The sequence below is a fragment of the Shewanella colwelliana ATCC 39565 genome (assembly GCF_000518705.1).
Lineage (GTDB): Bacteria > Pseudomonadota > Gammaproteobacteria > Enterobacterales > Shewanellaceae > Shewanella > Shewanella colwelliana.
Map to the genome: position 1 here is coordinate 1 of NZ_JAEC01000037.1, position 41,358 is coordinate 41,358.

Annotated in this window: 37 protein-coding genes and 1 pseudogene; 14 read left to right on the forward strand and 24 right to left on the reverse strand. The window is 45.7% G+C overall.

Going from position 1 to position 41,358, the window contains the following annotated elements; translation table 11 throughout:
• The 3 genes from L876_RS0114630 to rhlB all read right to left on the reverse strand — a co-directional run.
• Positions 1–269: IS3 family transposase (locus L876_RS0114630; protein WP_028764489.1), on the reverse strand; the 269-nt coding region annotated here is incomplete at its 3' end.
• Positions 270–523: 254 nt separating this feature from the next.
• Positions 524–1,471: a Ppx/GppA phosphatase family protein gene (locus L876_RS0114635; protein WP_028764490.1), complete on the reverse strand. Its 948-nt coding sequence runs from the start codon at positions 1,469–1,471 to the stop codon at positions 524–526.
• Positions 1,472–2,779, reverse strand: coding sequence for an ATP-dependent RNA helicase RhlB (gene rhlB / locus L876_RS0114640; RefSeq protein ID WP_028764491.1), 1,308 nt, complete (start codon positions 2,777–2,779; stop codon positions 1,472–1,474). It lies immediately after the preceding gene.
• 171 nt (positions 2,780–2,950) lie between these two features.
• Between rhlB and trxA the strand changes: the two genes are divergently transcribed.
• Both trxA and rho read left to right on the forward strand, forming a co-directional pair.
• Positions 2,951–3,277: a thioredoxin TrxA gene (gene trxA / locus L876_RS0114645; RefSeq protein ID WP_028764492.1), complete on the forward strand. Its 327-nt coding sequence runs from the start codon at positions 2,951–2,953 to the stop codon at positions 3,275–3,277.
• A gap of 232 nt (positions 3,278–3,509) precedes the next feature.
• Positions 3,510–4,775, forward strand: coding sequence for a transcription termination factor Rho (gene rho / locus L876_RS0114650; RefSeq protein WP_028764493.1), 1,266 nt, complete (start codon positions 3,510–3,512; stop codon positions 4,773–4,775).
• 67 nt (positions 4,776–4,842) lie between these two features.
• Here the strand turns inward: rho and L876_RS0114655 are convergent, their stop codons facing one another.
• The 5 genes from L876_RS0114655 to L876_RS0114675 all read right to left on the reverse strand — a co-directional run bounded on the left by L876_RS0114655 (position 4,843) and on the right by L876_RS0114675 (position 10,201).
• The gene (locus L876_RS0114655) at positions 4,843–5,754 is read right to left on the reverse strand and encodes a LysR family transcriptional regulator (RefSeq protein ID WP_028764494.1); all 912 of its coding nucleotides are present in this window, start codon (positions 5,752–5,754) and stop codon (positions 4,843–4,845) included.
• 104 nt (positions 5,755–5,858) lie between these two features.
• Positions 5,859–6,590 carry a fumarate reductase iron-sulfur subunit gene (locus L876_RS0114660; protein ID WP_028764495.1) on the reverse strand — a complete coding sequence of 244 codons (732 nt, stop codon included), beginning with the start codon at positions 6,588–6,590 and terminating at the stop codon, positions 5,859–5,861.
• On the reverse strand, positions 6,587–8,593 hold the full coding sequence (locus L876_RS0114665; protein ID WP_028764496.1) for a fumarate reductase flavoprotein subunit: 2,007 nt from the start codon (positions 8,591–8,593) through the stop codon (positions 6,587–6,589). Before L876_RS0114665 ends, L876_RS0114660 begins: the two co-directional genes overlap by 4 nt.
• Positions 8,594–8,655: 62 nt before the next feature.
• Positions 8,656–9,321: a fumarate reductase cytochrome b subunit gene (locus L876_RS0114670; RefSeq protein ID WP_069671565.1), complete on the reverse strand. Its 666-nt coding sequence runs from the start codon at positions 9,319–9,321 to the stop codon at positions 8,656–8,658.
• A gap of 157 nt (positions 9,322–9,478) precedes the next feature.
• Positions 9,479–10,201 (reverse strand): fumarate reductase cytochrome b subunit, encoded by a 723-nt coding sequence (locus L876_RS0114675; protein WP_037428872.1) that lies wholly within the window; start codon positions 10,199–10,201, stop codon positions 9,479–9,481.
• 345 nt (positions 10,202–10,546) lie between these two features.
• Here L876_RS0114675 and prmA point away from each other — a divergent pair, with 345 nt between their 5' ends.
• The 3 genes from prmA (at position 10,547) to fis (ending at position 12,871) form a co-directional block, all read left to right on the forward strand.
• Positions 10,547–11,428, forward strand: coding sequence for a 50S ribosomal protein L11 methyltransferase (gene prmA / locus L876_RS0114680; RefSeq protein WP_028764499.1), 882 nt, complete (start codon positions 10,547–10,549; stop codon positions 11,426–11,428).
• 151 nt (positions 11,429–11,579) lie between these two features.
• On the forward strand, positions 11,580–12,548 hold the full coding sequence (dusB, locus tag L876_RS0114685; protein WP_028764500.1) for a tRNA dihydrouridine synthase DusB: 969 nt from the start codon (positions 11,580–11,582) through the stop codon (positions 12,546–12,548).
• A gap of 17 nt (positions 12,549–12,565) precedes the next feature.
• Positions 12,566–12,871 carry a DNA-binding transcriptional regulator Fis gene (fis, locus tag L876_RS0114690; RefSeq protein WP_011864135.1) on the forward strand — a complete coding sequence of 102 codons (306 nt, stop codon included), beginning with the start codon at positions 12,566–12,568 and terminating at the stop codon, positions 12,869–12,871.
• A 198-nt stretch (positions 12,872–13,069) separates the two neighbouring features.
• Here fis and L876_RS0114695 read toward each other — a convergent pair whose 3' ends face one another.
• Positions 13,070–13,366 carry a tyrosine-type recombinase/integrase gene (locus tag L876_RS0114695; RefSeq protein ID WP_081730722.1) on the reverse strand — a complete coding sequence of 99 codons (297 nt, stop codon included), beginning with the start codon at positions 13,364–13,366 and terminating at the stop codon, positions 13,070–13,072.
• Positions 13,367–13,529: 163 nt separating this feature from the next.
• Here L876_RS0114695 and L876_RS0114700 point away from each other — a divergent pair, with 163 nt between their 5' ends.
• Complete coding sequence (locus tag L876_RS0114700; RefSeq protein ID WP_028764502.1) at positions 13,530–14,852, forward strand: ATP-binding protein; 1,323 nt, start codon at positions 13,530–13,532, stop codon at positions 14,850–14,852.
• An 18-nt stretch (positions 14,853–14,870) separates the two neighbouring features.
• On the opposite strand, the gene L876_RS0114705 is transcribed toward L876_RS0114700, so the two are convergent.
• Together L876_RS0114705 and L876_RS0114710 are read right to left on the reverse strand one after the other, a co-directional pair.
• Positions 14,871–16,187: a type II toxin-antitoxin system HipA family toxin gene (locus L876_RS0114705; protein ID WP_028764503.1), complete on the reverse strand. Its 1,317-nt coding sequence runs from the start codon at positions 16,185–16,187 to the stop codon at positions 14,871–14,873.
• On the reverse strand, positions 16,187–16,492 hold the full coding sequence (locus L876_RS0114710) for a helix-turn-helix domain-containing protein (protein ID WP_028764504.1): 306 nt from the start codon (positions 16,490–16,492) through the stop codon (positions 16,187–16,189). Before L876_RS0114710 ends, L876_RS0114705 begins: the two co-directional genes overlap by 1 nt.
• A gap of 662 nt (positions 16,493–17,154) precedes the next feature.
• Here L876_RS0114710 and L876_RS0114715 point away from each other — a divergent pair.
• Positions 17,155–18,687: a leucyl aminopeptidase gene (locus L876_RS0114715; protein ID WP_028764505.1), complete on the forward strand. Its 1,533-nt coding sequence runs from the start codon at positions 17,155–17,157 to the stop codon at positions 18,685–18,687.
• Positions 18,688–18,803: 116 nt separating this feature from the next.
• Here L876_RS0114715 and L876_RS0114720 read toward each other — a convergent pair whose 3' ends face one another.
• The 4 genes from L876_RS0114720 to L876_RS0114735 all read right to left on the reverse strand — a co-directional run bounded on the left by L876_RS0114720 (position 18,804) and on the right by L876_RS0114735 (position 24,931).
• Complete coding sequence (locus L876_RS0114720) at positions 18,804–21,935, reverse strand: efflux RND transporter permease subunit (RefSeq protein WP_028764506.1); 3,132 nt, start codon at positions 21,933–21,935, stop codon at positions 18,804–18,806.
• Positions 21,936–21,947: 12 nt separating this feature from the next.
• Positions 21,948–23,015, reverse strand: coding sequence for an efflux RND transporter periplasmic adaptor subunit (locus tag L876_RS0114725; protein WP_028764507.1), 1,068 nt, complete (start codon positions 23,013–23,015; stop codon positions 21,948–21,950).
• Positions 23,012–24,409: a TolC family protein gene (locus L876_RS0114730; RefSeq protein ID WP_028764508.1), complete on the reverse strand. Its 1,398-nt coding sequence runs from the start codon at positions 24,407–24,409 to the stop codon at positions 23,012–23,014. The genes L876_RS0114725 and L876_RS0114730 overlap by 4 nt, the downstream gene beginning before the upstream one ends.
• Before the next feature lie 114 nt (positions 24,410–24,523).
• Entirely contained in the window at positions 24,524–24,931 is a 408-nt protein-coding gene (locus tag L876_RS0114735; protein WP_028764509.1) for a hypothetical protein, read from the reverse strand.
• A gap of 321 nt (positions 24,932–25,252) precedes the next feature.
• On the opposite strand from L876_RS0114735, the gene ric reads away from it, so the two are divergent.
• Complete coding sequence (ric, locus tag L876_RS21840) at positions 25,253–25,990, forward strand: iron-sulfur cluster repair di-iron protein (protein ID WP_037428876.1); 738 nt, start codon at positions 25,253–25,255, stop codon at positions 25,988–25,990.
• Positions 25,991–26,017: 27 nt separating this feature from the next.
• On the opposite strand, the gene L876_RS0114745 is transcribed toward ric, so the two are convergent.
• The 8 genes and pseudogenes from L876_RS0114745 to lptM form a co-directional block, all read right to left on the reverse strand.
• The gene (locus tag L876_RS0114745; protein ID WP_028764510.1) at positions 26,018–26,593 is read right to left on the reverse strand and encodes a HupE/UreJ family protein; all 576 of its coding nucleotides are present in this window, start codon (positions 26,591–26,593) and stop codon (positions 26,018–26,020) included.
• Between the two features lie 134 nt (positions 26,594–26,727).
• On the reverse strand, positions 26,728–27,192 hold the full coding sequence (locus tag L876_RS0114750; protein ID WP_028764511.1) for an Sbal_3080 family lipoprotein: 465 nt from the start codon (positions 27,190–27,192) through the stop codon (positions 26,728–26,730).
• A gap of 124 nt (positions 27,193–27,316) precedes the next feature.
• Positions 27,317–28,033 (reverse strand): HAD-IA family hydrolase, encoded by a 717-nt coding sequence (locus L876_RS0114755; RefSeq protein WP_162149004.1) that lies wholly within the window; start codon positions 28,031–28,033, stop codon positions 27,317–27,319.
• Positions 28,029–28,922 (reverse strand): tyrosine recombinase XerC, encoded by an 894-nt coding sequence (xerC, locus tag L876_RS0114760; RefSeq protein WP_028764513.1) that lies wholly within the window; start codon positions 28,920–28,922, stop codon positions 28,029–28,031. Before xerC ends, L876_RS0114755 begins: the two co-directional genes overlap by 5 nt.
• A gap of 7 nt (positions 28,923–28,929) precedes the next feature.
• Entirely contained in the window at positions 28,930–29,568 is a 639-nt protein-coding gene (locus L876_RS0114765) for a DUF484 family protein (RefSeq protein WP_028764514.1), read from the reverse strand.
• Positions 29,568–30,404, reverse strand: coding sequence for a diaminopimelate epimerase (dapF, locus tag L876_RS0114770; protein ID WP_028764515.1), 837 nt, complete (start codon positions 30,402–30,404; stop codon positions 29,568–29,570). Before dapF ends, L876_RS0114765 begins: the two co-directional genes overlap by 1 nt.
• A gap of 49 nt (positions 30,405–30,453) precedes the next feature.
• A pseudogene (gene lysA, locus L876_RS21845) lies at positions 30,454–31,699 on the reverse strand (diaminopimelate decarboxylase).
• Positions 31,700–31,703: 4 nt separating this feature from the next.
• Entirely contained in the window at positions 31,704–31,883 is a 180-nt protein-coding gene (lptM, locus tag L876_RS0114780) for an LPS translocon maturation chaperone LptM (protein ID WP_028764516.1), read from the reverse strand.
• 484 nt (positions 31,884–32,367) lie between these two features.
• Here lptM and cyaY point away from each other — a divergent pair, with 484 nt between their 5' ends.
• Entirely contained in the window at positions 32,368–32,700 is a 333-nt protein-coding gene (cyaY, locus tag L876_RS0114785) for an iron donor protein CyaY (RefSeq protein ID WP_028764517.1), read from the forward strand.
• 34 nt (positions 32,701–32,734) lie between these two features.
• Here cyaY and L876_RS0114790 read toward each other — a convergent pair whose 3' ends face one another.
• A complete protein-coding gene (locus L876_RS0114790) occupies positions 32,735–35,155 on the reverse strand; it encodes a class I adenylate cyclase (RefSeq protein WP_028764518.1) in 2,421 nt (806 codons plus the stop codon).
• A gap of 197 nt (positions 35,156–35,352) precedes the next feature.
• Between L876_RS0114790 and hemC the strand changes: the two genes are divergently transcribed.
• The 5 genes from hemC to L876_RS0114820 all read left to right on the forward strand — a co-directional run.
• A complete protein-coding gene (gene hemC, locus L876_RS0114795; protein WP_028764519.1) occupies positions 35,353–36,282 on the forward strand; it encodes a hydroxymethylbilane synthase in 930 nt (309 codons plus the stop codon).
• Positions 36,283–36,286: 4 nt separating this feature from the next.
• The gene (locus tag L876_RS0114800) at positions 36,287–37,018 is read left to right on the forward strand and encodes a uroporphyrinogen-III synthase (protein ID WP_028764520.1); all 732 of its coding nucleotides are present in this window, start codon (positions 36,287–36,289) and stop codon (positions 37,016–37,018) included.
• A gap of 56 nt (positions 37,019–37,074) precedes the next feature.
• Positions 37,075–38,217: a uroporphyrinogen-III C-methyltransferase gene (locus tag L876_RS21850; protein WP_037428882.1), complete on the forward strand. Its 1,143-nt coding sequence runs from the start codon at positions 37,075–37,077 to the stop codon at positions 38,215–38,217.
• Complete coding sequence (locus L876_RS0114815) at positions 38,214–39,380, forward strand: heme biosynthesis HemY N-terminal domain-containing protein (RefSeq protein ID WP_028764522.1); 1,167 nt, start codon at positions 38,214–38,216, stop codon at positions 39,378–39,380. Before L876_RS21850 ends, L876_RS0114815 begins: the two co-directional genes overlap by 4 nt.
• A 245-nt stretch (positions 39,381–39,625) precedes the next feature.
• On the forward strand, positions 39,626–41,358 hold a 1,733-nt coding region (locus tag L876_RS0114820), incomplete at its 3' end, for a retention module-containing protein (RefSeq protein WP_028764523.1).

Below are 41,358 nucleotides of genomic sequence, written 5' to 3' on the forward strand. Positions count from 1 at the left end.
GCCTTTTTTAATATTTCATTATGCTCCTGGAGGCGAGCCAGTTGCTTTTTCAGCTCTCGTATTTCAATCTGTTCGGGCGTTATAGGCGATGCTTTCGGTTGCTTACCTTGTCGTTCTTCTCTTAACTGTCGAACCCATTTTTCCATGGTCGACTTGCCCACATTCATTGCTTTCGCCGCTTCAACAATGGAGTAATTTTGGTCTAAAACTAATTGAGCAGATTCGAGTTTGAACTCAGCACTAAAAAGTCTTCTTGTACGTTTCGTCATAGTGTCACCTGTTAACTTATGAGGTGATGATATCACCTCATACTAGATGGCCAAATTAACTATGCCACTACATACATATTTTATACAATCTTCAATATACAATAAGCGAATGTTAACTAAATGAGTTTTTGACAGGCTTTAAAACAAGACGTAAGAAAAGAGCGAAGATAGGAACACTATCCACAGCGGCAGTTAATTGAGTAATTAACCCAGATAAGATTGATAGATCAGTAGATTAAAAGAGAGGATAGAGGTTAAACGCTAGCCGTTACACTGCTTACAATACGGTCTGCAAGCTGCTGTAATACACCTTCACGTAAGGCACCACCAGATAGATGCAGTGATTCGATGTTAAGCAGGTTAAAAAGAGCGAGCAGAATAGCGATGCCAGATGCAAAAGTCGGGGCGCGCTCAGGGTGCAAACCAATGATATCCCTCATGCTGATATCACTCTGAGCAAACACCTCTTGTTGCAATTGTTTAAGTACTGCAGGAGTAATGGTCTCAGACAAGCCTCGTGCGTTAAGCAATTCCACCACAGATTGAACCGTGCCAGATGCGCCAACTACGCCGTGCCAACCATACTTAATCAGTTCGCCACGATAGGTTCCTAATGCTAATTCAACTTGGCGTTGAGCAGCATCGAAATCCAATTGCTGAAAGGGAAAACTACTAAAGAATTGATGGTTAAAGGTCACACAGCCCATCGGCAAGCTGCTTTTAAGCAATAATTGCGTACCATCACCGATAATAAACTCGGTACTGGCGCCACCGATATCGATAACTAGACGTCGCCCTTCACCATGAGTAGTGGCAGCCATACCCTGATAGATAAGCTCAGCCTCACGCAGTCCAGTAATGATCTCAATCGGGTGACCGAGTATCGGCAACGCCGCTGCACAAAAGTCATCGGCATTCGTCACACTTCGAAGCGTTGCAGTAGCAATAACTGCGATATTGTCGCGACTGACTCCCTCTTTATCGAGCATATTGGCAAACATCTCGAGGCAATCGAGTCCGCGAGCAAACACGGTTTCATTCAACATACCATCAGCACAAATTCCCTCGGCCAAGCGCACTTTACGCTTATATTTGGCCACGACTTTAGGTTTGCCGGCGACGGTCTGCGCCACCAGCATATTAAAACTATTTGAACCTAAGGTAATGGCCGCATAACGCGGCAACGAGGGAGAGCTGATCATTTAGCTATGTCTACGTGTCCTATCATGACGTCTTGGACGAGCACCAGGACGACCACCTTGTGGCTTGCCACTTCCTGAACGACCACCTGGACGAGGCGTATGCTTACGATGAATGCGTACAGGTGTCGGAATATCTTCCAACAGTGCTTCGCTATCGTAATTGGTCACAGGAATCGAATGCTGAATGTAGCCTTCAATTGCAGGTAGGTTAAGCGCGTATTCTTCACAGGCAAAACTGATTGAAGCCCCTTTTTGACCAGCACGACCAGTACGACCAATGCGGTGTACATAGTCTTCACAATCATCAGGAAGATCATAGTTATAGACGTGTGATACATCAGAAATATGTAGGCCTCGAGCCGCCACATCAGTTGCCACCAAGATATCTAGTTGACCGCTGGTAAACTGCTCAAGAATACGAATACGTTTCTTTTGCGGCACATCACCAGTGAGCAAACCGACACGATGTCCGTCACCTTCAAGCCATGCCCAAAGGTTTTCACAGCTGTGCTTGGTATTTGAGAATACGATCGCTTTTTCAGGCCAATCCTCTTCAATCAAGGTCAGCAGCAAGCGCATCTTCTCTTCCTGTGAAGGATAGAAGATCTCTTCTGTAATATTTTTCGATGTCTTTTCGCTTGGTGCAATCTCGACTTTCTCAGGCTCATTCATATGATCATAAGCCAGCTCCTGTACCTTCATTGACAATGTCGCAGAAAACAGCATATTTAAACGTGACTTAGCATCAGGCATACGTCTAAACAGGAAGCGGATATCTTTGATAAAGCCCAAGTCGAACATACGATCAGCTTCATCAAGCACAACAGCCTGAATAGCACTAACATTGATAATGCCTTGACGCACATAATCGATAATGCGGCCCGTGGTACCAATCAAAATATCGACACCTTTGTCGAGTACTTTGCGCTGCACCTCATAGCTTTCGCCGCCATAGACAATACCAACTTTTAAGCCTGTGTGTTTGGCAAGTAAGTTGGCATCTTTGGCAATTTGAATAGCAAGTTCACGGGTCGGTGCCATCACGATAGCGCGTGGCTGATTGGTTTCACGACCTTCAGGAATTGGGGTAGTAAGTAAGTGGTTAAAGGTCGCAACTAAAAACGCTAAGGTTTTTCCTGTACCTGTTTGCGCTTGACCCGCAATATCTTTGTGCTGAAGTAAAATCGGTAATGATAATGCTTGAATTGGCGTGCAATATTCAAAGCCGCTTTCGATTAGTGCCTTTTGTATCTCTGGATGAAGAGAAAAGTCGGCAAACTTTTGATTTGATAAATGTGTTTCGCTCATAGCGCCAGCATACCAGTTAGGGTTGCAATAAGAAACTCAATCGTTTGAAATAGCGGCTAATAAAAAAAGACCTCTGAAAGCCGCTAAAATATCTTGAAAAGCAAATTTCAGTCCCAATATACAGGTTAAGCCATTAACAAACCAGCAATGGCACCCTAACTGGAGAACATCATGAGCGATAAAATTATTACCTTAACTGACGACAGCTTCGAAAACGACGTAATCAACTCAGAGATCCCTGTACTGGTTGATTTTTGGGCTGAATGGTGTGGTCCGTGTAAGATGATCGCCCCAATCCTAGACGACGTAGCTGATGAATACGCTGGTAAGGTTACTATCGCTAAACTAAATGTTGATCAAAACAACGCTTCACCAGCTAAGTACGGCGTACGTGGTATCCCTACGCTGCTTATGTTCAAAAATGGTGAGCTTGCTGACACTAAAGTCGGCGCGTTATCAAAAACTCAGCTTAAAGAGTTTATCGAAGCAAACAGCTAATGCTCCGATCCCTATGACATTTTGCTCATAGAAAGTGATTCTCGACACAGCTTCATCAAGTAATTGTGTCGGGAGTCGCTAAATTTCTAGACGCCTTGCCTCGTTAGTGCTACTTTAATAACCAGACTCATTCTAACTAACCCACTTCCTTGCTATCCGATCAATATTCTTTAAATCAGCACTACCATAGATCAAAGATGGCATTGTCACGTAAAAAACAAGACCCACCAAGATGAATTTATCAGAATTAAAAAACACGTCGATTTCAGATTTAGTACAACTCGCCCAAGACATGAAGCTCGAAAATATGGCCCGCGCTCGCAAGCAGGACATTATTTTCTCAATCCTTAAAGCCCACGCAAAAAGCGGCGAAGATATTTTCGGTGGTGGGGTTTTAGAGATTCTTCAAGATGGTTTTGGTTTCCTACGTAGCTCTGACGGTTCTTATCTAGCGGGTCCAGACGACATCTATGTATCTCCGAGCCAAATCCGTCGCTTTAATATGCGCACGGGTGACAGTATCTTCGGTAAGATTCGTCCTCCAAAAGAGGGAGAACGTTATTTCGCCCTACTTAAAGTAACCGAAGTTAACTTCGATAAGCCTGAAAACTCTCGTAATAAGATCCTATTTGAAAACCTTACCCCTCTGCATGCTGAAGAGCGTATGCGTATGGAGCGTGCTAATGGTTCAACAGAAGATATCACGTCGCGTATTCTTGATCTGTGTTCACCTATAGGTAAAGGTCAACGTGGCTTGATTGTTGCGCCGCCAAAAGCAGGTAAGACACTATTACTGCAAAACATGGCGCAAAGTATCACCTACAACAACCCTGAAGTGGTGTTGATGGTACTGCTAATTGACGAACGTCCTGAAGAAGTCACAGAAATGCAACGCATGGTAAAAGGTGAAGTTATTGCTTCGACCTTCGATGAACCAGCCAGCCGTCACGTACAAGTAGCGGAAATGGTTATTGAGAAAGCCAAGCGTTTGGTTGAACACAAGAAAGATGTTGTTATCTTACTGGATTCAATCACCCGTCTTGCTCGTGCGTACAATACGGTTATCCCATCATCAGGTAAGGTACTTACTGGTGGTGTTGATGCTAACGCACTACATCGTCCAAAGCGTTTCTTCGGTGCTGCACGTAACATTGAACATGGCGGTAGCTTAACCATTATTGCGACAGCATTGGTTGATACTGGCTCCAAAATGGATGAAGTTATTTACGAAGAATTTAAAGGTACTGGTAACCAAGAGTTACACCTTTCTCGTAAAGCTGCTGAAAAACGTGTTTTCCCAGCGATTGACTTTAATCGCTCTGGTACTCGTCGTGAAGAGAAATTGACCACACCTGATGAGCTACAGAAGATGTGGATCCTACGTAAAATCCTTAATCCAATGGATGAAGTGAGCGGTATGGAATTCCTTATCGATAAGCTGGCAATGACCAAGACCAATGATGAGTTCTTTACTGCAATGAAACGCGCTAAGAGCTAATCAAAAAGATTCACGAAAATGCCGCTAACTCAATTGAGTTCAGCGGCATTTTTTATAGCGCAGCCATTCACTGTTTATTGAAAAAGTGATTCATTCTTTGCTGACACAGTTCACGCAAATGATCCCGCAGCAGTAACACCAGTGGCGTGACATGCTGCCGACCAGGGCAGACAAGATAGAGATCCGCACTTTCACCAGTATACTGCTCGAGCAATGGTACCAGCCGACTGCTCGCAAGATCATCGGCTAAATCTAACGATGATTTATATACCATCCCCTTGCCTGCAATCGCCCACTTGCGCGCGACTTCAGCATCATTACATGTTCGATTTCCCGATACCCGTACCTTGTGCGCCAGTCCATCTTGATAGAAACACCACTGATCATGTCTCCGATCATCTAACATAAAAAACAAACAGTTATGTTTTTCTAGATCGGTAAGTGTTGCGACCTTGCCATAGCGGTTTATATAGTCAGGCGAGGCGCACAACACACGCTGGGCAGCACAAATTTTAAAGGCGACTAAATTAGAATCTTTAGGATTGCCTGAACGCAGCGCCACATCAATTTTGTCATGATAAAAGTCGGTCAAGCTATCGGCTAGATGAAGCCTTAGCTGCAACTGCGGATGTTCATCCATCAATAGATCTAACCAAGGCAAAATAAAGTTGCGCCCGGCATCAGAAGGTAACGCGATACTTAATGTACCTGAAATTTTATCTTTAATACTGGCAAGCGCCTGCTCTCCTAAACGAAGATCTTCTAGGGCCGAGCGGCAGTAACTAAGGTAACGCTCCCCCGCTTCAGTTAAGCGTAAACTGCGAGTACTACGAATAAACAACACGGTATCGAGCGCTTTCTCCAAACGTTTCAGGCCTGCACTCGCTACCGCCGTCGATATCTCCAACTCCTGCGCTGCTGCGGTCAAACTGCCACAATCGGCAACACGAACAAACAAGATTAAGTCAGCTAATTGCATCAATAAAGCGCTCGAGTGGTAACGGTTTGTTCATGCTAAATTTTATCGACCTAAAAAGAAAGCCTGCATTTAGCAGGCTTTTTACTGGACAGTAAAGAAGAGGACTAAACCAAAGCGGTCGCCATTTTACGTCTCAAATAAGCGATTTGCTGCATATGCGGTAGATCTTTGGGGCAGTTATCCTGACAACCAAGCAAGGTCATACACCCAAATACCCCATCTTGATTGCCAATCACATGATAGAAGTCTTCAACACTGCGGGTATCACGGCTATCTAGCTCAAACCGAGCGATCTTCATCATGCCCACCGCACCAACAAACGTATCACGCATCTGTTTGGTGGCGCAGGCCGAGACGCACACACCGCACTCAACACAACGTTCCAGCTCATACAGCTTTGCCGCTTCTTCTGGTGCCATAGGGGCTTCAATGCGATGAATATCGACTTCATCAGCTTTTGGATGCAACCATAACTTCAAACGCTCAGCGAGCTCCCGCATAAACTTACCCGTATTGACTGACAGATCACCAATCAACTCAAAACCAGGCAGTGGCATTAAGGTGATCTCAGCTTTAGGATATTTACTGGTTAAGGTACGACACGCGAGGGTGGGAAACCCATTAATCACCATGGCACAACTGCCACAGATCCCTGCTCGGCAAACAAAATCGAACTGCAGTGAAGGATCTTGTTTCTCTCTCAGCATATTCAATGCAATAAACACTGTCATCCCAGGCGCTTCTTCAATCTGGTATTTAACCATTTTAGGCTTATCACCCGGTTCCTGCGGATCATAGCGGAAAATATTGAAGGTTAAGGTTCTGCCTTGGCTCATTTCGTTTCATCTCCAAGCTGCGCGCGATTGCTCAGCGATTTTTCATGTAGGCGCTCATTTTTCTCTTGTAGAGAAGGGGGGACTTCAAAGGGCATTGACGCATGTTGTCGTGCATGCCTGTCTGCCTCATCAGGCAACTTACTCAATATATCGATGATCTGCTGCTCACGTTTTTCCGTGTCTGGGTGCGCAATGGCATTATTAATCCCATAACCACGATACCCCGGAGGCAACTCCATCGTCATCACATCAAGCTGTTCGTAATCAAGCGCTGGCAGCGTGGCATCATGACTCGGCCAGCTCGATAATGTGCGGTTAAGCCAGTCTTTGTCATTTCGCTGTGGGAAATCTTCTCGGGCATGTGCACCGCGACTTTCTGTGCGAGCCTCGGCACCACACGCAACCGTAAGCGCTACTTTAAGCATCCGCTTAACTCTCAGCGCCTCCACCAGCTCAGGGTTTGCATGGCGCTTCTTACAAGTTAAACCGATATTTCGAGAACGAAGCAGCAGTGCTTGCAGCGCTTCAACGGCCTTATTAAGCTCTAGGCCGTTACGGAAAATCCCAACGTAATCCATCATAATTCGTTGCATCTCAAGCTTAATATCAAATGCAGATTCGCTGCCCTGGCCTTCAACCAGATCATCAATTTCACTGCGTACTTGAGTAACAAATTTATCCACCAGCGCCGTATCGATCTCTAAGGCATTTTGCTCACAGAAGTCGGCAACATATTTACCAATGATCATACCGCCCACAACGGTTTCAGCCAGTGAGTTGCCCCCTAAGCGATTAAAACCATGCATGTCCCAACACGCCGCTTCACCAACGCTAAATAAGCCTTTCAAATGTGGGCTCTGACCTGTTGCGTCGGTGCGAATACCGCCCATTGAGTAGTGCTGCGTCGGTCTAACCGGAATCCAGTCTTTGGCCGGATCGATACCTAAAAAGTTTTCGCAAATCTCTTTTACTTCACGTAAATTAGTCTCAACATGCTTACGACCAAGTAAAGTGATATCTAGCCATAGGTGTGGGCCGTAAGGGCTATCTACCCCTTTGCCTTTACGCATATGCTCAGTCATACGGCGGGATACCACATCGCGCGAAGCCAGCTCCTTTTTCTCTGGCTCATAATCTGGCATAAAACGATGGCCATCTTTGTCACGTAATAACCCACCGTCACCACGACAACCTTCAGTGGTCAAAATCCCCACAGGAACAATTGCTGTAGGGTGAAACTGCACCGCTTCCATATTACCCAGTTTGGCAACACCGGTTTCCAGTGCCAGCGCCTGACCAATACCTTCACAGATAATCGCATTGGTTGAAACCTCATAGATGCGCCCATAACCACCTGTCGCAATGGTGGTCGACTTGGCGATATAAGCCCTGAGCTCTCCAGTAATAAGGCAGCGTGCCACCACACCATGACAACGCGAACCATCATGGATTAATGACAAGGCTTCAATACGCTCATGGACAGGGATGTCTAATGAAATCGCTTTATTGTCAACGGCGTAAAGCAATGAGTGACCAGTGCCATCTGCCGTATAACAAGTGCGCCACTTCTTGGTTCCACCAAAATCACGGGCATTAATGAGTCCGTGAGCCGCTTCAGCTTCTTCAATGGTTACCTTTTCGGCATTGACCACGACCTCACGTGGGCCTTTGGTTACCCGTGTCCAAGGCACGCCCCAGTTGGCCAGCTCTCGCACCGCTTTAGGTGCACAATGAGCAAACATCCGAGCGACCTCTTGGTCACAGCCCCAATCCGATCCTTTGACAGTATCTTGGAAATGGACATCTTCATCATCGCCCATGCCTTTTACTGTATTGCCAAGACTTGCCTGCATCCCGCCTTGGGCCGCAGCCGAGTGTGATCGCTTTGCGGGGATCAGTGACAGAACGACCGTGTCGAGTCCTCGCTCTTTCGAGGCAATGGCGACTCTTAGCCCTGCCAGCCCTGCGCCAACAACGAGAGAATCGGTATATATCAGTTTCACGCTTGCTCCTTAAATAGGGCGGTAGAGTTGTGAGGTATAAGGTTTACGTTATCAGTTATCGATCATGCATAAGGGAGAAAAGCTAATAGCGATGCTATGCCAATCACCACAAACACAACGCTAACTATGGTTTTAATTTTTTTAATTCTGTCGCGGCTATTGAGTGCACGCTCTGAGCCCCATTTAATTGCCACTCGGTAGATACCTATAGCGGCATGCAGCTCCACACATAAAAGTAGTGGTAGATAAACCATCCACACACCTTGGTTCCAAATGCGATCGGCGCTGCCAGCAGGGCCAATGGTTTCTGGTGCACTGCCGATTAACCAAAGGTGAACGGGTAACAGCAACAAAATGCCTACACCCGTAATCGCTTGCCAGACCCATAACTTAGTATCGCCGTGGTTAATCACACTCATCTGCTGCCTTAAGGCACGCTGCTGCTGCAAGCTTAATGGCAATTTATGCATCGCAACCAGTACATGTATGGATGCTAGCAGGCCAACACCGATAGCGATAAGTGAAACCACCCACGGATAGCCATGGCCATCTTCACTCAGAAAACTCAGCTCCATGGTTTTAGCGACAAAAGTCATGGCATCTTCACCCAATAAGATGGATGAGACCAACACCAGATGGGTCCACAGAAACACGGCTAAAATAACACCCGATAGACTCTGGCTCATGTCGAGCCATCCGCTTAAATTCTTTTTATTGTTTAGCGACATATACACTCCCACGCAGTACGAGAAATAAGTGATGTTTCCATCGAAAACAAAAACACTTACACCTAATGTCGCTCACAAACCCAAGCAAAACCGTGAGATAGATCAAAACACTATCGAATACTTCATAAAACACTAATTTATGACACAGTGCTCACGATCAAGGTACAAATGGTGTGATAGGTAAGCTCAGCTCTCGACCAATCAAAATGTAGGAGATAAGACTCAGTAATCCGATACTAATCAGATAGACAATCAAGACTTTGGCAACCTTACGCAGCCCAGCTCTATTAGCCGTCAATCCCCACTTAACCGCCACACGGTAAAGACCAATCATGGCGTGGATCACTACCGCTGGCAGCAATAAGGCATACAGTAACCAGGCGTTGGCATGATAAACACGTTCAGCCGACAGATGCGGTCCAATCTCGGGATTAGTGATCATGGTAAAGATATGCACAGGCGCTAAGAAAAATAGAATAAAGCCAGTAACCAACTGCCAAAACCACGCATGGCTATCTTTATGGTTAATGCCACTCATGTGCCGTCTTAGTGCCCGCCACTGACCAAGCTGCGCAGGGAATCGACGCAGCGCCACCAGCGCATGTAGCATCACCACGATTAAGATAAAAATAGAGAAAAGTTTAGTCACCATCGGAAAACCGTGGCCAGTACTGCTAAACATACCGCCTTCTAGAAACTGCACCACATGATAAAAGGCTTTCTTACCCAGCAAAATGCTCGATTCAAAATGCAGATGCGCCAGTAAGAAGCAGCCAAGCAAGATACCGGTAATACTCTGTACCTTGTCTGCTTTTGCGGACCAAGGGCTTCCAAGTGAAGCATAATGGGTATGGTGAGATTGCAAGCTTTTAACGTTCATGATCTTAATACGCCTAGTGTCGGGATCTACACCATACCAGTAAGGTTATCACTTAAAATACTCAAACAAACAAAGCGTGACTAAGCTCACCAAGGCCGATGCAATCATTTGACGGCGATCACAAACAATTGCCAAAATACAAACATAGGTAAAACCATTTAACCAATAAATTTCAATAATTTAAACAGCCATTTCAAACAATACAATCTTTACAGATTTATGGTATTAACCGTTTGAAACTTCATATTTTCTGCTGTGATGACAAATTACCATTACAGAACACTCGGCCTTTAACCACTGCATGGTTTACAATAACGCCATTATTGACTCAAGAGAGAAGATCCCATGGCTTGGATCCAGTTAAAAATTGATACCGACAACCAACATGCCGACCTATTAAGCGACATGCTCATGGCTTTTGGTGCACTGTCGATCACCTATGAAGATGGCAAAGACACCCCAATCTATGAGCCAAACTTGGGCGAAACTCCACTTTGGAGTCATACCGTTTTGACCGCGTTATTTGAAGCCGATTACGATCTCAATCCAATCGTAGAGATGTTGAAACTTCAACCTTACCTTGGCGAGACATTCAGCCACAAAATTGAGCAGGTCGAAGATAAAGATTGGGAACGCGAGTGGATGGACAACTTCCATCCAATACAATTTGGCCGTCGCTTATGGATCTGCCCAAGCTGGCGTGAAGTCCCTGACCCACAAGCCGTCAATGTGATGCTCGACCCAGGTCTTGCCTTTGGTACCGGTACACACCCGACTACGGCATTATGTCTTGAATGGCTCGACAGCTTAGACTTAGCGGATAAAGAGGTTATCGATTTCGGTTGCGGTTCAGGTATTCTCGCTGTCGCAGCACTGAAACTAGGCGCCTCTAAAGTCACAGGTATCGATATCGACTACCAAGCGATTGATGCTTCTAAAGCCAATGCAGAGCGCAATGATGTTGCCGATAAGCTAGCTCTCTTCTTGCCAGAAGATCAGCCACAAGACCTCAAAGCCGAAGTCCTCGTCGCCAATATTTTAGCTGGTCCTTTACGAGAATTAGCCCCACTGATCGCCGAAAAAGTACAACCAGGCGGTTTGCTCGCGCTATCAGGCCTACTTAAAGAGCAAGCCGAGGAGATCTGTGAGCATTATACACAGTGGTTCGTCATGGATGAACCTGCTCACAAAGAGGATTGGAGCCGCTTGACAGGCACCCGTAAATAGCGGTAAAAGCCAGCGGCTGTAAGGCCGCTGTTTACTTCTCACCAAGCAAAAGTCAAGTAAAAAAGTTGCTCTCAGGTCATTTATTGACCTTTTCACAGGCTTGAAAAAGGCGTACTATAGCGCCCCTTTGAAGCGCAAGGTGTAATGATAAATGCAGATTGGACCCTATCAACTGAAGAATCAGCTGATCGTGGCTCCTATGGCAGGAGTCACCGACCAACCCTTTCGAAATCTCTGCCTACGCTATGGCGCAGCCTTAGCCGTATCGGAGATGCTTTCGTCTAATCCTGAGGTTTGGGATACAGATAAAAGCCGCCAGCGCATGGCACATGCTGGTGAAGATGGGATTCGCTCAGTACAAATTGCAGGTGCCGATCCAGATATGATGGCCTACGCCGCTGTTGTCAACGTGCAACAAGGGGCTCAAATCATCGATATCAATATGGGATGTCCTGCAAAAAAAGTGAATAAGAAGCTAGCGGGATCTGCGCTACTTCAGTATCCAGAGCAAGTAAAAGCAATTTTACAAGCTGTCGTTGCTGCAGTAGATGTGCCTGTGACCCTGAAAATTCGCACTGGTTGGGCGCCAGAACATCGTAATGGTGTTGAAATAGCTCAAATAGCAGAAGATTGTGGCATCGCCTCATTAGCCGTTCACGGCCGCACGAGACAATGCATGTATAAAGGCAACGCCGAATACGACACTATCCGCGCTATTAAACAGAAAGTCTCTATTCCTGTTGTAGCAAACGGAGATATCTGCACCCCTGAGAAAGCACAATATGTGCTCGACCAAACGGGCGCCGATGCTCTAATGATAGGAAGAGGTGCTCAAGGAAGGCCTTGGATATTCAGAGAGATCCAACATTACTTGGAAACAGGTAATAAGCTAGCGCCCATTGAAGTGGACGAAAAGCGTCAAGTGATGCTGGAACACCTCAAAGACTTATATGCATTGTATGGCGAGTACAAAGGTTTACGTATCGCCAGAAAGCATGTTGGATGGTATCTGGACCAAGAAGCACAGAGACCATTTAGAGCCGACTTCAATCGGCTGGAAACTGTTGAAGACCAATGTTCCATGTTGGAACGTTATTTTGATGAATTAGTAAAGAATTAATAAAGAGCAGAATACGAATGTTTGATCAGACAACTCAACCAGAAGCTCACCAGCTTACCGTAGGCAAAATCGAAACCGCTAACGGGACTATCAAGCCTCAGTTACTACGTGACGCAGTTAAGCGCGCAGTAACTAACTTTTTCGCTCAAATGGACGGCCAAGAAGCTGAAGAAGTTTACGAAATGGTGTTATGTGAAGTTGAAGCACCTCTACTAGATATCATCATGCAGCACACTCGTGGCAACCAGACTCGCGCTGCCAACATGCTAGGTATCAACCGTGGTACTCTACGCAAAAAATTGAAAAAGTACGGCATGAACTAAGAAGCAATTCTTAACATGTTGTATTGAAACGGGCTTTCCAGCAATGGAAAGCCCGTTTTGCTATGCGTGCTACACACGGAAAAATATGAAGAACTGACATCCCTCTAACCAATGTAAAACTAAAAGTAGCGGCTAACTAACTGAAAGGGTTAAACGATGACTATCATTCCACTCAAGTTGCTCATATGCTAAAACAAACTACCAAGCCTTCTCGCTCTCTACTACAATCTCTCCCTGTATCTCATCAAGCCACTTATCAAGCGCTACCTTTTTCTCATTAATATAGTGGCTGCGGTTGTAGATCCCTGCAACACCTGAGACAGAGTGACCTAATAGGTGCTCTACAACATGAGGTGGAATACCTAAGTCATTAAGTCGAGTCGCGAGGGTTCTCCTTAAATCGTGCAAGGTCCACTTCTTCTCGTGTTGTAGCTTTTCCCAGATCTTGCCGCCGTAAACGCTAACCGACTCAGGGCTCTTTAACTGCCCAAGCAGATAAGCTCTCCACGCAACCTATCTTTACGCTTCATAAAACCGTACTTATTCTCGCTAAAAAAATCACTGAAACACACTTTTATGCGCATAAAAGTGTAAAAACTTGCACTTTAATGCGCATTAAAGTGTAATAAGGATACGCTTTAATGTTGGAATAATGGTCATGCAAAGGTTACTACTCGATAAACTACTACAGTGGAAAGGCAAGAGTGAGCGTAAACCCTTATTGATTGATGGTGCTCGCCAAACAGGTAAAACTTATCTGCTGCAAACTCTGCTAGGCGAAACATTTGAACAGGTTTTACGCATTGATTTTCTTGAGTCGCCAGAGATGGCTGAAGCTTTTGCTGAATCACTTAACCCTAGCGACGTTATTTCAAATATTGAGTTACTAACTGGTGAGATTTTCAACCCAGAAACCCACTTGCTAATTTTAGATGAAATCGGCGAATGCCCTCGCGCCGTTACAGCGCTAAAATACTTTGCTGAAAAAGCACCGCATATGTTCGTTGCGGCTAGTGGCTCAAATATCGGCTTACTTAATACTTTCCCAGTGGGTAAAGTCGAGCAACATAACCTGCGACCACTGACCTTTCATGAGTTCTTAATCGCCTCTAATGAAGCACCACTGATTAAAGCGTTTGAAGCACAATCGCGTGCATCGGCCGCCCACACTAAACTTTTCGACAAACTCACCGACTACTATTTCACAGGTGGTATGCCTGAGGCCGTTAGCACTTGGTTTGCGATGGCTGACAAGAGTATTTTGAAACGTGTTGAAGCGGTGACAGATATCCAAGCCGATTTGATTTCGGGCTACCAAAGAGACTTTGGCAAGTACTCAGGCAAAGTTGATACAGGACTCATTGAGGCGGTATTTAACAGTGTGCCTTCTCAGTTATCTGCAGTAATAGACGAATCAGTAAAACGCTTTAAGTTTAAAGGCGTCCATGAACGGAAATCTCGTTATGGTGAATTAGAAAGTGCCATTACTTGGTTAGATAAATGTCGATTAGTATTGAAAAACTACCCTATAGAGGGCGCACCTAAAAGTCCGTTAGCTGCCTATAAAAAAGACAACATGGTCAAACTGTTTATGTTTGATGTTGGCTTGCTTAACCATATGCTAGGCGTGAGCTACAAAGAGATTAAGCAGCAGGGCTATGAGTACAAGGGCTATGTGGCTGAAAACTTTGTGCAGCAGGAGTTTGCAGCCCAAGGTATCGACCCAACATATTCATGGGGTGATGCCAGAGCTGAAATAGAGTTTATTATCGCTGATGATGAAGGCCGCATTGTCCCTATTGAGGTAAAAAGCGGTAAACGCACTAGAGCGAGGTCACTGGAGTCCTATATTGGCAAATGTCAGCCGCATAAAACGATTAAGCTAACAGGGACTCAGGGCTCACCAGCCACTGAGCAAGTTAACCTAGTCATCCCTCTTTATTTTGCAGAGTTTGCTGTTAATAAACACCTAAAGAGTTAAAGGAGATCTCTAAACATATCACTCAAAATCCTTCAATCGCTGCGACCGATCCTTTAAGCCATCAAGAATCGACTCCCTAATATGTGATGGAAAGTCTTCTGGTAGCTGAGCTTTAACCCTGTCAATGACCTCATCGACTCTAGCTTCTATTTCTATCAAGATGGCAGCCATGACATCAGTATCAAAACCAACAGCCTTTGCAGTTTGAATAAAATGCCTCGGAAAAATCTGTGCTATCGAATACTTCTTACCTTTACTGGCCTTAAGCCCCATAGCAAGCTTAGCATCTCGAATATTGAGCCCCTTACCACCTATCACTGGGTACATGGATATGATGTCGTAAAAGGGCGTTAACCGATAACCACCACCAGCATCAATAAATAACGAAAAGTTTTTAGCGTGACCATCTGTCGCGGCTAGCAACCAAAATAAGACCTGAGACTTCATAAAATCAAGCCTATCCTGATCTGCATTGGTAGAGCCCACTAGATAAGGCATGATCTGTTCAATACCGGGACCACCATGGCTTTCATATTTTTTAGCGAGCGGAACATTTAATGTCTGGCAAAAATCCTCTTGCGGTAAGCGCATAATCCATTGGCCATCACTTGATAACTTACGGTCAAACCTGTCTACTGCAAGTGCCTTTATATCGCCCACTTTGATTATTGAGCAATGTGGTACTGCTAAGCCAAACTCCCTGACTATCATCATGCAAAGGTATTCGTTTTCAACGCTATCAGACATATCAATCCGATATGAATGGCTCTGTATATCACCAATAGGCAATTTAATAATATGCGTTGTGGGTGTTGCTTTTATAGGGAGTTTCCACTGGCCATCCAGATTAAGTAAGGCTGTCTTTTCCTGCGCGCCCGCAATGGAGATCCGAAAATCATCTTCATCATTTAACATGCCCAATGGAATGTCTGACTGGTAACCTTTTAGTACCTTTTCCAATGCCTCATCAGATAAAGGTTTGGCTTCAATCTTTTTAACTTCAAAAGGCGCTTGCCCATGCGGTACTAGCTGCAATGCACCAACACTGTCTTGTCCAACTTTACTCAGTAGATCGAATGCTTGTGTCGATTGAGCATTGTGACGAGCAACAATCCGGTTTCTCACTTCAATATTGTCAGGTAATAGGTTATCAAAGAAGTTATACACTTCATCGCCTTTGTACACTTGCTTTCGAAGTGGCATAGATAAGGAGATTGGACGACTACCTTGTGTATCTAACCACTGCGGTGCGTACTCAAACAAGTGGGAACCTGTTGTCGACTTGGTGAGCTCCCCCACCAGATAGCCATTCATATAAATATCGAGTACAGCCATTACCACTCCTCCTTCCACTCTTGGTTTTGAGCAGTGGCTTGAGCTTGATGATCATCAAGAGGCTTATCTTTCACACTAGAATGGGCCAGCTCGGGATTTCTAACCTTGATATCTAACTCAAGATTAAGTGCAGATAAGATCTTAAACAGCGTTTCTAATTTCGTAGAGTCAGGGTTTTGCTCAAAGCTTGAGACTGTATCCTGACGAATACCAACCTTATTGCCCACTTTGCTTTGCGACAGCTTCATGTTCAATCGCGCATCTTTTAAATACGCACTAAGCTGTTTTGAGTTTGTCACCTTCATGATTGGCCCACCTATCCACTCGATCCCTCCCTAACTTTACACGCCATAACAGGTAAATCAAGCTTTACACGCTAAAACAGGTAAAACAGGTAAAACAGGTAAAACCAACTTTACCTGCTAGAGCCGTTAAAACTAATTTACGCGCTACAGCAGGTAAAAACAAAAAAGTGACAAGACAAATTACAAAGCCTTCTCACTCTCCACAACAGCCTCACCCTGTATCTCATCGAGCCACTTATCAAGCGCTATCTTTTTCTCATTGATATAGTGACTACGGTTGTAGCTCCCTGCCACACCCGAGACTGAGTGGCCTAATAGGTGCTCTACAACATGAGGTGGAATACCTAAGTCGTTAAGCCGAGTCGCAAGGGTTCGCTCAGCTTTTTTACTGTTAGCTTTAGGGACTGTCTATAGCCCTTTATCGAAAAACCATTCATTCCAAGAAGGCCAACGAACCTCCTAGTTTACGCCAGCTGCGATTTGGCCCGCTTCAGTTTCGGCTAACTTTCATTTTGTACACTTATGTGACACACGGTCGCGACATATAGCTCACGTGTTACTGATTGAACAAATTAAGACACTATATCCCTAACGCTATAGGTAGACAGCGTTCACTCACAATACAAACTAAAAATAAAATCCAGCGTCATCTAGAGACAATTATGCCAACTAAAACAATACTTTTACCCTCAATATTAAGCCTTAGCCTACTGAATGTTTTTGCTGCCAATGCTGAAACCTTTAAGTTTGTCGACCAGCAACCTGAAACCGTCGACACCTTAGTCGTTTTCCAAACGGGCGAAACCACTTCGCCACAATTAACACACCTTGATGAACTCTCTAAACAGCAGATAACTCAGGCCTTAGCACTGCAAGGTTTTACGGGTGAAGCCAAACAACTCGTTGAAGTGCTCATGCCACACGGTATTAACGCTAAGCGTTTACTTGTCGTCGGCGTGGGGAATGAACCACAACTTCAGCCAGGTGATATCAACAAGCTCGGAGCAGCTATCACCGCTCACTTTCAAAAAACAGATAATGAAAATATTCATCTACTCACAACAGACATAAGCAATGGGGTGAGTAATGCCAGCTTTGCCGCTGAACTCGCCCATGGTATTAATCTGCGTGCTTATCAATTCGACAAGTACCTCACTAAGAAAAAGCCTGCAGAAAAACACTACACAATCAGCGTAGCGAACCCCAGTGCCGCAACAGATAGATATCAGCAACTCGCCGCCATTGAGAAAGGGGTATTTTTAGCTCGAGACCTCACCTCGGAGGTCCCCAGTGCCATGACGCCTGTCGATTTTGCCGACGCGGCCAAAGCACTCAAAAAACTAGGGGTAAAGATCACCATCTTAGCGCCCAAGCAGATTGAAAAATTAGGAATGGGGGCGCTGCATGCCGTTGGCCGTGGATCACATGAGGGAGCACGTTTAGTCATCGCCCACTGGCAAGGCAACAGTGATGCACCTATCGCCTTAGTCGGTAAAGGCATCACATTCGATTCTGGCGGCTACAACATCAAGGCGACAGGCGACTCTATATCACGGATGAAATCTGACATGGCGGGTGCCGCAGCGGTACTGGGCACCATAAAAGCTATGGCTCTGCAGCAAGCTGATGTCAATGTCGTCGGCGTTATGGCGATGGCTGCCAACATGGTGTCAGATACCGCCTTTGCACCAGGAGATGTACTGATGACGGCTGAGGGGCTCAGTGTCGAAGTACTCAATACCGACGCTGAAGGTCGACTCGTCCTTGCGGACGGTATGTGGTACGCGCGGACACACTACCAACCTAAGGTGATGGTGGATATTGCCACCTTAACGGGCTCAAAAGTACGCGCATTGGGCAAACGTTATACCGCAGTATTTAGTGACGATGACACCCTAGTCGATGAGCTAACCTTCTCTGGTCGCGCCGTCGATGAACAGCTATGGCGCTTACCTTTAGCCTACGAAGACCTATTAAAAAGTCCGATTGCCGACCTTAAAAATGCGGGATATGGTGGGCCAGGCGCAACCACTGCGGCAGTGTTCTTAAAGCAATTTAGTGGCGATACAAAATGGGCACATCTCGATATTGCTGGCAGCGCGCTCGCTGCCAAAGATGAAGGTGTCACGCCCATAGGTGGCACTGGGCATGGGGTACGTCTATTAAGTCACTGGATCATGAATCAATCTCAGTAAGCTTTAGCTCATAGCGTCAGTAGTTACTAACACTCACAAAAAGCCCTGCATTGCAGGGCTTTTGTTAATCAAGCTATTTTGGCCTACACAGTTTCGCTCACCCTTGCTGGGTTCGCTTACCTATGACGACTTTGCTTATGCTCACTACGCTGGTGCCCCATACGATAAAGAATGGGGAGCACAAATAGCGTCAGTATCGTCGATGAGATAATCCCGCCAATCACTACCGTTGCTATGGGACGCTGCACCTCAGCGCCAGTACCTATATTCAGCGCCATCGGCACAAAGCCAAGGCCAGCCACCAGCGCCGTCATCAGCACTGGCCTTAGCCTAATTAGCGCGCCATCAATAATCGCAGGTATTAGCTCGCCTTTTTCTTGATACAATTGGCGAATAAAGCTTAGCAACACTAAGCCATTAAGCACCGCCACACCTGAGAGCGCAATAAAGCCGACACCTGCTGAAATCGACAATGGCATATCCCGTAGCCACAGTGAAATGACCCCGCCAGTTAAAGCCAGTGGAATACCAGTAAAGATAATTAAAGCGTCTTTGACAGAACTAAAGGCCATGACTAGCAAACCTAGAATAAGCGCCAGTGTTAATGGCACCACAATCGATAAGCGCTGACTTGCCGATTCTAATTGCTCAAAGGTACCACCGTATTCAAGCCAGTAACCCGCAGGCATATCCACCTGTACAGCAATTTGCTGTTTAGCCTCACTAACAAACGTACCTAAATCACGACCACGCACGTTAGCACTAACCAGAATTCGGCGCTTACCGTTTTCACGGCCGATCTGATTTGGCGATGGCGCTATATCGAGCGTTGCCACTTCCGATAGCGGCACATACTCGCCTGATGGCAGCATTATTGGCAGTTCGTGCAAGTGCTCTACATCTTGGCGGATCGCTTCAGGTAAACGCACGACCATTTTAAAGCGGCGATCGCCCTCAAAGATAGTACCTGCTTGCTCGCCCCCGATTGCGGTAGCAACAAAATCTTGCAACTGATCCACTGTTAACCCAAAGCGAGCCAATGCCATACGATCAGGTTGGATCGTGAGCATTGGTAAACCAGTGACTTGCTCGACTTGCAGATCGGCAACACCATCGATCTTTTCTAGCACTTCATGGATCGCGTTAGCTGAAGCTAATAGCTGTTCGAGATCATCACCCACAACCTTAATCCCCAGATCAGCGCGCACACCTGAGATCAATTCGTTAAAGCGCATCTCAATTGGCTGTGTCAGCTCAAAATTATTACCCGGTTGCCCAGAAACAGCAGCTACAATGTCAGCCGCTAAAGCGTCGTGACTCATCTTAGGATTAGGCCATTCATTACGCGGTTTTAGCATAATAAAGGTGTCAGCAATATTTGGCGGCATAGGATCGTTAGCCACTTCTGGCGTACCGATCTTAGAGAACACATTTAGCACCTGTGGGAAATGTTTAATGCGATCTTCTAACTGCATCTGCATATCTACCGATTGCTCAAGACCTGTTCCCGGAATACGGATCGCCTGCAGCAAGATATCTTCTTCATTGAGCTGTGGAATAAACTCAGATCCTAGCGTCGTTGCCAACCAGATAGAGAACCCCACTAACGCCATAGCCGCACCGAGTACCAACCAACGCAGTTTCATCGCTGCAATGAGTAACGGCTTATAAACTGATTTAGTGGCGGTAATAACACGACTCTCTTTTTCAGTCACTTTGCCTGTCATAAACAGCGCTACAGCAGCTGGTACTAGCGTTAACGAAATAACTAGGGCTGCAAGCAGTGCCATCACTACGGTTGCTGCCATAGGGTGGAACATCTTGCCTTCAACGCCCGTTAAGCTAAATAGCGGAATGTAAACTACGGTAATGATCAGCACACCAAATAGGCTTGGGCGGATCACTTCATTAGTCGCTTCAAACACCAGTTGCAGACGCTGCTTACGAGGAAGCACCTGCCCACCATTTTGCACCTGTGCCTGACCTAACCTACGAATAGCGTTTTCAACAATAATTACCGCACCATCTACGATCAGACCAAAATCGAGTGCACCGAGGCTCATCAGGTTAGCCGAAACACCTGCTTGCACCATACCTGTCATAGTGGCGAGCATCGCTAACGGAATAACTGCTGCGGTGATAAGTGCGGCTCGTGCGTTACCCAATAGAATAAACAACACCACAATAACTAGTAGTGCACCTTCAACTAGGTTTTTCTGTACTGTATATACTGCTTTATCAACCAAAGTGGTGCGATCGTACACCGCTTCTACTTTTATGCCATCAGGCAATGACGCTTTAATATCTTCAAGCTTAGCGGCAACCGCCAGCGACACCTGACGTGAGTTTTCGCCCACCAGCATCATGGCGCTACCCAGTACAGTTTCTTTACCGTCACGGGTTGCCGCGCCGGTGCGCAGTGCTTTACCTATGCCTACGTTGGCTACATCACTTATAAAGACAGGCGCACTATCAATATGCTTAATAACCACTTGCTCAATGTCGCTAATGGTCTTGAGCTGCGCAGCCGAGCGAACCGTTAGCTGTTGCCCTTCTCGTTCAATAAAGCCTGCACCACGATTATTGTTACTGGTTTGCAAAGCCAACTTTATATCGACCAAAGACACACCGTATTGCAGCATGCTCGTTGGTAATGGCGTGATATGGTATTCCTTATCATAGCCACCAATCGTATTGATCTCGGTAACACCCAGGACTTGAGCTAACTGCGGCTTAATGATCCAATCTTGGATCTCTCTAAGCGCCGTTGCATCAAACTCGCTGCCATCGGCTTGTTTGGCATCCGGTAGCGCTTCAATGGTGTACATGTAGATCTCACCTAGACCAGTAGAGATCGGTCCCATCTCCGGCTCGATATCACTGGGTAACTTGCCCTTGATCGCGTTTAAACGCTCATTGATCAAGTTGCGGGCAAAGTACAGATCTGTGCCCTCATCAAACACCACTGTTACTTGCGATAACCCATAACGCGATAGTGATCGAGTATAAGAAAGCTTAGGGATCCCCATTAACGCATTTTCGATCGGGTAAGTAATTCGCTGTTCGGTTTCTAGCGGTGAATATCCCTCAGCGCGAGTACTAATTTGTACCTGCACGTTAGTAATATCTGGAACTGCATCAATTGGCAGTTTTTGATAGCTCCATAGCCCTACTGCTACTAGCAGCATGGCAAGGAACATCATCATCCAGCGTCTATTTATCGAGAGACGCAATATAGATTCAATCATTGTCGTCTCCTTTTAGTGCACGTGGCCAGCGCTTGATTTCTCAAGATCTGCCTTCAACAAAAAGCTCTTTTGCACCGCATATTCTTCGCCAGCTATGAGTCCTGACAACACCTCTGTCATTTGGCTATCGCGCAGGCCAAGCTCAACCACACGTTTTTCAAAACCTTCTGCATTGCGCACAAACACCACTTGTTGGCCTTCCATTTCTTGCAGCGCAAGGTTGTCAATCATCAAGCCAACAGCTTGCTTGCTCAAGGTGACGTAACCAGACACTAGACTGCCCAGCGGCCATTGGCCGTTAGTATTATCAAGCGGTGCACGTGCAAGCTGATATAACTGTCCTTGTGGCGCACTCAATAGATATTCAAGCTTCGAATCAGCTTGCTGCTGTGTGCCAGTGACCAATAACTGCTGGCCTACCGCAACACTGCGCATTTGCGCAGGAAAGATCTGATACTCAGCCCAAAGGCGACTGTCATCGATAATGCTTAGCAATACATTATCGATTGCCATTTCACCTGCATTGGCGCTCCGTTCAACGACCATGCCTGAAATAGGTGCTTTGATTGAGTAACGTTTTAGGCTTGAGTTAGACTCAACTTCAGCGATAACTTGTCCAGCTTTAACCCTATCGCCTACGTTAACTTTCATTTGAGTAATTAAACCAGCAAAGCGAGCTTTGACTTGGCTGCTGGCAGCTTCTGGCAATACGGTACGGCCATACACGGTAACGGTTTGCTTAATATCACCCGCTTGAGCAATTTGAGTCGCAATACCTGAGCGCTGCATCTGCTCTGGACTAATATGCACTTTGCCCTCTTCATGCTCATTGTGGCCGTGTTCATCATGCCCATGCTCATCCTTATGACCATGATCATCATCGTGCTCATCCTTATGACCATGTTCATCCTCATGCTTATCATGTCCGTGCTCGTCATGACGCTCTGCTTGATGCTGATGTTCAAGCTCATGGGCGTGATCATCTGAAGCATTCACCGGCATAACAAGCATACAAGCTGTAATGGCCGCAGTGACAGCAAGATGAACGAGAGAAAATTTTGTTAGTGTGTTAGCGCTCATTTTGCGTGTCCTTTAGCTGCGTTAGAAATAGCTGCGTTAGAAAAGTCTGCTGGATCGGAAAAGTCATTAAAGAAAGTATGTTGTGAGGCAGGTAGTGGTTCGGCAATCAATTGCTCAATATCGACGCCGTAACGCAGTGCAGAGGCCGCTGCATCAATCAGTGCTCGACGAGCAAATAACAGCTCTTCACGCGCAGTTAAATAATCAAGATAGCTATACAAGCCTTGCTCATAAGCTCGTTTAGTGTCTTCAAGGGCTAAGGTTAAGGTAGGAATAACACTCGCTTGCAAACGATTAACCGTCACCATCGCCTGTTTACGGCTAGCATAGGCGCGATATAACTGGCCATAAAGCGCTAATAAAGCCACTTCTCGGTTAGCAAGCACTTGCTCTTTTGCCGCTTGAGCAGAAAGGATTTCGCCAGCATTTCGCTCACCATTAAACAGCGGCATACTAAAGCCAGCAGTCAATGCCATATCGTTGGTTTGCTGAAACTGTTTAACGCCAACCGACCAGCTGATATCACTGCTCGACTGGGTTTTAGCAAAACGTAGTTCAGCCTCTTTGAGCTGTGCCAGAGTTAAATAAGCAGTGATAGCTGGGCTGTACTTTACCTTCTCGAATAATGGTTCGAGCGCGACATCATCACTAAAGGCAAACAAGTTGCCTTGCAGCGAATCAAAGCCGACCTGAGATTCCCCCCACATCATGCTTAAGGCTAATTTAGCGTAATCGAGCTGTTGCAACTGAGTTTCGGCAACCAGTTTTGCATTGAATACAGCGGCTTGAGCGCGCTTCACTTCTGCATCGGATGTCACCGCAGCTTGAGCGCGCTTAGCCACAACCGTTTGTGTTTCTTCGGCAAGCAGTAAGGAGTCAATGGCAAGCTCAAGTTGAGACTGCGCCGCCAAGACATCAATATAACGACGAGTCGCTTCTGCTAGTACGTTTAAAGCGGCAATTTTTTGCTCAGCATCTAATACAGCACGCTGTTCACTGACAATACCGCTACGGGCATCCAGTTTATCGCCGAGCTCAATCACCGATGATAGAGACACGCTAAACTCCGCACTGTCGATGCCTTGAAACTCGCCGCTTCCCATTATGTTGTCGGCATCAAAGCCTATTTCAAAACCCGGTGTCAGCGCTTGTGTTTGCGCGGCACCATCGAGTGCCTTAGCTCTAAACTGAAACACTTTAAGGGATGGGTGCTGTTGTTGGACCCGTTCGATAACTGTAGTTAACGACAGCGCCTCTGTTGGCGTTTCCGCCTTTACCACCAAAGGCGCGACAAGAAAAAGAGCAATAATAACGAGGGTGCTACAAAGCCCTCGCCAAAGACAACGCATAGCCACTTTTAAGGCGTCGTTGCCAACATTAGTATTATAAAACATCAGAGAATAAGCCTCGATTTAATATAAAAATACAGAGCTGTTAGTTAAACCTGCAACAGGCCCAACAGATCTTTAGCAAGCCATTAAAAGCTCACTAAACTGATAAGATTTTGATTAAACGGTTAAGGCTTTAGGGGGGCGTAGAAACGCGAAGTAAGGGGATTCAACAGAAATAGAGCTAAAGGTAAAAGTGTGGCTATTAGGACTTACCGCCATAGACTTTAGCGCAGTGACAGGATGCATCAAGGTCATACAGCATGAGCAGCAGTTATTGCTGCATTCGACGCAGTCATCGTCTACATGGCTTTTTATGTCATCCTCATCACATTGTGATTGGCTATCGGCGCTTTTAATTTGCTCAACAACATAGCTTACGTCACTGCCACAATCATCGTGGGCCGAAGTACAGTCGTCAGCCATGGTCACCATAGATTGCATCGTTAAAATCACGATCAATAACATCCGCCCCAGCGCTGCTGGAGAGATGATTAATGCGCGAATAAAACGACCTAGATTAAACATTATGGCTTAACACGACCTTTGCTTTTGTTGACAATCATTACTGAGCTTGTTGGACACTTAAATAGCTTTTACTGCCAGCTAGTGTAAATTAATCACTATTAAAACACTATTCGAATAGCCAACTTAGCGCCGCTGTCCGATAAAAATATCCAAAAACCTCGACAAGCCCACATTAACGTCATCGCTTCTTTACTACCTATATTGAGTTATTTTATAGCAAAAAGTGTGATTACCCGAGCATTTTACTCAAGTAATAATTGAGCCCAACTAAAGGTGCGAATAATATACTTGTTACATATAAAACATACCTTGGAGATGTCAATGTCTCAACCAAACACACTTGAGTCGAAAACCCTTCAGACCAAAGAAGATCTGCTCGCTGCGCGCGTTGGTGAGTTAGTCGCTAACGATTTCCGCACAGCCCATCTGTTTAGTCAGTATGGTATTGATTTTTGTTGCGGCGGTGGCATCAGTTTAGCGCGAGCGATTAAACGTTTCGATGCCGATGAAGCCCCTCTGCTTGACGCCTTGATAGCCTTAGATGCTCAAGGCGATAAACTTCAAGGTTTAGAGCAACTGCCCCTCCCCGACTTACTTAACTATATCGAATCGACTCACCATACTTTTGTGAGAGAAAAAGCGCCTCTGCTAGTGGAATACAGCCAAAAGATGGTGCGTGCTCACGGCGAAAACCATGCTGAAATCAAACCATTGGCAGGCTGGATCCATGCATTAGTGGAAGACTTAATGCCGCACCTGATGAAAGAGGAACAGATATTGTTCCCGGCGATTCTAGGCCTGCACAACCAAGTTGAAATGCAAAACTGCTTTGGCCATATCGGCAATCCTATCAATGCTATGCAGTATGAGCATGATGATGCATTGCAGATCTTCGAGAAGATCAGTGAGCTCACGAATGGTTTTACTCCGCCAGCGCACGCTTGCACGACCTGGCGTGTTTGTTACGCCACCCTGGCAGAGTTTGAGTTGGATCTAAAGCAGCACATCTACTTAGAAAACAATCTCCTCTTTCCTCAGGCACTAGCACTAACACTGTAATATTCGTCATCGACAGTCTGCAGTACCTCAAAAACCCATTAATAAATAGCCGCCAGTAGCGGCTATTGCGACACCAGCTAAACGGGTCACGGCAAATTTTGTTGGTATATTTTGCATGATAAAACCCAATGCAACCCCACAGATATGGATCACCGCTGTACCAGATAAAAATCCTAATGCATAAAGCACAGGGCTCGCTAGTTCTGGCATCTCTGCGCCATGAGCATGACCATGAAAAATCGCAAATAAGCCAACGAAAGCCATCGCCGCATAGAGCGGAATACGCTTATCTAAGGCGATAGCACCGCCTAGCAATAACACTGACAATGCAATACCAATTTCGACAAAAGGCACCGCAATGGCAAACACACCCAATACCCCGCCCACTAACATAAACGCCATAAAGGCCAACGGCACACGCCAAATGGCATGACCCCCTAACTGAGTGCTCAGTAGCCCAACACTTAGCATGGCAAGTAGGTGATCAAACCCCAGTACAGGGTGATTGAAGCCAGTGACAAAACCTGCTCCGCTAGTGATTTCATGGGAAAAAGCGGGGGCAGTCCAGCAAAGTAGTAATAGGGGAAGTAGTTTCTTTAGCATCTATAGGTCTCATTCCGTGACATTGAAAACAGACAGTAGATTAAATTAGTGACAAGGACTGTGACCAAAAATAGAAAATGGCGTGATCGATAAGAAAAATAAAAAGGCTCGTTAGCAACGAGCCTTGATGCGGTTTAAATGGCCACCTGATTTAACGGCGACCAACGCAATGATGCCTGTTTTTGCTCAATCAATTGTTCTATTAACTCTCTGATTTTTGGCTCCGCATCAATGAACTTATTCATGTTTGCGCCACCCATACGCGCATCATAAATGGCTTCACCATCTAGCTTGCCATCGCGAAATACTCTTATCTCAGCATAGACCATGTATAAAGCTAAATCCCATGCCCAGTTTGCCGTGTATGTGGCTGTCCACTCACATTGCTGGCTGGCATCTAACTGATCGATAATACGATACTTAATCTTTTTCTCTGTCAGCACTTTCTCGACTTCAGCAAGAAATCCTTCACGTACATCGGGGTTTTTCTGAATGCACACTTCATCACTATTATTAACTTGAACAGGGTCAACTCGTTGCTTAATAGAGCAAGCTGTAGTCATCGCCAATACCGCAATAGTCACTAAAACCTTTTTCATGATATTCCTTATCATTAACAGTTAATTAAATTACTCATTATGTAGAACATAGGAATGATATCAGTCGAAGGTATGACAAAATAGCACCTTAGGTTGGTTTATTGGTACTAAAGCGATAATTGCCTCAAATAAGGTTGAGCAAATCACTTAATGCGGACAGCTGTATATGCGGCAACATCCCGCTACCAGCAAGTTGAGGTTGGCGGCCGACAGCGGGATTTAACCAAGCGACTTGGCAACCAGCTTGGCGCGCACCCTGTACGTCAGCCTTGAAGCTGTCACCAACATGCAACAGTTGCTTACTTTGGATACCAAGACGATGATAAGCCTGATAAAACATATCTGGATGGGGTTTCATGCGCGTGCCGTTACCTGGGTGCAGCACAAATTCAAACACGTCTTGCAAGCCGATATTTGCGGCGTCAACGTTACCGTTGGTGATACCTATCAAACGGTAATGTTCACCTAAAGTGCCCAACATCTCCAATATTGATTTAGCGACAACAAAATCCGAACGCTGTGTTAGAAAGTAATCCAGCCCTTTTTGCGCACCTTGCGCCGCGCACTCAGTATCATAACCCAGTGCCAATAACCCCTGCTCTAACGTCAGTAAACGCGCCGCAGAAGTATCATGTTTTAACAATGGAAAATGGTCAATGAGCGCCTTCTTTAATTGAAGCCAGTCCTCAAAATCCCAACCTGTCGTCAATGGATAGTGCTTGGCTAAAAATGCCAATAACTTTTGCTCGGCATTGATAATAATAGGGCGATTGTCGTACAACGTATCATCGAGATCGAAGCTGATAGCGGAGATCAAATGCGGTTTTAAGGCAGTATTAATCATTGCCACCTCGCTTCTTGGCTCTTGGATGAGCGCCATCATAAACTTTTGCTAAATGCTGAAAGTCTAAACTGGTATAAACTTGAGTGGTTGATAGATTCGCATGGCCTAAAAGCTCTTGTACTGCCCTCAAGTCGGCGCTTGATTCCAGCATATGCGTCGCAAAAGAGTGGCGTAATTTATGTGGATGCACTCGCACGTTCAAACCTTGTTGTTGACCCCATTTATCAAGGCGCGCTTGAATACTGCGATGTGCTAAACGCTTGCCCTTAGCTGTCACAAATAGTGCATCATCTTCGCAAGCTAAACTGGCCCGCTGTGGCAACCACTGCGCTATCGCGTCAATCGCCAACCGACCAATAGGTACAATGCGCTCTTTACTGCCCTTGCCCATTACCTTAACTTGATGCTCACTGAAATCGATATCCAGATGATTTAAGGCTGCAAGTTCTGCCAATCGTAATCCTGACGAATAGAATAGTTCCATAATGGCCCTATCTCGCACCGCCAGTAGATCATCTCCCTCAATTGACAGCAGATGAGTCACGGCATCCAGATCCATATTCTTAGGTAATGGCTTACCCTGTTTTGGCGCACTAAGATTGGCTGCAGGGTCGACCGTAATCAAGGATTCCTGCATCAAAAAGTGAAAAAACTGCTTCAGTGCCGAGAGAGATAGAGCGATTGAACGCGCGCCCAACCCTTGTCTATGCAAACGGTTAAGTACACCTTGCAACTGCTCACTACTCAATTGCTGCCATTGAGATCCCTCAGCTAATAGCTGCTCGACTCGGCGCAATTCAAAAAGGTAGTTTCGTACAGTGTGCGGTGACAATTGACGCTCTGAAGCAAGATAGGTTTCAAAGCGCTCAATCAGACAGATAGACATTAGCGAATTACAATTTTGGCAGAAGATGATCAAGCAGTTGCTTGAGCTGATCTAATAGCAAGTTATCCATCTCAGGATGGAAATGCATTGGGTCTTTGCTGGCGATAGCAAAAATCACTTGGCCACACTGTTCCGACAGGCGAGACAGCGCTACCGACCCGACCTCACTGCCAAATAGACGTTTAGATTCAGTATTGGTTAAACGGCCAAAATAGTAGCCTGGCTTTAACCTATCCCGCCATATATTCGACAATTCACTGTCGATATCATGCACGGTAATTAACCTTACATGGGTAAAATTAAACTGCTCTTTTAGCTCGACAGACAGTGTTTGCCTTAGCTCACCAAGATCTTCAGCTTGGAGCAGTTTCAATGACAGCGCAGTATTAAACATGTAGATCTGTTCGTTACGCGTTGCCATGGCCATTAAAGAAGTGATCTCCTCCTCTAGTTGCGCCACACGTCCACGTAGCATCTCTTGTTTACGCTCAACCAGCGAGACAGCTCCACGCTGCGCATGAGGAATCCGCATAGCCAATAACAGCTCAGGATAACGGCTAAAGAAATCAGGGTTGTCGAGCAGATACTCGCGTATCAAGATCTCATCAAAAGGAAGTGGCGTCTTCTTATTCATAACGTCTGTCATTACTGTATCTGTCCATCATATACATGCTCTGCAGGCCCCGTCATCCAAAGGGGCTTACCCTCGCCTTCCCAATTAATCGTCAATGTTCCACCAGGCAAATCGACACGCACGCGGCTAGCCAATTTGCCTTGAAGTTGGCCAACCACAGCTGCAGCACATGCACCACTGCCACACGCCAAGGTTTCTGCCGCACCACGCTCATAGACTCGCAGCTTAATATGGTCACGACTCACGACTTGCATAAAGCCTACATTGACCCCTTTGGGAAAACGCTCATGGCTGGTCAATAAGGCGCCTAGGTTGGCGACATCGGCCGTTTCAATATCTTCGACATCAAGCACGCAATGTGGATTACCCATAGACACTGCGCCGCATAAAAAAGTTTGTACACCGGTCGCGAGTTCCGTTTGCAACAAATAGGTTTTTTCTGCTTTTTTAGCCGTGAATGGAATACGGCTGGGGTCCAAAATTGGAATCCCCATATTCACAGTTACATTGCCATCTTTCTCTAAGCGTAAAGTGATTTTTCCAGATGAGGTGCTAACCTTGATTTTTTGCTTATTCGTCAGACCTTTGTTTCTGACAAAGCGCGCAAAACAGCGAGCACCATTACCACACTGCTCAACTTCACTGCCATCGGCATTGAAAATCCGATAATGAAAATCTAACTCAGGATCATAAGGCGGCTCCACCAATAATAGCTGGTCAAAACCGATACCAAAGTTTCGATCAGACAGACGTTTTATCTGCTCCGGCGAAAAATAGACATTTTGTGTCACGCCATCGACCACCATAAAGTCGTTGCCTAAACCATGCATCTTGGTGAATTGGATCAAAAGAGTGTTCCTTTAAATAACTGAGCTAACTAACTTTCACATCCCCCGATTATGGGAGCAGTTGTTCACCTTGCCATAGTTGAGCGATTTTTTCTCTCTCTCGCACTAAATAATGTGCGCTACCATCAACCATCACTTCGGCCGCACGCGGACGAGAGTTATAGTTCGATGACATAGTAAAACCATAGGCACCAGATGAGCGAACCGCGAGGAGATCGCCAGATTCAAGCACTAGCGAACGATCTTTACCTAAAAAGTCACCCGTCTCGCAAACTGGGCCAACAATATCATAATTTAGCGTGTCACCTTGACGTGGATTAACCGCAATAATGTTTTGCCAAGCACTGTAGAGTGAGGGACGAATTAAGTCATTCATCGCACCATCGACTAAAGCAAAGTTTTTCTCGCTGTTCTGCTTTAAGTAGAGCACTTGCGTAACAAAAAATGCCCGCATTGGCGGCAATTGCGCGACCCGGTTCAAAGATCAATTTCAGCTCACGGCCTGCCAACCTTTCTAACAATGCCGATGCATAATCACTAGGTTGCGGCGGTACCTCATCATCATAGGTAACACCTAAGCCGCCACCCACATCAAGATGAGATATGCTAACGCCTTTTTCTGCCAAGCGATCGATAAGGCCTAACATTCTGTCCATGGCATCGAGAAACGGTTGTATCTCTGTCAGTTGCGAGCCTATATGACAATCTGCGCCTTTGACCTCCAGCCCAGCTAGTTCATGGGCGCGCAAGAAGATAGCTTCCGCCTCTTCCATGGCGATACCAAATTTGTTCTCTTTAAGACCCGTAGAAATATAAGGGTGAGTACCAGCGTCAACATCAGGGTTAACACGCAGAGACACTGGCGCGACTTTCCCCAGTCTTAATGCCACTAGGTTTAACTGCTCAAGCTCGGCAGCAGACTCAACATTAAAGCAGTAGATACCAAGCTCTAATGCCATCTCCATTTCACTGACGGTTTTGCCCACACCAGAAAACACCACTTTTTTCGGGTCGCCACCGGCTTCAATTACCCGAGCAAGCTCGCCACCTGAGACAATATCAAACCCACTGCCTAAACGGGCCAGTACATTGAGCACGGCCAGGTTTGAATTCGCTTTTACCGCATAACAGATGAGGTGGGGATGGTTAGCCACTGCGTTATCAAAAGCATGCCAATGACGCTCTAATGTTGCACGAGAATAAAGATATAACGGCGTACCGTAGGTTTGTGCTAACTGAGCTACGACACAATCTTCAGCCTGTAGTTCGCCATCTTTGTAGAGAAAATAGTCCAAGAGATTATTCCTTATTCTTCTGTGGTGCTTGCTCTGATGCTTGTTCGACTTTGTCGCTATTGTCTTGTTGTGGTTGATTATCTTCCACTTCAGGCGCTTTATAGAGAGGACCTTTTTGACCACAAGCCACTAAGGATAAGCTACCAAGCAGTATTAAGGAGATTAACTTCATTTTGCTTAACATCAGAAATTCCAGTATCTAAAAGTCAAAGGAGGCCCATGATTGGTGCCATTGTGTTGGACATACCTAAGCAGGGTTTGCTTGGCAACCTGCTCAAAGGGATATTATCCCCCTCAGTATAAATGGATAATTATCACTTCAATCGTCAAATATGCAGTACTAATCGCTAAAAACATAAGTTTAATAAAATCGATTTAGGCAATTTATCCCAACAGTGCGCAGCCTTAAGGGCAATTCAACGGTGCAGTGACAACGGCGCAAAAACAAAGCTTAGGTATATCGACTCTGATGTTTGCAGAGTTAGGTATTGCGCGTCAAGCAGATATCGGCCTAAACCATGCCATAGTGAATATATTTAACTTGGAGTCTGGCGATTTATCATATTCGGCCAATAACACCCATTTCCACATGAAAAAATTATGGAGCATCTCATGCTGCATTGTTACTATGTCGCCATTGCAAATTATTCCAACTCAAGGATGCCCCAATGGCAATGACAGACTCCGAGTATCATCAACTCGCTGATGAGATGTTCTCCGCAATAGAAGATGCCATAGAATTGGCTATCGATGAGCAAGATGCCGATGTGGATATCGACGCATCGGGTAACGTGTTACAACTCGAGTTCGAAGACAGATCAAAAATCGTCATCAATAAACAGGAACCATTGCATCAAATTTGGGTTGCGACCCAGTTTGGCGGCTATCACTTTTCTTTTATCGAGGGAAAGTGGCTCGATGAACGCAGTGACGCGGGCGAATTTATGCCATTTGTCATCGCATCTATTCTGCGCCAAGGTGGTATACAGCTTAAGCTCTAGCCTAACCCTTTATGCGGTGTGTCAACCCACACCGCTAAAACTCCATTTCAGCTTCATTGATATCCACTCCAAAAGGCACGACTCGTAGCTTTCCCTCTATACGTATTAGCCTAAAAAACTGCGGTAAGTTAAAGCGTTCAGTTTCCAAATAAGATTCATCGAAGGCGTGATGGTGACTAACTTGACTAACGAGTTCGTCAACATTCGTTCCTGGCTGCACATAATGTTCAAGTTCATTTTCTTCATTAAGGATATAAACATCTATCCCCTCTTTGTCTTGACGAAGAAAATATTGAATAGCACCAACGGCGGCAAAATCACCGATTACTTCAGGAATTTTACTAAAGGGGTCGTTGCCCAAATCGGGCCGAGGCAAGGCGAGCATTCTGTGCTTAGAGAGTCGCTGATAAAATGCTTTAGCATCGCTCAAGTCCTGATACATCATCCCTTTGGAGTTAAAAAACAAACCATATTTAACTTTACCGACCTGCAAAGGGTGCACCATGGTCGATGAAGTACGCGCTTGTCGACTTAAACGATCGGCACGATGAATCAGGGTGGTAACAGTGCGTTCAAATTGAGTTTTTAAACGGTTAGAACAGCTAATCACGTCAACATCTGTACTGCCATTGGCTCGCTGCATACCTGGAGTTACGTATACCAAGGCATCCAGAATTGCGGTGTCACCTTCAAAATGATGGCAATGCCACTCTCCCCAGCTATTTTGGCAGATAACATCCAGTGAACTCAGCATATTAATACACTGACGTCCAAGCGAAAAAATATTGGCATTCATATAATCGACCATAATCTCCTGGCCACGCCAACCTTGGGTTGGATCGGTATTAAAATTAATCAAGAAGATCACTTTACGAAAATGCCAAGGCTGACAAAGATCCATCTTAGACACCCGCCATGAACCCGTATTGACCATCGCAGGCAACCGGCGAGCAGCTTTTGTCAACTGAGTGGACTTTATGGCTTGCTGTGCATAGTCATGCCAAGTGGTTCCTTCGGTAGAAACACCATTTATCGCTGCCCAAACTAATAGTTTTGCCTTGCTATGAGAGTGGTAAACCGCCCGATTTCCCATAAATTCTCTGGCATTTGGCATACACCGATACAGATAATACTCTTGAGTTTTTGGACTAAAAATAATGGTGAGATGTGGCTCTGCAATGGAGTGGCTCCAGAGACGGTTTAAAGCAATAATCTGCTTGTCATCATCACTAAAATAGGTATGCAATTTACGCGTTAATAAACCTAACTCAGATATTTTTAGGCTTTCACTCAACTTATTAACCGAGGCAAATTGCAATAAAGTCTGATAGCTACCTAACATCAGCTCATTCAACTGCTCATTAAACCATTGCAGCTGACCGCAATGCCATTGACCACACTCATCTAAGGTACTTAATAGGTTATCCGACCATCCCCAATCCTGAACTAAAGCGCCCAATTTGTGGTAACGCCAATCTTTAGGGTGATCGGCCACCGACAACCGTATGCCACACTTTAAATAGAAACAGCGGCGTACAATCTCTAAACGCCTTGGATCTTTCTTTTGGATTAAATAAGATTCAATCGACTCATACAGTAGATAGTAAGCATCATTAAACGCTGAAAAATCGCCAGCTAACGTACGCTGCCATACTTTGGTGGTCACTAACTCTGTGTCAGGATAGTCGCTAGCATATGCTTCTAATAACATTACTTTTAATAACGCTTTATGCGGTTTATCCAGCCCTTTGTATAACTGCCACAATGATGCGCCAAAATATTCACTTGCTGGAAGATGGCTAACGTCCCCCAAAAAAAGGTGACTTTCACTCGTTGCCGCATTCGGCCACCACGCTACTCGCTTGCCCCCTAAACAGATATGGCTGCGATAGAACTCTTCTAGCAATAACCAATGTTGGGCACTGCCACTACTTTCACAGCCCAATGCTGCACCCGCTTCCTCTTTGCCAGCTTTTGAGAGTAGGAACTGCTTAGGGTGCACGAGATAGATATTGACCTCTAAATCATGACGCTCAAACCACTGAGTGATTTTAGTGGCCTTTTGCGCCAACAGTTCACGTTCTTCATTGGACAAGGTTGGGTCATAAACTATCCAAACATCGATGTCACTTTTAGGGTTTTGCCCAAAGCTTGCGGTGCTCCCCATAGAATAAACGCCATAGATAGCGCTTTGCTGTGAGTGAAAAACCACGGGCTTGGCAAGCGCCAATGTTTGGCACGCCTCTAGCGCTTTGTCATTAGGAAAGTAATCAGCGATTCCAGAAGGGGTCATTGGGCCGTTGTAGCCAGGATAACCAGACCGATGATAATGAAAAAGTAATGGGATTAAATGAAATAGGTGCCGCTGAAGCGGAGTAAGTATAGCGATAGCTCGCGCCATACGAACCCGATTTAAGCGATCTGCAGTGTCGACAAAGTACTCGTTGTCACTCAAGGCCAAAACCTACTCATAAATAGATATCATCTACATGCTAACACCTTGTCACAAAACAGCAAGCAAACGAGACGTTGATCACACTTTTTATTGATCTAGATATGGGTACACTTCAAAGAATCAGCAGCACTTTCTTACATCTACTTGAAACCAATGTTAGCATTAGCGCAACTATAGCCTCTGATGGAATATCGAGCATGTCTCAAAACGTCATTCGTATCGCTACACGTAAAAGTCCACTTGCAATGTGGCAAGCTGAATTTGTCAAAGCTGAACTAGAAAAAGCTCACGAAGGGCTTGTGGTTGAGCTGCTACCTATGAGCACGAAAGGAGATGTCATTTTAGATACTCCGTTGGCAAAAGTTGGTGGTAAAGGTTTGTTTGTTAAAGAGCTTGAAGTTGCAATGCTCGAAGACAAAGCCGATATTGCGGTACATTCAATGAAAGATGTACCTGTCGATTTTCCAGAGGGTTTGGGTCTTCAAGTGATCTGTGAACGTGAAGATCCGCGTGACGCATTCGTCTCAAATACCTATAAAACCATCAGTGAGTTACCTCATGGTGCCGTTGTCGGCACATCAAGCCTACGTCGCCAGTGCCAAATCAGAGCTGCGCGTCCAGATCTCGAAATCCGCGACCTTCGTGGTAACGTGGGTACCCGTCTTGCTAAGTTAGATAGTGGCAATTATGACGCCATCATCTTGGCTGCTGCGGGCTTGAAACGCCTGAAGCTAGAACAGCGGATTGCTAGCTTTATCTCAGCCGAAGAGTCACTGCCAGCTAATGGCCAAGGTGCCGTAGGTATTGAGTGTCGTACCACCGATGAGCGCGTTAAAGCCCTGCTTGCACCTTTAGAGCATATCGAAACCCGCTACCGCGTGATAGCAGAACGCACAATGAATACTCGCTTAGAAGGCGGCTGTCAGGTACCTATTGGGGCCTATGCAGAAATAGTGGGTGAGACACTTACCCTTCGTGGTTTAGTGGGTAACCCTGATGGTAGCCACGTTATCGAAGGCACCACCTCTGGCCAAAAGACAGATGCAGAAGCATTAGGCATCGCATTGGCTGAAGAGTTATTAGCTAAAGGCGCTAAAGAGATATTAGACGCCGTATACGCTAAGTAGCCAAGTGAAAGTCTTACTGACGCGCCCTGAGGGGCGCAATCAGTTTGTGGCTAAGGCACTTACTCAACAGCAGGTGCCTTACTGCATTACACCTCTGCTAGCGGTGACGGCCACCAATGATATCAATGACCCAATCGCCTTAGGATCATTTCGCAATGCCGATATCGTTATCTTTATCAGTACCAATGCAGTCGATTATGCCGCCCAGGCACTAAATAATCAGTTTCCCAATCATCCCCGCTATTTTGCCGTTGGTAGAGCAACCTACTTAGCGCTCAAAGCACTGAATATTGATGCACTAGAAGCCCCCCAAGATTGTCAGCAAACAGAGGGCCTACTCACCCTGTCTGCACTACAAGATTTAGCAGGGAAAAATGTCACAATAGTTAGGGGCATTGGTGGACGAGAAGCACTCGCAGAACAACTAAGACAACGCGGGGCCAATGTCCACTACTGGCAGGTTTATCAACGCGTCGCTCCCTCACTCACTCCAGCTGTTGCTGCACAATGGCAACAAGATAAGATAGACACCATAGTGGTCACTAGTGGTGAAATTCTTGCTAATCTAATCAAACTTGTTCCTAAAGAACTATTTGCTTGGCTGCACGCATGTCATATCATAGTCCCCAGCGACCGTGTATATGATCAAGCGATCAACGCTGGTTTTAATCGTGTTACCAACGCTAAAGCAGCCAATAACGATGCCGTACTCAAAGCCTTAGGACTTTCAGCCTAAGTCGTTTCGCCCTCTCTGCATCGATTATCTGCCTTTCGTCATCAAGGATCTGTTGAATGGAAAATAAAATGCAAGAAAGCCAAACGGTTACACAGACAGCAAACATCAGTGAAACCGTCGACGCCACCTTTGCCGAGTCGGCTAAGCCAACAGATAAAGCCGTTAAAGCCGATACCGAACACCAGTCTCGTGGGGTTTCTTGGGGATTTCTATTTAACCTTGTATTCATTCTATTGTTACTTTTCGCCACCTCTAGCGGTGGGTTTTATCTTTACCAAGAGCTTACACTGCAAAAAGAAAAGTCAGCTGAGTTGGCCTTACAACTTCAGCAGCGTCTCAATGACCCCGTCGCTCGTATCACTCACTTAGAGCAACAGCAACGCGTTGTTGAGCGTAATTTTTCCGCTAAATTGAACGAAGTCACCAGTACTCAAAACCAAGTTCAAGAGCAAGTAAATAAGCTCGCTCAACGGAATCCAAATCATTGGATGGCTGAAGAGGCTAAATATTTAATGAGAATGGCCGGCAGTAAACTTTGGTTAGAAAACGATCCACAAACTGCGCTAGCATTGCTAGAAGCCGCTGATGATCGAATAGAAACCATGAAAGACCCGTCATTAATACCGCTACGAAAAGCATTAGCACAAGATATGACCAATGTCGCAGCAATCAAAACTACTGATGTTGCAGGGACAGTTTTAACCCTCGACACCATTATTGATAACCTCAATACCTTAAAACTTAATCGCAGTGAATCAGAAATCACCACGACTGATGACTCATTAGCCATGACAGAGTCTCTAGATGATTGGCAAAGTAACTTGGCAAAATCATGGCAAGCGTTGATCGAGGAGTTTGTTGTGATCCGCAAACGCACGACAGATCACGCACCACTGTTAGCTCCTGATCAGCAATGGTATTTGGTGGAGAACGTACGTAACAAGCTATTACAGGCCCAACTCGCCCTATTACGCCAAGACCAAGTGAATTACCGTCAATCAATAGGGTTAGCGAGAAAGTGGATTTTTCAATATTTTGATCTGGGTGACCAAAAAACAGAGCAGACACTTCAAGCACTGGATGCACTCGTTACGTTAGAGCTTCAAACCCCGAGCATTCAACAGTTTGCTGCGACGCCCTTGGTAAAGCAACTCGTTACACATGGTAGCCTGACAAAAGTTCAGGAGACACCACAATGATTAAAGCGCTAATCTATTTAATTATCATACTCGTTGGATTGGTCGTCAGCCCCTATCTATCTTGGTTTAACGGCTACATCTACATCGCCATGGGCGATTATGAGTTAGAAACCAGCTTAATATTTGCCTTATTAGCTGCGATTCTATTTTACGCTGTCTTAGTGTTACTAGAATGGTGCGTGGTTTGGACTCTAAACCTGCTACTTAGCAGCCGATTCTTACCTGAAAAGTGGCGTCGGAAAGCCGCTAGGAAACACACCTTGCTAGGTGCCCTTGCATTAGCTGAAGAAGACTGGCCTATGGCAGAAAAAGCCATGGCAAAAGGGGCTGAAAAAGGCGAGATCCCAGCACTTAACTTGCTCGCCGCAGCGCGTGCTGCACAACATCAAAATGACCCAGAAGCAAGAGATAACTATTTGGTTGAGGCAGCTAAGGAGCCGCTTGCAGCTAAAGCGGTCGCAACAACGCGTATACGCTACCTATTGCAACAAGGTGAGCTTATTCAGGCGCGAACCCAGCTTGACGCGCTTAATCCAACCAGTAAAAGTAAGCTACCGCTATTGCGTTTAGCCGTTGAGCTGTACCGTGCCCAGCAAGATTGGGCTGCGATGAAATTACTGCTTCCAACCATCGCTAAGCGCAACGTACTTAGCAATGATGAATGTACACAGCTAAACTTACAAACTAACCATGCGCTATTAACAACTGCGGCAAGTAATAGTGAACAGGAGCTTGAAAAGGCTTGGCACTGGTTGAGTCGCTCAGAGCGTAAGCAAGCTAACTATATTGCGCTTTATGCCGAAGGTATCGCTCGTTATGGACGCCAAACTGAATCATTAAAGTTACTCATGAAGCAGTTGAAGCATGAGGCTTACCCAGAGATACTTAACGCACTTACAAGGGTCATTACGCCTGCCGATTTAGATGCCCGCAAACAGCTGTTCGATTTAGAAAAGCGCTATGTTGACAACGCCGACTACCAAGCCTGCATTGCGACAATTTATGATCAAAGCAAAGAGTTCAGAGCATCCAAACAGTGGTGGGAAAAAGTGTGTAATCAAGCCCCCTCAAAACAACACTGGATAGCCCTTGCTGAGGCCCAAGAACATCTTGGGGAGCAAAACTCAGCGTTACAGAGTTACCGCAAAGCGGCAATTTTTTGACGCTTTTTTATACCATTTACTGCTAAAAACCACCTTCATTGGTGGTTTTTTGTTCTCACCAGCATGCAAGCATCATCAACACTAATGATAATCGTTATAAAAACAGCCTATTAGTTTTATAAATTAAAAAGTTATAAAAAAACCTATAAACCCCTGTCTTCCTGCGTCATTTGACTCTATTTCAAAGCCAACCACACTTATAGAGATAAGTAAGGTAGAGCAATAAATAGCTAGGTGCAAAATAGATGATATTTGCCCTAGATCTTAGTCAAAGTAGGGCGGGTACAGTTATGGGCGCATCAATTACAACACAGGACGCAGTAGTAATTAATCTTGTCGGTCAACTCAAGGTTAAAGATGAACAGGGAAATGTCAGAGAAGTCAAAATTGGCGACTTGATTCGTTCGGGTGAGCAACTCATTTTTGCACCCAATGCAGAGTTTAAACTTGAATATGAAGACGGCTCATTAGCGAGTCAGACTAATTTACAACAACCTCCAGAAGAACAAAGTACTGCAGCAGCAAGCACAGAAATTGATGCCATCAATGAGCTAGCAGATGGCCCAGTCTCATTAGATGCTGAAATTGCCGCACTACAAGCCCAAATTTTAGCCGGTGACGACCCAACCCAAGGATTACCAGAAACGGCAGCTGGTGCTGGTACAGCAAGTAATGAAGGTGGTTCAGACTTTGTTACCTTAGGACGTGCTGGTGACGAAACGATTGCAGGAGCAGGCTGGGATACTACAGGTTTCACGACCACTACAGATACCCCACCAGAAACTGTTACTATCCCAGAGCAACAATTAGCTGCCCCTACAGTATCCTCTGCAGTCTTCTCAATTTTTGAGGCCAACATGCCTCAAGGTAGTGACCCTTCAGCACTATTAACCAATCTTGCAGCCAATATCCAAACTAATGCAGAACTGGGAATAGCAAGCCTAACAATCAATGGTTTTAATATTATCAACGATGGACAGTTTGCAGGTCCCATTGTGATTAACACCCCGAATGGTGTACTGACCATTACCGAATTTGACAACTCAACGGGTCAGTTTGTCTATGATTACGCGCTCAACTCAAGTGTCGATCACAGTGCGAATGACCAACTTCAATTGGTCTTCAACATCGAACTGGTGGATAGTGCAGGGAATGTCGCAAACGGCAGTATTACCGTTAATATCATCGATGACCAACCCGAAGGCGTTGCCGATACCAACAGTGTGAGTGAAGATGGTGCAGCGCAAATTGCAGGTAATTTACTGGTTAATGACACATTAGGTGCCGATTCGGCAGAAGTTACCGCGATCACTAACGCACAAGGCACATCTGTTGCCGTTTCAACATCGAATACCATTCAAGGTGAATTCGGTTTACTAACGATTTTTGCCGATGGTAGCTATACCTATCAACTTAATAATGACTCTAATGCTATTCAGTCGCTGGCCTTAGGTGAGCAGATTAACGAATCGTTCAACTATTTACTCACTGATAGTGATGGTGATGCCGTACTCGTTCCATTAACCATAACCATTACTGGTGCCAACGATCTCCCCGTCTTAACCGTGGGTGCCACTGGCGCGGTAGTGGAAGATGACAACAACCCGAACCTAACCGACACGGGTGCACTCAGCTTCACCGATGTCGACACCACTAATACCCACAATGTCACCGACGTCTACAACGGCGATATAGCCTGGAGCGGCGGGGATCTAACCACCGTGCTTAGCCCTGCCCAACTGGCTAGCCTCGTCGATGGCTTCAGCGTCGACAGCGACAGCTGGGATTACAGTATTCTTAACAGTGACGTGCAGTTCCTCGCCCAAGGCGAAACCATCACCTTAAGCTTTGAGGTGACCGTCACTGACAACAATGGTGGCAGCGACACCAAGACCGTCACCCTCACCATTACCGGCACTAACGATCTCCCCGTCTTAACCGTGGATGCCAGCGGTGCCGTAACCGAAGATGACAGCAA

Coding starts and splice junctions, on each gene's coding strand:
- L876_RS0114735 (WP_028764509.1), bottom strand. CDS start 24,931: ATGTTTAATCTAGGTCGTTTTATTCGCGCATTAATCATCTCTCCAGCA.
- xerC (WP_028764513.1), bottom strand. CDS start 28,922: ATGTCTATCTGTCTGATTGAGCGCTTTGAAACCTATCTTGCTTCAGAG.
- L876_RS0114715 (WP_028764505.1), top strand. CDS start 17,155: ATGCCAACTAAAACAATACTTTTACCCTCAATATTAAGCCTTAGCCTA.
- L876_RS0114710 (WP_028764504.1), bottom strand. CDS start 16,492: ATGAAGGTGACAAACTCAAAACAGCTTAGTGCGTATTTAAAAGATGCG.
- L876_RS0114670 (WP_069671565.1), bottom strand. CDS start 9,321: ATGTCGCTAAACAATAAAAAGAATTTAAGCGGATGGCTCGACATGAGC.
- cyaY (WP_028764517.1), top strand. CDS start 32,368: ATGGCAATGACAGACTCCGAGTATCATCAACTCGCTGATGAGATGTTC.
- L876_RS0114675 (WP_037428872.1), bottom strand. CDS start 10,201: ATGAACGTTAAAAGCTTGCAATCTCACCATACCCATTATGCTTCACTT.
- fis (WP_011864135.1), top strand. CDS start 12,566: ATGTTTGATCAGACAACTCAACCAGAAGCTCACCAGCTTACCGTAGGC.
- L876_RS0114705 (WP_028764503.1), bottom strand. CDS start 16,187: ATGGCTGTACTCGATATTTATATGAATGGCTATCTGGTGGGGGAGCTC.
- lptM (WP_028764516.1), bottom strand. CDS start 31,883: ATGTTAAGCAAAATGAAGTTAATCTCCTTAATACTGCTTGGTAGCTTA.
- trxA (WP_028764492.1), top strand. CDS start 2,951: ATGAGCGATAAAATTATTACCTTAACTGACGACAGCTTCGAAAACGAC.
- ric (WP_037428876.1), top strand. CDS start 25,253: ATGTCTCAACCAAACACACTTGAGTCGAAAACCCTTCAGACCAAAGAA.
- rho (WP_028764493.1), top strand. CDS start 3,510: ATGAATTTATCAGAATTAAAAAACACGTCGATTTCAGATTTAGTACAA.
- prmA (WP_028764499.1), top strand. CDS start 10,547: ATGGCTTGGATCCAGTTAAAAATTGATACCGACAACCAACATGCCGAC.
- L876_RS0114745 (WP_028764510.1), bottom strand. CDS start 26,593: ATGCTAAAGAAACTACTTCCCCTATTACTACTTTGCTGGACTGCCCCC.
- L876_RS0114730 (WP_028764508.1), bottom strand. CDS start 24,409: ATGTTTTATAATACTAATGTTGGCAACGACGCCTTAAAAGTGGCTATG.
- L876_RS0114725 (WP_028764507.1), bottom strand. CDS start 23,015: ATGAGCGCTAACACACTAACAAAATTTTCTCTCGTTCATCTTGCTGTC.
- L876_RS0114750 (WP_028764511.1), bottom strand. CDS start 27,192: ATGAAAAAGGTTTTAGTGACTATTGCGGTATTGGCGATGACTACAGCT.
- L876_RS0114765 (WP_028764514.1), bottom strand. CDS start 29,568: ATGACAGACGTTATGAATAAGAAGACGCCACTTCCTTTTGATGAGATC.
- L876_RS0114660 (WP_028764495.1), bottom strand. CDS start 6,590: ATGAGCCAAGGCAGAACCTTAACCTTCAATATTTTCCGCTATGATCCG.
- L876_RS0114655 (WP_028764494.1), bottom strand. CDS start 5,754: ATGCAATTAGCTGACTTAATCTTGTTTGTTCGTGTTGCCGATTGTGGC.
- L876_RS21850 (WP_037428882.1), top strand. CDS start 37,075: ATGGAAAATAAAATGCAAGAAAGCCAAACGGTTACACAGACAGCAAAC.
- L876_RS0114635 (WP_028764490.1), bottom strand. CDS start 1,471: ATGATCAGCTCTCCCTCGTTGCCGCGTTATGCGGCCATTACCTTAGGT.
- rhlB (WP_028764491.1), bottom strand. CDS start 2,779: ATGAGCGAAACACATTTATCAAATCAAAAGTTTGCCGACTTTTCTCTT.
- L876_RS0114720 (WP_028764506.1), bottom strand. CDS start 21,935: ATGATTGAATCTATATTGCGTCTCTCGATAAATAGACGCTGGATGATG.
- L876_RS0114700 (WP_028764502.1), top strand. CDS start 13,530: ATGCAAAGGTTACTACTCGATAAACTACTACAGTGGAAAGGCAAGAGT.
- L876_RS0114815 (WP_028764522.1), top strand. CDS start 38,214: ATGATTAAAGCGCTAATCTATTTAATTATCATACTCGTTGGATTGGTC.
- dusB (WP_028764500.1), top strand. CDS start 11,580: ATGCAGATTGGACCCTATCAACTGAAGAATCAGCTGATCGTGGCTCCT.
- hemC (WP_028764519.1), top strand. CDS start 35,353: ATGTCTCAAAACGTCATTCGTATCGCTACACGTAAAAGTCCACTTGCA.